We start from the raw sequence: 56,941 nt of genomic DNA on the forward strand, positions 1-56,941 counted from the left end.
GCTAGGGAAGTAGGGACTAATGGCTGGCCACTCCAAGTGGGCGACCACGAAGCACAAGAAGGCCGCAATCGATGCGAAGCGCGGCAAGCTTTTTGCCAAGCTGATCAAGAACATCGAGATCGCCGCGAAGACCGGCGGCCCTGACCCATCGGGCAACCCGACGCTCTACGACGCCATCCAGAAGGCGAAGAAGCAGTCGGTGCCGAACAAGAACATCGACTCCGCGGTCAAGCGCGGCGGTGGCCTTGAGGGCGGCGGCGTCAACTACGAGACGATCATGTACGAGGTCTACGGTGCCGCAGGCGTCGGCATCCTCGTCGAGTGTCTGACCGACAACAAGAACCGTGCCGCGATGGAGGTCCGCACGGCGGTCACCCGCAACGGCGGCACGATGGCCGACCCGGGTTCGGTCTCGCGGCTCTTCACCCGTAAGGGCGTTGTCCTGGTGGCCAAGGCCCAGGAGGCGAAGGAGGTCTCCGAGGACGACGTCCTGGAGGCGACCCTCGACGCCGGAGCCGAAGAGGTCAACGACCACGGCGATCAGTTCCAGGTCATCTCCGACTCCTCGGACGTCGTCGCGGTACGTACTGCGTTGCAGGAGGCGAGCGTCGACTACGACTCCGCCGAGATCGAGTTCGTGGCGAGCATGGACATCCCCGTCGACGCCGAGGCCGCGGCCAAGGTGTTCAAGCTGATCGACGCGCTGGAGGACCTGGACGACGTCCAGAACGTCTTCTCGAACGTCGACGTCAGCGAAGAGGTCATGGCGCAGCTCGACGCCGACGAGTAAGACCCCGTACCTCAATGTGAGCTGAGCGCCCAGTTTCGTCCCGAAACTGGGCGCTCAGCTCACATTGAGCGTGTCTTCGGCCGGGGGAGCGCCGACTGTGTGCGAACATGTGTTCGGATGGTTCGCGGCGAAGGGAAGACGATGCGGGTAATGGGGATCGACCCCGGCCTGACCCGGTGCGGTATCGGGCTGGTCGAAGGATCGATCGGGCGCCCGCTCACCCTGATCGACGTCAACGTGATCCGGACGTCGGCCTCGGAGCCGATCGCCACCCGGCTGGTCACCATCGAGCGGGGGATCGACGCCTGGCTGGAGGAGTACCAGCCGGACGCCGTCGCCGTGGAGCGGGTCTTCGCCCGTTCGGATGTGAGTACCGTGATGGGCACGGCCCAGGCCAGCGGCATCGCGCTCGTCTGTGCGGCTCGACGCGGTCTCCCGGTGGCGATGCACACCCCCAGCGAGGTCAAGGCCGCGGTCTCCGGCAACGGTCGAGCCGACAAGGCGCAGGTCGGCGCGATGGTGACCCGGATCCTGCGGCTCGACGCGCCCCCGAAGCCGGCTGACGCCGCCGACGCGTTGGCGCTCGCGATCACCCATCTGTGGCGGGGTGGGGCGCAGTCGCGGATCGATGAGGCGATGGCCGCCGCCAACCGTTCCCAGTCGAGGATCGCCGCTGCCGTTGCCGCGCAGCGGGCCCAGCAAGCCAGTAGGACCCAGGCTAGGAGAAGTTCGTGATCGCATTCGTTCGTGGCACGGTCGCCGATGTCGGCCTCACCAACGCGGTGCTCGACGTCGGCGGCATCGGTCTCGACCTGCAGTGCGCGCCGAACACGTTGGCGACCTTGCGTCGTGGTGAGGTCACCCAGCTCGCCACCAGCATGGTCGTGCGCGAGGATTCGATGACCCTCTTCGGTTTCGTCGACGACGACGAGAAGGGCTGCTTCGAGTTGCTGCAGACCGCCAGCGGCGTCGGCCCCAAGTTGGCTCAGGCGATGCTCGCGGTCTTCAGCCCCGACGACCTGCGCCAAGCCGTCGGCAGCGACGACGTGAAGACGTTGACCAAGGTCCCCGGTATCGGTCAGAAGGGCGCCCAGCGGATCATCCTGGAGCTCAAGGACCGGATCGGTGCCGTGGTCGGCGGTGGCCCTGCCCGGATCGCCTCCGGTGGCGGCTCCGCCGCGTGGCGGGACCAGGTCCACCAAGGACTGGTCGGCCTGGGGTGGTCGGCCAAGGAGGCGGAGAAGGCGGTCGAGGCGGTGGCGCCGCAGGCCGGTGACCAGCCGGACGTGGGTGCCCTGCTCCGCGCCGCACTGGTGACGCTGCGGAAGGCGTGAGGTGAACGACGTGGACGGGCTGGACGACGTGGGCGAACTCGACGAGTACACCGCCGCCGAGGAGGCCCACCTTGCTCACCTCAGCCGGTTGACGGCGGCCGAGGCGGACGGCGACGAGCGGGCCGTCGAGGCGGCGCTGCGCCCGCGCAGCCTGGATGAGGTGGTCGGCCAGCAGCGGGTCCGCGAGCAACTCGGGCTGGTCCTCGACGCCGCGAAGGCACGCGGCCGCGCGCCCGACCACGTCCTGCTCTCCGGTCCGCCCGGACTCGGAAAGACCACGTTGGCGATGATCATCGCCAACGAGCTCAGTGTGCCGTTGCGGCTGACCAGCGGCCCCGCGATCACCCACGCCGGCGACCTGGCCGCGATCCTCTCGGGGCTCAACGAGGGCGATGTCCTCTTCGTCGACGAGATCCACCGGATGTCGCGGGCCGCCGAAGAGATGCTCTACATGGCGATGGAGGACTTCCGCGTCGACGTGATCATCGGCAAGGGGCCGGGTGCCACCGCGATCCCGTTGGAGATCCCGCCGTTCACGCTGGTCGGTGCCACCACCCGGGCCGGTCTGCTGCCCGGCCCGCTGCGCGACCGGTTCGGTTTCACCGGCCACCTGGAGTTCTACGAACCCGCCGAGCTGGACCTCATCGTGAAGCGGAGCGCCCGACTCCTCGACGTTCCCCTCAACGACGACGGCTCCGCCGAGATCGCCGGCCGTTCGCGGGGTACGCCGCGGATCGCCAACCGGCTGTTGCGCCGGGTCCGTGACTTCGCTCAGGTCCGTGCTGACGGCGTGATCACGATCGATGTGGCGCATCGGGCGCTCGACCTCTTCGAGGTCGACGGTTCGGGTCTGGACCGTCTCGACCGGGCGGTACTGGATGCCCTCTGCAACCGGTTCGCCGGCGGGCCGGTCGGGCTCTCCACCCTGGCGGTCGCCGTCGGTGAGGAGCGGGAGACGGTGGAAGAGGTGGCTGAACCGTTCCTGGTCCGCAACGGGTTCCTGGTCCGTACGCCACGGGGCCGAGCGGCGACCAGATTGGCGTGGACCCACCTGGGGCTCACCCCGCCGCGGGCCGAGGTGTCCGAGGCCACCATCTTCGACGAGTGAACCACCGCTAGACTAGGGACGTCCTTGCCTTTGTCATGCCCTAGGAGTGCTTCCCGTCGTGGAGACCCTGATCCCGATTGCCGCGATCTTCCTAATTTTCTGGTTGCTGCTGATCCGTCCCGCCAACAAGCGTCAGAAGGCCCTGGCCGACGTGCAGCGCAACATCTCGGTCGGCGACCGAGTGATCACCAACAGCGGCATCCTCGGCAACGTGGCCTTCCTCAAGGAGACCAGCGTCGGCCTTGAGATCGCGCCCGGTGTCGTCGCTGAGGTCGCCCGCCCCGCCATCGCCGGTGTGGTTCCGGACGAGGAGGAGAGCGCCGAGGACGCCCCGGCCGAGATCGAAGACGACTCCGCCCCGGTCAACCCCGACTCCGACCAGGAGCGCTGAGGATTGTCGGCTGAGTGGGAGTCCTTGATCCAGGACGTCCCCGACTATCCCGAGCCCGGTGTCCTCTTCAAGGACATCACCCCGCTGCTTGCTGACCACCAGGCTTTCCCCGCGGTCGTCGAGGCGCTCGCCGCAGCCGGCCGTGACGCCGAGGGCAACGTCGTCGTCGACAAGGTGGTCGGGATGGAGGCGCGCGGGTTCATCCTCGCCGCCCCCATCGCACTGTCGCTCGGCGTCGGCTTCGTGCCGGTCCGCAAAGCCGGCAAGCTGCCCCGCGACACCCACGCCGTCAGCTACTCCCTGGAGTACGGCCAGGCGACCCTGGAACTGCACGCCGACGCGATCGCACCCGGTGAACGGGTGCTTCTGATCGACGACGTGCTGGCGACCGGCGGCACCATCGCCGCCACCCGTGAGCTGGTCAGCCGCTGCGGCGGCGTGCCGCACGCGGTCGCCGTCCTGATGGAACTCACCTTCCTGCCCGGACGCGAAGCGGTGGGCGACCTGCCCCTGCGCGCGCTCTGCCAGGTCTGAACACACCAACCCTTCTCACCCTCGAGGAAACAGCACCGTGACGTCTGACCACTTCTCTATCTGGAAGCGCCGTGAGGCCCTTGCGGAGGCGATGATCCCGATGATCGGGCGCCTCTACCGCGAGCGCGATGTCACCATCCTGGTTCACAGCCGTTCGCTGGTGAACAAGTCGGTGATCAGCATCATCAAGACGCACCGCTACGTGCGCCAGATCGAAGAGCGTGGCCTCGCCGTCGAGGAGACCCACCCGATCCTGGAGATCCTCGCCGGCCTCGACCTGGGTCCGGCCCGGATCGACATCGGCAAGCTCGCCATCGCGTTCGCCGAGGACAACGGCGGTAAGAGCCTCGAGGAGTTCGTCACCGACGCCGTCGCCCCGGCAACCGGCGACAACAAGATCGTCCGCGAAGGCCCCACCGACGTGGTGCTCTACGGCTTCGGTCGGATCGGCCGCCTGGTCGCTCGCCTGCTGGTCGAGAAGTCGGGCTCCGGCAACGGCCTGCGCCTGCGTGCCGTCGTGGTCCGCAAGGGCTCCGACGACGACCTCGTCAAGCGCGCCTCGCTGCTGCGTCGCGACTCGATCCACGGCCAGTTCAACGGCTCGATCCACGTCGACCACGAGAACAACGTGATCTGCGCCAACGGCAACGAGATCAAGTTCATCTACTCCAACGACCCGTCCGAGGTGGACTACACCGAGTACGGGATCAAGGACGCCATCCTGGTCGACAACACCGGTATCTGGCGCGACCGCGAGGGGCTCTCGAAGCACCTGCGCCCGGGCATCGCCAAGGTGGTCCTGACCGCACCCGGTAAGGGCGACGTCAAGAACATCGTGCACGGCATCAACCAGAACACGATCGCCGCCGACGACACCGTGATCTCGTGCGCCAGCTGCACCACCAACGCCATCGTCCCGCCGCTCAAGGTGATCAACGACGAGTACGGCATCGCCCGTGGCCACGTCGAGACCGTTCACTCGTTCACCAACGACCAGAACCTGCTCGACAACTTCCACAAGGGCAACCGCCGCGGCCGTTCGGCCCCGCTGAACATGGTGCTCACCGAGACCGGTGCCGCCTCCGCGATCGCCAAGGCACTGCCTGAGCTCGAGGCGCACATCTCCGGTTCCTCGATCCGCGTCCCCACCCCGGACGTCTCGATGGCGATCCTGAACCTGGACCTGGAGCAGGAGACCACGGCCGAGGAGCTCAACACCTACCTCCGCCAGATCTCGCTGCACTCGCCGCTGAAGCGCCAGATCGACTTCACGACGTCGAACGACGCCGTCTCCACCGACTTCGTGGGTTCGCGTCACGCCAGCATCGTCGACGCCAACGCGACCATCGTGAACGGCAAGAACGCGATCGTCTACCTCTGGTACGACAACGAGTTCGGCTACTCCTGCCAGGTGGTGCGCGTCGTCCAGCACATCTCGGGCGTCGAGTACCCGTTGTTCCCGCAGGACTAGTATTTCCCAATGGCCGACCAGCAGCCCGAGACCACACCCAGCGGCGTCACGTCCGCACGCCGGATGCGCGCCCGGTTGGCTCGGATCGGGGCTCGGCCGCAAGGTGGTAACCCGGTGCTCGAACCGCTCTTCCGAGCGGTTCGAGCCAACCACCCCAAGGCCGACCTCGCGCTGCTGGAACGCGCCTATCTGACGGCGGAGCGGCTCCATGAGCCGCAACGTCGCAAGAGCGGCGAGCCCTACATCACCCACCCGCTGGCGGTCACCACGATCCTGGCGGATATCGGGATGACCGAGGCCACGCTGGTCGCGGCGTTGCTGCACGACACGGTCGAGGACACGCCGTACACGCTCGCTGAGCTCACCGCCGACTTCGGTGAAGAGGTCGCCCGCCTGGTCGACGGCGTCACCAAGCTCGACAAGGTCACCTACGGCGACTCGGCCCAGGCCGAGACGATCCGGAAGATGATCGTCGCGATGTCGCAGGACATCCGGGTCCTGGTGATCAAGCTCGCCGACCGTCTGCACAACATGCGGACCCTGCGGTTCGTGAAGCAGGAGACGCAGGAACGCAAGGCCCGCGAGACCCTCGACATCTATGCCCCGCTGGCCCACCGGCTGGGGATGAACACGATCAAGTGGGAGCTTGAGGACCTCGCCTTCGCGGCGCTGCACCCCAAGATCTACGACGAGATCGTCCGGATGGTCGCCGAGCGGGCGCCCTCGCGGGACAAGTTCCTCGCCGAGGTGATCGCCCAGGTCGAGGCCGACATCAAGGTCGCCAAGCTGAAGGCCCGGGTGACCGGTCGGCCGAAGCACTACTACTCGATCTACCAGAAGATGATCGTGGGCGGTCGGGAGTTCTCCGACATCTACGACCTGGTCGGTATCCGGATCCTGGTCGAAGAGGATCGCGACTGCTATACAGCGCTCGGCGTGATCCACGCTCGGTGGAGCCCGGTCCTGGGCCGCTTCAAGGACTACGTCGCGCTGCCGAAGTTCAACATGTACCAGTCGCTGCACACCACGGTGATCGGCCCGCAGGGCAAGCCGGTGGAGATGCAGATCCGGACCTTCTCGATGCACCGCCGGGCCGAGTACGGCGTCGCGGCGCACTGGAAGTACAAGGAGAACGGCCGCAACGGCGTCGACACCGACAAGCTGGCCGAGAAGGAAGACATGAGCTGGGTCCGCCAGCTCATGGACTGGCAGAACGATGTCGAGGACCCGAGCGAGTTCCTGGACTCGCTGCGCTTCGAGATCAACCGGACCGAGGTCTACGTCTTCACCCCGCGGGGTGACGTGATCCCGCTGCCCACCGGCTCGACGCCGGTCGACTTCGCCTACGCGGTGCACACCGAGGTGGGCCACCACACGATCGGCGCGCGGGTCAACGGGCGGTTGGTGCCGCTGGAGTCGAAGCTCGACAACGGTGACGTCGTCGAGGTCTTCACCTCGAAGGCTCCCAACGCCGGACCGTCCCGCGACTGGCTGAACTTCGTGAAGTCGCCGCGGGCGAAGTCGAAGATCCGGCAGTGGTTCACCAAGGAACGCCGGGAAGAGGCGATCGAGGCCGGCAAGGAGCTGATCACCAAGGCGCTCCGCAAGGAGGGGCTGCCGATCAAGCGGCTGATGTCGCACGACTCGCTGCTCCAGGTCGCCCAGCAGATCAAGCTGGGGGACATCTCCTCGCTCTACGCCGCGGTCGGTGAGGGCAACCTCGGTGCTCAGACCGTCGTCCGCAAGGTCGTCGAGCTTCACGGCGGTATCGAAGGCACCCCCGACGAGAGCCCTGAGGGGCTGCCGAGCACCCCGCGTCGCAACCGCCCGGCCCGGGTCTCCGGCGCGGGTGAGGCCGGCGTCGTGGTCAAGGGAGCCGACGGCCTCTGGGTGAAGCTGGCGCGATGCTGTACCCCGGTCCCGCCGGACGAGATCCTCGGCTTCGTAACCAAGGGCGGCGGCGTCTCGGTGCACCGGATCGACTGCACCAACGCGGAGGATCTCAAGAACCAGCCGGAACGCCTCGTCGAGGTCGACTGGGCACCCACCGCGAAGTCCACCTTCCTGGTGAACATCTGCGTAGAGGCGCTCGACCGCGCCCGGCTGCTCTCGGACATCACGATGGCGCTCTCCGACGTCCACGTGAACATCCTGAGTGCCTCGTTGACCACCACCCGCGATCGCGTCGCGAAGAGCAAGTTCTCCTTCGAGATGGCCGACGCCAAGCACCTGGACTCGGTGCTTCGCGCCGTCCGCTCGGTCCCCGGCGTCTTCGACGCCTACCGGATCACCCAGTAGCCCAAGGGCGCACAAATAGCACGCGAGGCTGCACAGACCTGTGCAACCTCGCGTGCTATTCGTGCGCCCTCGGCGGGTCAGCCGTTGAAGTCGGCGGCGGTCTTACGCGCCATCTCCAAGAACGCCTGACGAGATTCGAGGTCGCTTTCGAGCTTCTTCACCTTGTTGGCGTCGCCGGCAGCGCGGGCCGCCTCCAGCTTGGCCTTGGTCTCGTCGATCGCGGTCTCCAGCTTCCCGATCATGTCGTCGGCACGGGCCGACTTCTCCGGGTCGCTCTTGCGCCACTGCTCGTCCTCGACGGAGCGGATCGCCTGCTCGACCTTGCGGATCCGGGCCTCGAGTTCCTTGATCCGGCCGCGCGGGACCTTGCCGGCCGCGTCCCAGCGGTCGGCGATGTCGCGAAACGCGCGCTTGGCGGCGTCCAGGTCGGTCACCGGGAGCAGCGCCTCGGCCTCGACGAGGATCTGGTCCTTGACGACGGCGTTGGCCTCGAACTCGGCGTCGAGGGCCGCGTTGGCGGCGTCGCGAGCGCCGAAGAAGGTGTCCTGAGCGCCACGGAACCGCTTCCACAGCGCGTCGTCGACGTCGCGGGGAGCCGGTCCTGCGGCCTTCCAGTCGCGCATCAGGTCGCGGAACTTGTTGGCGGTCGGGCCCCACTCGGTGGAGTCGGCCAGCGCCTCAGCCTGGGTGGCCAGCTTCTCCTTGACCGCGCGGGCGCCCTCACGCCGTTCGGCCTGCTCGGAGAAGTGCGCCTTGCGGCGGCGGGTGTAGTTGGTCCGGGCGGTGGAGAATCGGCGCCACAGGGCGTCGTCGGCGGAGCGTTCCAGACGGGGGAGTGCCTTCCACTCCTCGAGGAGGTCACGGAGCCGGTTGGCGCCGTTGCGCCAGTCGTTGCTCCCGGCCAGCTTCTCGGCCTCGGCGACGATCGCGTCCTTGCGCTCCTTGGACTCCGCCACCTTGGCGGCCCGCTCGGCCTTGCGCTCGTCGCGCTGCTTGTCGATCACCGGGCTCAGCGCGTCGAGCTTCGCCAGCAGCGAGTCGAGGTCACCGACCGCGTGGGCGTCGACGACCTGGTCCCGCACCGCCTTGACCGACTTGGCGGCCTCCTCCGGGGCGAGGGCGCCCGAGTTGACCCGCTGGTGCAGCAGATCGACCTCGAAGGACAGCGCCTCGAACCGGTTGGTGAAGAACTTCAGGGCCTCTTCGGGGGTTCCTTCGGGGTACTGACCAACCGCTCGTTCACCGTCCGCGGTACGGACGTAGACGGTGCGATCGTCGGCTACTCGACCCCAGGGAGTCTCCTGCTCTGCGCTCATGGTTGACCATCGTAGTCACCCCACCGCCCACCCTCGGTAGGCTCTACCGGTCAGAGTGTTCGAATCGGCCTACGAGGTGCGTGTTGTTCATCGCCGGATTCCCTGCTGGACCGTGGGGGACCAACTGCTATGTCGTCGCCAACCAGGCTGGCTCCGAGTGTGTCGTGATCGACCCGGGTAAGGACGCCGCCAGCGGCGTCGCCGACGTCGTTCGCGAGCACAAGCTCAAGCCGGTCGCCGTGCTGGTGACCCACGGGCATGTCGATCACATGTGGAGCGTGGCCCCGGTTGCGGGGACCTACGACGCCACCGCCTGGATCCACCCCAAGGACCGTCACCTGCTGGCCGACCCGATGGCAGGGATGTCGGCGGAGACCACCTCGATGATGCTCGGCGGCAAGTACGAGTTCGCGGAACCGGACGACGTCCGCGAGATCACCGACGGTGCGGTCCTGGAACTGGCCGGAATGCGGTTCGAGGTCGACCACACGCCGGGGCACACAGAAGGCTCCATCGTCTTCCGGACGCCGTACCCGGAGCAGGACATCTCCCAGGTGATGTTCTCCGGTGACCTGCTCTTCGCCGGTTCGATCGGCCGTACCGATCTGCCCGGCGGTGACCACAACGCGATGCTGAACAGTTTGCGGACCAAGGTGCTCACCCTGCCGGACAACATCGTGGTGCTGCCCGGTCACGGTGAGCAGACCTCGATCGGCCGGGAGCGCGCGATCAACCCGTTCTTGGTGGATCTCGCCGAGACCGGCGACGCCGGCCGCACCACCCGGGGGCTGTGATGGCGAAGATCACGCCGCTGAGTGGCTTCCCCGAGTTCCTGCCCGAGCAGCGCTGGGTCGAACGTGCGGTCACTGACACGTTGGCCGCGACGTTCGAGCTGCACGGCTTCGCCAACATCGAGACCCGCGCGGTCGAGCCGCTCGACCAGTTGTTGCGCAAGGGCGACACCTCCAAAGAGGTCTACCTGCTGCGCCGGCTCCAGGAGGAGTCGGCCGAGGGCCACGCCGGGATGGGTCTGCACTTCGACCTGACGGTGCCCTTCGCGCGTTACGTGCTGGAGAACGCCGGAAAGCTCGAGTTCCCGTTCCGTCGCTTCCAGATCCAGAAGGTCTGGCGTGGCGAACGGCCGCAGGAGGGGCGCTTCCGCGAGTTCACCCAGGCCGACATCGACATCGTCGGGCGCGACGTCCTGCCGTTCCACCACGACATCGAGGTCACCCGGGTGATGGTCGATGCGCTGACCCGCCTCGACTTCCTGCCCGCGTTCCGTCTGCAGGTCAACAACCGCAAGCTGATCCAGGGCTTCTACGCCGGGTTGGGTATCGAGCAGCCCGACGAGGTGATGCGCCTCGTCGACAAGCTGGACAAGGTCCCCGCCGAGAAGGTGCACGCCTTGCTGCTGGCTGAGGCGGGCATCGACGCGGCGACCGCCGATCGGGTGCTCCAGCTCGCCACCATCCAGAGTGGTGACGACTCGTTCGTCGACGCCGTCCGCGCGCTTGGCGTGGAGCACGAACTTCTCGATGAGGGCCTCGACGAACTGGCGGCCCTGGTTCGCGGCTGTGCCGACCTGGTCAGCGACCGGGTCGCGGTGGTCGCCGACCTCTCGATCGCCCGCGGCCTCGACTACTACACGGGCACGGTCTTCGAGACGCGCCTGGCCGGCTACGAGTCGCTGGGTTCGATCTGTTCGGGCGGCCGCTACGACGCGCTCGCCTCGGACGGCAGGTCGACCTATCCGGGGGTGGGCATCTCGCTCGGCGTCAGCCGAGTGCTGGTGCCCTTGATCTCCAAGGGTCTGGTCAGTGCCAGCCGAGCTGTCCCCAGTGCGGTCCTGGTCGCGCTGGTCGACGAGGAGTCGCGCGCCGATGCCAACGCTGTGGCGCACGCGCTACGCACCAGGGGAGTGGCCTGCGAGGTCGCGCCGTCGGCGAGCAAGTTCGGCAAGCAGATCCGTACCGCCGAGCGTCGCGGGATCCCGTTCGTCTGGTTCGCCCAGGCCGACGGCACCCACCAGGTCAAAGACATTCGCAGTGGCGACCAGGTCGAGGCCGACCCGGCCACCTGGACGCCGCCGGCAAACGATTTGAGGCCGACCATCACCTCGGCGGAGAATCAGTAGTGCCGTACTTTCCATCAATCCTCAAGGAGTCCTCACTGTGATCCGCACCCATGACGCCGGCGCCCTGCGCGCCGAGCACGTCGGCCAGACCGTCACCCTCGCTGGTTGGGTGGCCCGGCGACGCGATCACGGTGGTGTGGCCTTCCTCGATCTCCGTGAAGCCAGCGGCGTGGTCCAGGTCGTGGTGCGCGACGAGGAGGTCGCCGGTTCGTTGCGCAACGAGTTCTGCCTCAAGGTGACCGGCGAGGTCGTCGCGCGTACCGCCGAGAACGTCAACCCGAACCTGGCCACCGGTGAGGTCGAGGTCGTCGCGGCTTCGATCGAGGTGCTCAACACCGCCGCGCCGCTGCCGTTCCCGATCGACGACGCCGCTGCCTCCAAGGGTGGCGAGGTCGGCGAGGAGACCCGTCTCAAGTACCGCTACCTCGACCTGCGTCGTTCGGAGCCGCAGCGGCTGCTGCGTCTCCGTTCCAAGGTCAACAAGGCGATGCGCGACGTCCTCGACCGTCATGAGTTCGTCGAGATCGAGACCCCGACGCTGACCCGCTCGACGCCCGAAGGTGCTCGCGACTTCGTGGTTCCGGCCCGCCTGCACCCGGGCAGCTGGTACGCCCTGCCGCAGAGCCCGCAGCTCTTCAAGCAGCTGCTGATGGTCGGCGGGATGGAACGCTACTACCAGATCGCCCGTTGCTACCGTGACGAAGACTTCCGCGCCGACCGGCAGCCGGAGTTCACCCAGCTCGACATCGAGATGAGCTTCGTCGACCAGGACGACGTCATCTCCTTGATGGAAGAGCTGATCGTCGCGGTCTGGGCCCAGGGCGGCCACGAGGTCTCGGTGCCGCTGCCGCGGATCACCTATGCCGACGCGATGTCGCGTTTCGGTTCGGACAAGCCCGACCTGCGGATGGGCCAGGAACTGGTCGACTGCACCGGCTACTTCGCCGACACCACCTTCCGCGTCTTCCAGGCCCCGTACGTCGGTGCCGTGGTGATGCCGGGTGGCGCCGACCAGCCGCGTCGCCAGTTCGACGCGTGGCAGGAGTGGGCCAAGCAGCGCGGCGCCAAGGGCCTCGCCTACGTCACCGTCTCCGCCGAGGGTGAACTCGGTGGGCCGGTCGCCAAGAACCTCTCGGACGCCGAGAAGGCCGGCTTGGCCGCGCACACCGGTGCGAACCCGGGCGACTGCATCTTCTTCGCGGCCGGTCCGGCGAAGTCGTCGCGGGCCCTGCTGGGCGCGGCCCGGCTCGAGATCGGTCGCCGTTGCGGCCTGATCGACGAGTCGGCGTTCGCCTTCACCTGGGTCGTCGACGCTCCGCTCTTCGAGCCGGCTGACGACGCGGTCGCGAGTGGTGACGTCGCCGTCGGTGCCGGCGCCTGGACGGCGGTGCATCACGCGTTCACCAGCCCCAAGCCGGAGTTCCTGGACAGCCTCGAGGAGAACCCGGGCGCCGCCCTGGCCTACGCCTACGACATCGTCTGCAACGGCTCCGAGCTCGGTGGTGGTTCGATCCGGATCCACCGCGAGGATGTCCAGAAGCGGGTCTTCGACATCATGGGCATCTCGCCCGACGAGGCGGACGAGAAGTTCGGCTTCCTCCTGGAGGCCTTCAAGTTCGGCGCACCCCCGCACGGCGGCATCGCGCTGGGCCTCGACCGGGTGGTCGCGATCCTCGGCGGAGCGGACTCCATCCGCGACGTGATCGCCTTCCCGAAGTCGGGTGGCGGCTTCGACCCGTTGACCGAGGCGCCCGCCCCGATCACGGAGCAGCAGCGCAAGGAAGCCGGTGTCGACGCCAAGCCGGAGAAGGATCTCCCGCAGGAAGTGTGACGCACCGGACAGTTGCGCACTGGTCGAGACCGGATCGTTACTCACGGGTGACCAAACTGGTGGTTGTACCGTCGTAAAGTCAGCGGCCGGTGGTGGGGAATTCCCTGCCACCGGCCGAGCGCATTTACGACGAGGTGGGTATGTCTGTAACCGATCCCAAGCTGGGGGCAGGAGCCGCCACAGCAGCGGTGGACACGGCCGCTCCGGTCGCCAGCGTGGCGAGCAAGTCGCCTATGCAGCTCGCGATGGGACGGCTCCGCAAGGACAAGCTGACGCTGATCTCCCTGGCCTTCGTGATCTTCTTCATGGCCGCAGCGCTGCTCGCGCCGCTGGCCTTCCATGTCTTCGGCTGGATCGACCCGTTGAAGACCAACCAGGCCGCTCTCGACGAGTTCGGTCGACCCAACGCGGCCTGGGGTGGCATCTCCTGGTCGCACCCGCTGGGTCTGGAGCCGAGCATCGGCCGCGACACGCTCGCCCGGGTCTGGTACGGCCTTACCTTCTCCCTGCTGATCGCCGTCTCCGCGACGATGATCGCGATGACCCTCGGCGTCGTGCTGGGCATCGTCTCGGGCGCTGCTGGCGGTTGGGTGGACGCAATCATCGGCCGGATCATCGACCTCACCCTGGCCTTCCCGCAGACCCTGATGCTGCTGGCCCTCTCGACCACCGGTCTGATCATGGTCAGGACCTACCTGCATACGCCGGCGGGCAACGTGACAGCGGCCGTCTACGTGGTGCTGGTCCTCGGTGCCTTCGGCTGGACCAGCGTCGCCCGTATCGTCCGCGGCCAGGTGCTCTCCCTGCGTGAGCGTGAGTTCGTCCACGCCGCCCAGATGATGGGTGCCTCGCGGCTGCGGATCTACTTCCGGGAGATCCTGCCCAACCTGTGGGCCCCGATCCTGGTCAGCTTCACGCTGATGATGCCGGCCTTCGTCTCGGCAGAGGCTGCGCTCTCCTTCCTCGGCGTCGGGATCACCGCGCCGACCCCGACGCTCGGCAACATCCTGAGCGACTCGGTCCGCTACGCCGACAGCGTGGCCACGTACTTCTTCGTCCCGGCTGTCGTGATCGCCGCCATCGTCGTCTCGTTCAACCTGCTCGGCGACGGCCTTCGCGACGCACTGGACCCCAAATCGGATCGCTGAGCGATCCCCGACAACTCGGTGACGAACGTTGCCGATCGTGCCGCACCAGGTGCTGCACATCGAAGGAGGAATCAATGGGTAAGAAACTGAAGAGGGTGGTGGCGGTCGGTGCCGCCGCGACTCTGGGGTTGGCGCTCGCGGCCTGTGGCGGCGATTCCAACGACGATGGTGGTAGTGGCTCCGGCAATAACGGCACCAGCGAGCCCGGCAAGGCCGGCGGTCAGCTGAACTACAAGCAGCACTTCCTCTTCGAGGCTGCTGACCCGCAGCGGATCTACTACGGTGTCCAGCTCGCCAACTGGCGCCGCGTGGTCTACCGGGGTCTGACCGCGTTCCCGATGAGCGAGGACGCCAAGGTCTCGAACACGCCGGCCGCCGACCTGGCGACCGACACCGGCACCATGGAAGACGGCGGCAAGGTGTGGAAGTTCACCTTGAAGGACGGCGTCAAGTGGGAAGACGGCTCCGACATCACGTGTGAGGACGTTCAGTACGGCGCCAGCCGTCCGTTCGCCAACGACGTGATCACCGGTGGCCCGAACTACACCCTCAGCTACATCGACGTGCCGCAGAACCCCGACGGCACCTCGACCTACCCGGGCCCGTACAAGGCCACCCCCGAGCAGCAGAAGCAGTTCGAGGACGCGGTCAGCTGCGACGGCAAGACCGTCACCTTCCGGTTCAACAAGCCGTGGGTGGACTTCAACGCCGCGATCGCCGGCCTGATGATGGTCGACCCGTACAAGAAGTCCGCCGACAAGGGCGACAAGTCCAAGTGGAACGTGCTGTCCAACGGCCCGTACAAGTTCCAGGGCGGCAAGTTCGACCAGTCGAAGGGCGGCACGCTGGTTCGCAACGACCAGTACGACCCGGCCACCGACGACCCGGAGCAACTGCGTCTGGCCCTGCCGGACCAGATCAACTGGCAGGTCGACGACTCCGACACCGCTGGCGAGCTCTTCAACGACCAGCTGATCGAGGACAGCCCGGACTTCCAGAACGCGATCACCACCGCGCGTCTGGTCCCGACCCAGCTGCTCAAGGTCCAGAGCGGTGAGCCGGCCTCGCGTTACACCAACGTCGTCTCGCCGTTCACCGACTACCTGGTGGTCAACGCCAAGACCGTGACCGACCCGAAGGTCCGCCGCGCCATCGGCCTGGCGACCGACGTCAACGGCTACGTCAAGGCGATCGGTGGCGACAAGGTCGCCGAGGGTGCCGACTCGATCGTCAACCCCGGTGTGACCGGCTACAAGACCAACCCGGCATGGGCCGACCGCAACCTCGACGGTGACGTCGCGGCCGCGCAGGCGCTGCTCAAGGAAGCCGGCGTCAACGGCAAGTTCAAGCTGAAGGTGGCCTACCAGAAGTCGCCGACCATGGACAAGGCCTTCTCGATCCTTCAGGAGACCTGGAACAAGGCTGGTTTCGACGTGACCCTCGACGGTCAGGGCGCGACCTACTACGACATCCTGTCCAGCCCGGACAAGGACATCGACGTTGCTTGGGCCGGCTGGGGTGCTGACTGGCCGTCGGTCATGACGGTGATCCCGCCGCTGTTCGACAGCCGCCCGAACATCTCGAAGACCTCGTGCAACAACGACTACGGCTGCTACTCCAGCGACGCCTTCAACAAGGTCATCGACGAGGCTGCCAACGCTGCCACGCTCGACGAGCAGATCGCCAAGCTGCAGGAGGCTGACGGCATCCTCGGTGAGGACGCTGCCTACCTCCCGCTGGTCAACGAGAAGTTCAACTGGATGCACGGTTCCAAGGTGACTGGCTTCACCACCACCGCTGCTTCCGCTTCCTACCCGGAGCTCGGCCTCATCGGCGTCAAGCAGTGACCGAACTCTGATCATCGGCACCCGGGGCGTCGGTGACGCCGGCGCCCCGGGCACCACCCACCGCAGTGCGACCGGGTAGGACGTATTGCGAACCAAGGCTTCAAGAAGGCGAGATATCCATGTGGGCCTATATCGTGCGGCGCCTGGCGATCGGCGTGGTCCTGTTGCTGGGCGTCAGCCTGGTGACCTTCGCATTGTTCTTCGCCGCTCCGGCGGACCAGGCGAAGTCCGCGTGCGGCAAGACATGTACCCAGGCGCAGGTCGCTGAGACCTCACGGGCACTCGGATACGACCAGCCCGTCGTCGTCCAGTGGGGCAAGTTCGTCAAAGGCCTCGCGGTCGGTCGCAGCTTCCCTGAGGACAAGGCGCTGGCCAAGACCAACCCGGAGTTCATCACCGAGTGTGGTGCGCCGTGCCTCGGTTACTCGAAGAACCGCGGCGTGACGGTCAACCAACTGATCACCGACGCCGCCCCGATCTCGATCTCCCTGGCCGCCGTGGCGGTGGTCATCTGGCTGGTCCTCGGCGTCGGGTTCGGCATCGTGGCAGCGGTGACGAAGGGGAGTCTGATAGACCGAGGTCTGGTCGGTCTCACCCTGGTGATCTACGCCTTCCCGACCTTCTTCATCGGCTTCTTCTTCCTGAAATTCATGGCGATCAGATGGAAGATCCTCGATGTGCCGCACTACATATCCATTGCGGACGGGGGAGTGGGGCAATGGCTCTCGGGCCTGTTGCTGCCGAGCTTCACCCTCGCCCTGGTCTTCCTCGCCAGCTATGTCCGGATGACCCGAGCCTTCGTGCTCGAGTCGATGGGCGAGGACTACATCCGGACCGCGCGGGCCAAGGGCCTCAAGGGCCGCACGGTCCTCTTCAAGCACGCGCTGCGTGCGGCGTTGACGCCGCTGGTCACGATGACCGGTATCGACTTCGGCACCTTGCTCGGCGGTGCGGTGATCACCGAGCAGGTCTTCGGCTACAACGGCCTGGGCAAGCTCACCGTGACCGCCTCCAACTTCCAGGACCTGCCCACCCTGGTCGGCGTGGTCGTGGTGGCCGGCGCCTTCGTGATTCTGGCCAACATCGTGGTGGACATCGCCTACGCGTTCATCGATCCCCGCGTGCGGATCGGGTGAGGGAGTGACTATGAACGACAGCAGTCGCGCCTTCCTGTCGGTCCAGGACCTCGTGGTCCACTTCAAGACCGCGGACGGCATCGTCAAGGCCACCGACGGCCTCTCCTACAACCTTGAGCGTGGCAAGACGCTCGGCATCGTGGGCGAGTCCGGATCGGGCAAGTCGGTCTCCAGCGCCGCCATCATGGGCCTGCACCGCGGCACCAACGCGATGATCACCGGCAACATCTGGCTCGACGACGTCGACCTCCTCGAGCTCTCCGACCGCGAGATGCGGGCGAAGCGGGGCAAGGAGGTCGCGATGATCTTCCAGGATCCGCTCTCCGCACTGCACCCGTACTACTCGGTCGGCAACCAGATCGCCGAGGCGTACCGGGTCCACAACAAGGTCAGCCGGCGTGATGCACGCAAGAAGGTCGTCGAGATGCTGGAGCTCGTCGGCATCCCGCAGCCGGACCGTCGCTACGACTCCTACCCGCACGAGTACTCCGGCGGCATGCGGCAGCGGGCGATGATCGCGATGGCGTTGATCAACGACCCCAGCCTGGTCATCGCCGACGAGCCGACGACCGCGCTCGACGTGACGGTCCAGGCGCAGATCCTGGACCTGCTGCAGAAGCTGCAGCGCGAGTTCAACACCGCGATCATCATGATCACCCACGACCTGGGTGTGGTCGCCGAGATGGCCGACGACGCACTGGTGATGTACGCCGGTCGTGCCGTCGAGTACGGCCCGGTCAAGGAGGTGCTGACGCACCCGGAGATGCCCTACACCTGGGGCCTGCTCTCCAGCGTCCCGGACGTCGGCGGTGACCCGAACGCACGGATGGTGCCGATCCCCGGCAACCCGCCCAGCCTGCTCAACCCGCCGTCGGGATGCCCGTTCCACCCGCGGTGCGTGCACTCCGACAAGGTGCCCGGCGACCTCTGCCGCACCACCCTGCCCGAACTGCGCGAAGGCCCTCGCGGCGCGGGGCACCTGACCCGGTGCCACCTGCCCGACCCCGAGGCGATCTATGAGGCCGTGGTGGTCCCCGAGATCGCCCCCGAACAAGCTGAGGAGCGCTGAGCATGACTGAGTCAGGCAATCAGCCGAAGCTCGAGGACGTGCTGGCTCAGGCCAACAAGCCGACCGAGCTCGACCCGACCGCGCCGTCGATCCTGGCGGTCGACAACCTGGAGATGTACTTCCCGGTGCGCTCCGCGGGCGTGATCCGGCGCAAGATCGGCGACGTCAAGGCCGTCGATGGCATCTCCTTGACGATCCCCGAGGGCGGCTCGGTCGGTCTGGTCGGCGAGTCCGGTTGTGGCAAGTCGACCGCCGGCCGCGCGATCACCCGGCTCTACCGGCCCACCGGCGGGAAGGTGGAGTTCGAGGGCCGCGACATCGCGAAGCTCTCCAACCGGGAGCTGAAGCCGCTGCGCCGTGAGGTGCAGATGGTCTTCCAGGACCCGTACAGCTCCCTGAACCCGCGGCACACGGTCGGCTCGATCATCGGAGCACCGCTCCGGATCCACAACATGGTGCCCAAGGAGAAGACCCTGGCCCGGGTCCAGGAACTCCTCGAGGTGGTCGGGCTCAACCCGGAGCACTACAACCGCTACCCGAACGAGTTCTCGGGAGGTCAACGGCAGCGGATCGGGATCGCCCGTGCCTTGGCGTTGCAGCCGAAGCTGATCATCGCCGACGAGCCGGTCTCGGCCCTCGACGTCTCGATCCAGGCCCAGGTGATCAACCTGCTCCAGGATCTGCAGCGCGAGTTCAACATCGCCTTCCTGTTCATCGCCCACGACCTGGCCGTGGTCCGGCACTTCTGCCCCGAGGTCGCGGTGATGTACCTCGGCAAGATCGTGGAGATCGCCGACCGCGACACCCTCTACAGCCGGCCGAACCACCCGTACACCCAGGCGCTGCTCTCGGCCGCGCCCGATGTGAAGCAGGCGGCGATCGGTGGTCGTCGGGACCGGATCCGGTTGCAGGGTGACGTACCGAGCCCGATCAACCCGCCGTCGGGTTGCCGGTTCCGGACCCGTTGCCCGCTGGCTCAGGAGATCTGCGCGAAGGTGGAGCCGCCGTTGCTGCAGATCGGCCCCCGCCACAAGGTGGCCTGCCACTTCGCGGGTGAACTGGGCAACCACCCCACCGACCCGGTCACCGACCGGTTGCTGGGCGTCGACGTCAACGGCAACCCGGACCCGGGAGCGAGCCCGGTCTCGCTGGAGGACAAGCCCGGTTTCGGCGACGTCTGGTTCGACCTCAAGGCTCGTACCACCGTCAAGCCTTGATCAGTGCTCTCGCCGTCAGCGGCGACCGATAGGCTCAGTAGTTGTGGATGGTCTCTTCGAGGTGGCGGGTAGTGCCGCGGGGCAGGGATCTCTCGCCGGCAACACCCACGCATCGGCACCGCTCGCGGTGCGGATGCGGCCTCGCTCGCTCGATGAGCTGGTGGGGCAGGGACAACTACGGGCCGATGGGTCGCCGCTGCGGCAATTGATCGACGGCAATCGGCCGATGTCGTTGCTGCTGTGGGGGCCCCCGGGCACCGGCAAGACGACGATCGCGGCGATCCTCTCCGGCCAGACGGGTCGGGATTTCGTGGAGATCTCGGCGGTCGCGGCCGGCGTCAAGGAGGTCCGTGCGGCGATCGACAACGCGCGCCGCCAGTTGGCCAACTCCGGGCGCGAGACGGTGCTCTTCGTCGACGAGGTGCACCGGTTCAGCAAGGCGCAACAGGACGCCTTGCTCCCTGGGGTGGAGAACCGCTGGGTGAGCCTGGTGGCAGCGACGACGGAGAACCCGTTCTTCTCGGTGATCTCGCCGTTGCTCTCCCGCTCCCTGATGGTTCAGCTGGAGTCGTTGAGCGACGCCGACATCACCGATGTCCTGGACCGCGCCGTCACCGATGAGCGTGGTCTGGGCGGCGCCGTCAGCATCGATGACGACGCACGCGACCACCTGGTCCGGCTGGCCGGGGGAGACGCCCGGCGGGCGTTGACCTACCTGGAGGCGGCCGCCGGCGCGGCGGGTGGCAAGGGGAGCGTGGTCATCGACCTGCCCACCGCGGAGACCGCCGTCGACCGGGCTGCGGTCCGCTACGACCGGCAGGGCGACCAGCACTACGACGTCACCTCGGCGTTCATCAAGTCGATCCGAGGCTCGGACGCGGACGCCGCACTGCACTACCTGGCTCGGATGATCGAGGCGGGCGAGGACCCGCGGTTCATCGCCCGGCGGTTGGTCATCCTGGCCAGTGAAGACATCGGACTGGCCGACCCCAACGCGTTGACCACCGCGGTCGCGGCCGCACAGGCTGTCCAATTGATCGGCATGCCCGAGGCGCAGCTCAACCTGGCTCACGCCGTCATCGCTCTCGCCGTCGCACCGAAGTCGAACGCGGTCACCAATGCGATCTTCGCCGCGATCGCCGATGTCCGGGCCGGCAAGATCGGGCCGGTGCCCGCCCATCTTCGCGACGGCCACTACGCGGGGGCCAAGAAGTTGGGCCACGCCCAGGGCTACAAGTACGCCCACAACGAGCCGTTCGGAATCGCCGAGCAGCAGTACGCGCCCGACGCCGTCGCAGATGCGACCTACTACCAACCCACGGCGCTGGGTGCTGAGGCCACGATCAAGGAACGTTGGGAACGTGTGCGCCGACTGATTCGTGGATCGCGATAGGGTCGGGCGTCATGACTACCGTCGTCCTGCTGCTCGGTCTGCTGGCCGGCATCCTCGCCCTCGCGGTGGGTGTGCTCGGCCTTGCGCTGCGCCGTACCCGTCGCCAGGCGCTGGCGGAGGTCGCGGCGACCCGGGTCGAGGCAGCAGAGCTCCGGGCCCGGGTCGATGCCCTGGCCGTAGCGATGACGCCGGTGCCGGCTGCGGTGAGCGACGAATTCGTGATCACCGAACTCGGTACCACCCCTCCGGACGATCTGCCGGAGCCCACGGTGACCCGGATCGAAGGCCGTCTCTTCGCCGACATCGTGCTGCGTGAGTCGGTGGTCAAGGTCGCGTCCTTCTCGCACGGTCTCCGCCGGGCATTCGCGCCAGAGACCCGGAACCGGATCCGCTTCGAGATGAAGCGCGAGGTCAAGCGTTCCCGCAAGCAGCGCAAGGTCCTGATCCGCGACGTTCGCCGTGAGGCAGCCGCGCGACAACGCGCCGCCGAGGCCGGCGTCGAAGGGATCTCCGCATGAGGCGTGGCTTCTGGTTCGCCGCTGGCGCCGGGGCTGGTATCTACGCCATGAACCGAGCCCGCAGACTCCGCGAGTCACTGACCGTCGAAGGCCTCCGTGACCGGGCACAGGCCCTCTCCTTGGGCGCAAAGATGTTCCGCGACGAGGTAGCCCAGGCCCAGGTGGACAAGGAGGTCGAGCTGCGCGAGCGGCTCGGTCTGGCTCCCGCCGCGGCCAGCGACCGACAACTCTCCGCCGGCTCCACGCCGGCTCCCACCCCGATCACAGCAAGAAGACAGCGAGGCACCAACTGATGGAGACCGCGGAGATTCGCCGGCGGTTCGTCGACCACTTCCAGCGCAACGGGCACCAGGTGGTCCCCTCGGCGTCGTTGCTCCTCGACGACCCGACCCTGCTGTTCGTCAACGCCGGCATGGTGCCGTTCAAGCCGTACTTCCTCGGCCAGGAGACGGCGCCGTACCAGCGCGCGGTCAGCGTCCAGAAGTGTGTACGCACCCTCGACATCGAAGAGGTCGGTAAGACCACCCGGCACGGCACGTTCTTCCAGATGTGCGGCAACTTCTCGTTCGGTGACTACTTCAAGCCCGGCGCGATCGAGTTCGCCTGGACGCTGATCACCAACTCGGTCGAGGACGGCGGCTACGGCTTCGACCCGGAGAAGATCTGGGTCACCGTGCTCCACGGCGACGAGGAGACGAAGCAGCTCTGGCAGCAGATCGCCGGCCTGCCGCTCGACCGGATCCAGGAGCGCGGCAAGCTCGACAACTACTGGAACATGGGCGTTCCGGGCCCGGGTGGGCCTTGTAGCGAGATCTACTTCGACCGCGGCCCCGAGTTCGGTGCCGAGGGCGGTCCGGAGGCCGACGAGGATCGCTACCTGGAGATCTGGAACCTGGTCTTCATGCAGGAGTCGCTCTCCACGGTGCGCGCCAAGGACGACTTCGACGTCGAGGGGCCGCTTCCGGCCAAGAACATCGACACCGGCATGGGCCTGGAGCGGGTCGCCTTCCTGCTCCAGGGCAAGAACAACATGTACGAGATCGACGAGATGTTCCCGGTGATCGAGAAGGCCGCGGAGCTGACCGGCAAGACCTACGGTGCGGGTGGCGCGGACGGCGACGCCGACGACGTCCGGTTCCGGGTCGTTGCCGACCACATCCGCTCCGGCATGATGCTGATGGGTGACGGCGTCACTCCCGGCAACGACGGTCGCGGCTACGTGCTGCGCCGACTGCTGCGTCGGGCCATCCGTTCGATGCGCCTGCTCGGCTACGAAGGTCGCGCGCTCGAGCAGCTGCTCCCGGTCTCGCTGGCGAAGATGGAGCTCGGCTACCCGGACCTGCGCAAGGACTGGGAGCGGATCGCTCGGGTCGCGGCCGCGGAGGAGACCGCGTTCCGCAAGACCCTCGCCGCCGGCACCCAGCTCTTCGACAACGCCGCGGCGGAGACCAAGGCGGCGGGCGCCAGCGTCTTCTCCGGTGACCAGGCGTTCGCCCTGCACGACACCTTCGGCTTCCCGATCGACCTGACCCTGGAGATGGCGGCCGAGGCCGGACTCACCGTGGACGAGGCCGGTTTCCGGTCGCTGATGGCCGAGCAGCGCCAGCGCGCCAAGGCCGACGCCAAGGCGAAGAAGGGCCAGCACGCCGAGACGGGCGTCTACCGCGAGATCCTCGATGCGCACGGTCCCACCGACTGGCTCGCCTACGAGACGCTGGAGACCGAGTCCCGGCCGATCGCCGTCCTGAGCGGCGGCAGCAACGTCACCTCCCTGGCGCAGGGCGAGGTCGGTGAGTTGGTCCTCGACCGCACACCGTTCTACGCCGAGTCCGGTGGTCAGGCAGCCGACGCCGGCATCATCGAGTTCGACGGCGGGCGCCTCGAGGTGCTCGACGTGCAGCGTCCGGTCCGCGGCCTCGTCGTGCACCAGGTGCGGGTCCTCGAAGGCGACTTCGTGCCCGGCAAGGAACTGCACGCCAAGGTCGACCCGGAGTGGCGACTCGGTGCCCGTCAGGCGCACTCGGGTACCCACGTCATCCACGCGGCACTGCGTGAGGTGCTCGGCCCCACGGCGCTCCAGTCCGGCTCGTACAACCGGCCGGGTTACCTGCGCCTCGACTTCGGGTGGACCCAGTCGCTGACGCCGGCTCAGGTCCGTGACATCGAGCAGGTCTCCAACCAGGCGCTGCGGGCCGACCTTCCGGTCGGCTGGGAGTACATGACGCTCTCGGAGGCCAAGGAGTGGGGCGCGATCGCCCTCTTCGGCGAGACCTACGACGACACCAAGGTGCGCGTCGTCGAGATCGGTGGCCCGTGGTCGCGTGAGCTCTGCGGTGGTACCCACGTGGACCACTCGTCCCAGATCGGCACCCTGGTCGTCACCGGCGAGGCGTCGGTCGGCTCCGGCAACCGCCGGATCGAGGCCTTCACCGGTGTCGAGGGGTTCCAGTACCTGGCCCGAGAGCGGGACGTCGTCGGTGAGCTCACCGGCATGCTCAAGACCCAGCCCGGCGACCTGGTCGGCCGGGTCAACGAGCTCGTCGAGCGGCTGAAGAACACCGAGAAGGAGCTCGACAAGCTCCGGGTGGCTGCCCTGTTGGGCTCTGCCGGTGAGGTCGCCGCAGCAGCGAGTGACGTGGCCGGGGTCAACGTGGTCGCGCACCGTCTCGACGGTGCCAGCGGCGGCGACGTCCGCACCTTCGCACTCGACGTCCGTGGTCGCCTGCCCCAGGACCGCCCGGCAGCCGTGGTGGTGATCGGCAACGCCGACGGCAAGGTCGCCACGGTGGCCGCGATCAACGAGGCCGGTCAGGCCCGGGGGCTCAGCGCCAACGACCTGATCCGCGCTCTCGGCCCGCTGCTCGGCGGCAAGGGCGGCGGCAAGGCCGACGTGGCCCAGGGCGGTGGCACCGACGCGTCCCGGATCGATGAGGCACTGCAACTGGTAGCGGCCGAGGTCGCTCGCGCGGGTGGTAACTGACGGTGCGCCCCGGCGTGCGGCTCGGCATCGATCCGGGCGACGCTCGGATCGGTGTCGCCCGCTGCGACCCGTCCGGTGTGATCGCGACCCCGTTGGAGACGGTGGCGCGGGGTGAGGGAGACATCGCCCGGCTCGCCGCGCTGACCGACGAGGAGAACGCGGTCGAAGTGGTGATGGGTCTGCCGCGCTCCTTGTCCGGAGGCGAAGGACCGGCGGCGCACAAGACCCGCCGCTTCGCCCGCCGTCTGGCCAAGCGAATCGCGCCGGTGCCCGTTCGCCTGGTGGATGAAAGGTTGACCACCGTCTCGGCAGAATCCATGCTTCGGGAGCGCGGGCGCAAGGGCGCCGATCGTCGTGCGGTGGTGGATATGGCCGCAGCGGTCGTGATCCTGCAGCACGCGTTGGATGCTGAACGTATCCGCGGCGAGGCACCCGGCGAGGTGCTCGTCGTGACCAAGAACGAGGAGAACCAGGGATGAGCGTGGACTCGAACGGCGGTGGACGCCGTCGTGCGGTCAAGAAGCGCGGCGGCCGCCGGGCCGGTTGCCTGGTGGTGCTGGTCGTTCTCGGCCTGCTTGCTGCCCTCGCCTGGGTCGGGCTGACCAAGGGTGTGGAGTGGGCACGCGATCAGTTCGGCGACCCCGAGGACTACGCGGGCCCCGGCAGCGGTGCCGTGGTGATCCAGGTGAACTCCGGAGACTCGGCGACCGTCATCGCCCGCACCCTGAAGGAGGCGGACGTCGTCGCGTCGGTCGACGCGTTCCGCAACATCGCGAACTCGCGCGCCGACGAGGCCGCCAAGATCCAGCCGGGCAGCTACGAGATGCTCAAGAAGATGAAGGCGGTCGACGCCTTCAACCTCCTGGTCGACCCGGCCAACGCCTCGGTCAACCGGGTGACGGTCCCTGAGGGGCTGCGCGTCGTCGACGTGCTGACCCTGCTCGGCAAGAAGACCGACTTCAATACCAAGCAGTACCGGCGTGCGTTGTCGCGGCTCGAACTACCGAGCTACGCGGAGCTCAACGCCGAAGGGCTACCCGAGGGTTATCTCTTCCCGGCCACCTACGACCTGCACCCCGACGACACCCCGCAGACGATCCTGCAGGCGATGGTGGATCGGTGGAAGCGGTCGGCCGACAAGCTCGGGCTGGTCGACGGCGCCAAGAAGCTCGGCTACACCCCGCACGAGGTGATGACCATCGCCTCCCTGGTCGAGGCCGAGGGCCGCGGCGACGATATGCCCAAGATCGCTCGGGTCATCTACAACCGCCTGGAGAACCCCGGTACCGCCGGCACGATCGGGCGACTCGAGATCGACGCCACCGTCAACTACGCGTTGGGTCGCAACCTCGGGGTGGCGATCTCGCCGTCGGACCTGGATGTCGACTCGCCTTACAACACCCGTCGGGTCACTGGTCTCCCGCCGGGGCCGATCGAGGCACCGGGCGACGACGCGATGGCGGCGGCGCTGGCTCCGGCGGCGGGGGACTGGTACTACTACGTGACCGTCGATCTGCGGACCGGTGAGACCAAGTTCGCCTCGAACTACGACGAGTTCCTCAGCTACAAGGCCGAGTTCACCCGGTACTGCCAGACGTCGGACGCCTGCTGATGCCTCGGTGTGGGGTGTTGGGTGATCCGATCGATCACTCACTCTCACCGATCCTGCACCGGGCCGGGTATGCGGCTGCCGGCCTGGAGTGGAGCTACACGGCGCACCGGGTGAACGAGGAGGAGCTCGCCGGCTTCCTCGGCGCTCTCGACGACTCCTGGCGCGGCTTCTCGCTGACCATGCCGCTCAAGCGGGCGCTGCTGCCCCTGGTGGACGAGGTCAGCGAGACGGCTCGGCTGGCAGGCGGGGCGAACACCCTGTTGCTCCGGTCGGACGGCACGCGTCTGGCAGACAACACCGACGTGCCCGGTGCGGTCGCGGCGCTGCGCGAGCGATTCGACGGCACCCTGGAGAGCGCCACGATCCTGGGCGGTGGTGCCACCGCGACCTCGCTGGGGATGGCGTTCACCGCGCTTGGCGCCCGCACCCTGCGGCTGCTGGTCCGCTCGCCGGAGCGCGCGGTCGAGACCCGTACTGCCCTCGCGGCGCTCCCTGAAGGTCCGGCGATCGAGGTCGGCATCCTGGGCAGCGACCAGGTGGTCGGCGACGCCGTCGCCAGCACTATTCCGGCGTCGGCGCAGAGTCAGGAACTGGTCGCCTCCTGCGCGGGGGCGAAGGTGCTCTTCGAAGCCATCTACGACCCGTGGCCGACGCCGCTCGCAGCAGCCGCAACCGCCCTCGGACAGCCGCTGGTCAGTGGGCTCGACCTGCTCATCCACCAGGCGGCTTTGCAGTTCACCCTCTTCACCGGCGAGCCGGCGCCCCTGGCCACGATGCGGGCCGCTGGGGAGTGGGCCCTGGCCCAGCGGGGCTGACGGGAGATGGACGTCCAGGTCGCGGTCGTGGTGTCAGCGGCGGTCGTCGCCGCTCTGCTGGGCTGGCTGATGCCGCGTTGGGTGGCTCGTCTCCCCGAGCCGGAGCCGATCGACGCGGAGAAGACGCCGTACCCCGAGCTGGCCGCGACGCCGGGCCTCACGGTCCGCTACGCGGTGGCCGCAGCGGTCGTCGCCGGCGTTCTCGCCGCCGTCCTCGGGCCGGACGCCAGGCTGCTCTTCCTGGTTCCGCTCAGCGCGCTGGGCGTGGCATTGGCGCAGATCGACTTCCGGACCCGCCTGCTGCCCAAGCGGCTGGTCCTCCCGGCCTACCCGGCGATGCTCGTGGGGCTGGCGCTGGCGGCGGTGCTGCGCGGCGAACTGGAGCTGATCACCGGAGGGCTGCTCGGAGGCGTGATCGCCTGGGCGATCTACTGGCTACTGTGGAGGTTCACCCCGGGGATGGGGTTCGGCGACGTCCGGCTGTCGGGGATCGTCGGGATGGCCCTCGGCGCCTTCGGCTGGCACACCCTCGGCTATGGCCTCTATGCCGCGTTCGTGGTCGGTGCGTTGGGGTGGATCCCATTGCGGCTGATGGGCTTCACCAAGGACCGCCACTTCGCCTTCGGTCCCTTCATGCTGCTGGGCGCCGTGGTCGGTATCTGCCTCGGCGCGCTCACCTGACCCCGTCCACGAGTCGAGCCTGAGCGTCTCGGAGTTGACGGTTGGTGTCAGCCTCCGGGCGAGCGCGTGAAAGACTGCAGCCATGCTTCGATGGCTCACTGCGGGCGAGTCCCACGGCCCCTCACTCGTCGCGATCCTGGAAGGTCTGCCGGCGCACGTCGCGGTCACCTCCGAGGAGATCGCCGACTCCCTGGCTCGACGACGCCTCGGCTACGGCCGTGGCGCACGGATGAAGTTCGAACAGGACCAGGTCACCGTGACCGGTGGCGTTCGACATGGCAAGACCCAGGGCGGTCCGATCGCGATCCAGGTCGGCAACACCGAGTGGCCCAAGTGGGAGCAGGTGATGTCGGCGGATCCCGTCGACGAGGACGTGCTGGCCAACAGCGCCCGTAACGCCGCACTGACCCGCCCGCGCCCCGGCCACGCCGACCTGGCCGGTATGCAGAAGTACGACTTCGACGAGGCTCGTCCGATCCTGGAGCGCGCCTCCGCCCGCGAGACCGCTGCGCGGGTCGCGCTCGGCCGGGTCGCCTCCAACTTCCTGGAGCAGGCCGTCGGTGCCCGGATCGTCTCCCACGTCATCGAGCTGGGCGGCGTCGGCGCCCCGGCGGGGCTGATCCCCGCCGCGGACGACGTCGAGCGGCTCGACGACGACCCGGTCCGCTGCCTCGACCGCCAGGCCAGCGAGGCGATGGTGGCGCGGATCGACCAGGCCCACAAGGACGGCGACACCCTCGGTGGTGTCGTCGAGGTGGTCGTCCACGGCCTGCCCGCCGGGCTCGGCTCGCACGTGCACTGGGACCGTCGTCTGGACTCCCGGCTCGCCGGCGCGCTGATGGGCATCCAGGCGATCAAGGGCGTCGAGGTCGGCGACGGCTTCGAGCTGGCGGCCACGCCGGGCTCCCTGGCTCACGACGAGATCGTCAGCGAGGACGGCCTGCTGCGTCGCACCTCCGGTCGCTCGGGCGGCATCGAGGGCGGCATGACCACCGGCGAGGTGATGCGGGTCCGCGCCGCGATGAAGCCGATCGCCACCGTTCCCCGCGCGCTGCGCACCGTCGACGTGGCGACCGGTGAGGCCACCGTCGCCCACCACCAGCGATCCGACGTCTGCGCGGTCCCGGCGGCCGGCATCGTCGCCGAGGCGATGGTCGCGCTGGTCCTGGCCGACGCCGTCCTGGAGAAGTTCGGTGGCGACTCGATCGGCGAGACCGCACGCAACGCAGCCGCCTACCGCGAGGCGATCCGGTTCAAGTGACCGGTCCCCGGGTGGTGCTCATCGGTCCGATGGGTGCCGGGAAGTCCACCGTGGCGAACCGTCTCGGTGGACTCTGGGGCGTCTCGGTCCGCGACACCGACGCCGACATCGAGGCGTCCGAGGGCCGCGCGATCTCCGACATCTTCGTCGATGACGGCGAGACGTACTTCCGCGCGAAGGAACGTGAGGCGGTAGCGCTCGCCCTCCGCGAGCACGACGGGGTGTTGTCGTTGGGCGGCGGCGCGGTGCTGGACCCGACCACCCGGGAACTGCTGGTCGGCTTTCCGGTGGTCTTCTTGGAGGTGGGTCTTGCCGAAGCCGTCAAGCGGGTCGGCCTGGGGACCGGACGTCCGTTGTTGCTCGGCAACGTCCGGGCCAAGGTGAAGGCCCTGCTCGACGAGCGGACCCCGATCTACCGTGGAACTGCCACCCACACCGTGAACACCGACGAACTCAGCCCTGCCGAGGTGGCCGCTGAGATCGTCCGACTGCTGGAGAACTGATGTCAGAGCCGATCACCGCTGGTACCGAGAGCGCCGCCGTCCTGCACGTCGGTGGAGGGTCGCCCTACGACGTGGTGATCGGTAGGTCGCTGTTGGAGCGCCTCCCCGCCCTGATCGGCGACGGCGTCAACCAGGTCGCGCTGCTCTACGCCGGTGACCTCGAGCAGCAGGCACAGCGCGTCGCCGAGACGTTGATCGGCACCTACGACGTCCTCGCGCTCGGGCTGCCGGACGGCGAGAACGCCAAGTCCGCGGCGGTCGCCAACGACTGCTGGGAGGCGCTCGGCGAGCGCAACTTCACCCGCAGCGACGTGGTGGTCACCCTCGGCGGTGGCGCGACGACCGACCTCGGAGGGTTCGTCGCCGCCAGCTGGCTCCGTGGCGTCCGGGTGGTCCACATCCCGACCACCCTGCTGGCGATGGTGGACGCCGCAGTCGGCGGTAAGACCGGGATCAACACCGGTGCGGGGAAGAACCTGGTCGGCGCGTTCCACGAGCCCGCCGGCGTGCTCTGCGACCTGGAGTTCCTGGACACCCTGCCGGCCGAGGAGCTGATCGCCGGGCTGGGCGAGGTCGTCAAGTGTGGCTTCATCGCCGATCCGGAGATCCTGAGCCTGGTCGAGTCCGACCCCGACGCTGCCCGTGACCCGCGCTCGCCGGTCCTGCGCGAGCTGGTCGAACGGTCGATCCAGGTCAAGATCGACGTCGTGGTCGCCGACCTCAAGGAGACCGGCGGGGTCGATGGCCACCCTGGTCGCGAGGCGCTCAACTACGGACACACGATGGCGCACGCGATCGAGCGCGCCACGGGCTACGCGATCCGGCACGGTGAGGCCGTCTCGATCGGCTGCATCTTCGTCGCCGAGCTCGCCCGGGCCGCCGGTGTGATCGGCGACGAGCTCGCCGACCGGCACCGCTCCGCGTTCGCCTCCGTCGGTCTGCCGATCGGGTGGAGCGGCGACGCCGGGTTCGAGGACCTGCTCGCCACGATGGCCGTGGACAAGAAGTCGCGCGGTTCACAGCTCCGTTTCGTGGTCCTCGACGACCTGGCCGTACCCCGGATCCTGGCCGGACCGGACCAGGCCCACCTCCGCACCGCCTACGACGCGATCACCCGGAGCGCCTGATGCGGGCGTGGGTGCTCAACGGCCCGAACCTGGGTCGTTTGGGGCGCCGTCAGCCGGAGATCTACGGCATCACCACGTTCGCTGAGCTGGGCGAGAAGTGCGTGGCGTGGGGGAGTTCGCTCGGTCTGGAGGTGGAGGTCCGGCAGACCAACCACGAGGGTGAGTTGCTGGACTGGCTCAACCAGGCAGCGGACGAGCGGATCCCGGTCGTCCTGAACGCGGCGGCCTGGACCCACTACTCGTGGGCGATCTACGACGCGTGCGCTCAGTTGGAGGCGCCGTTGGTGGAGGTTCACATCTCCGATCCCACCCAGCGGCCGGAGGTTTTCCGGCACACCTCAGTGGTCACCGAGCACGCTGCGACGGTGATCTCCGGACACGGCATCGACGGCTACCGAATGGCATTGGAGTTCCTGGCTCGCGACTGAGCTGGGGGCCCGTATAGAATCGAGCGTTGCCGTCACGGCGGGTCTGCCCGCAGACGGCTCCTCGAACCCGACTGCGAAGAAGGCGACTACACGCGCATGGCAACCACCAACGACCTCAAGAACGGCATGGTTCTCAACATTGACGGACAGCTCTGGGCTGTCGTCGAGTTCCAGCACGTCAAGCCCGGCAAGGGCCCGGCGTTCGTTCGTACCAAGCTGAAGAACGTCGAGTCCGGCAAGTCCGTCGACAAGACCTTCAACGCCGGCACCAAGGTCGAGACCGCCAGCGTCGACAAGCGGACGATGCAGTACCTGTACAACGACGGCACGTCGTACGTCTTCATGGACACCGCGACCTACGACCAGATCGAGGTCACCCCCGAGATCGTCGGCGACGCCAAGAACTTCATGCTCGAGAACCAGGAAGCGATCGTCGCCACCAACGAGGGCCGCGTGCTCTACGTGGAGCTTCCCGCCTCCGTCGAGCTGCTCATCTCCGAGACCGAGCCGGGCCTTCAGGGCGACCGCTCCACCGGTGGCACCAAGCCCGCCACCTTGGAGACCGGCCACCAGATCCAGGTTCCGCTCTTCATCACCTCGGGCGAGAAGGTCAAGGTCGACACCCGCGACTCGTCCTACCTGGGTCGCGTCAAGTCCTGATGGCTGCACGGAGCAAGGCACGTAAGCGTGCCTTGGACATCCTGTTCGCCGGCGAACTCCGTGACGAGGGGCCGGCACAGTCCCTTGAGCGGTGGCTCGCCGAGGGCGAACCGCTGGACAACCAGTACTCAGTCGACCTGGTGCGCGGCGTCGCCGAGCACCAGGACGAGATCGACCAGCTGATCCGCGACGCCGCCCAGGGCTGGACCCTGGAGCGGATGCCGGTGGTCGACCGCAACGTGTTGCGCCTCGGGGTCTACGAGATCCTCTGGTGCGACGACATCCCCAACGCGGTAGCGGTCAGCGAGGCGTTGGCGTTGGTCGGGGACCTCTCGACCGACGAGTCGCCGAGTTTCGTGAACGGCGTGCTCGGCGCGATCGTGCGTAACGCGCCCACCTCCTGAACGACGCGAACAGCGCCGCCGGCTCCATGACGGGGCGGCGGCGCTGTTGTCGTTGCTCCGCCCTACGGGTGGAAGGGAGTCGGGGCGCCGAGGGTGAACGTGGTGCTGCCCAGCACAGCACCCTTGTGCCGTCCCGACGGTAGCCAGGCCGGCAGATCGCCGTCGGAGTCGACCTCGACGTCCATGGCCGCGTACCGCATGGAGCCCGACGCCTTGAGGCGGGTGCCGCGCAGGGAGCCGTCCGGGAACTCCTGGATCACCCGGAGCCGGCTGAAGACCGGAAGGGTGAGCTTCAACTTCGTCGACGGCGTCGCTGCCACCCGCCAGTGCTGACCGGTCGCCGACGACGACGCGAAGGTCTGGCCGTCCGCGGGGGCACCGCTGAAGGTGGAGAGGGTCTTGGGGATCGACCAGTTGCCACGGCCGCCGACCAGGCTGGTGGGGGAGTCCACCGACATGAACGGAATGGTGCCCACGAGGTGCCGCCCGACCCGCATCCCGATCGCGCCGAAGACCTCGTCGTAGACGCCGACCGGGGTGTCGGCGTAGCGGACCATGCCGCCGATCACCACTGCCGCCTTGCCTCGCGCGCGCAGGGCGGGAGGCAGCGCCTCGGTGGCCGCCGGCGTCGCCTTGCACCACCAGACGATCGCGGAGGCCTGCACCGTCCAGGGGGCGGGAGCTTCGTTCGGGGGCATCGTCGCCAGGAAATCGGGGGTGACGCGGCTCTCGGAGACGCTGGGCACATCAAGGAGGGAGAAGGGCATGATTCTCATGATGCCGCCTGTCGGGCCGCCCTGTTCAGGGTTCGGCGCGAGAGAGCGTCCGGTCCTGCGGTAGCCTAGGGGCGTTCGACATCCTTTAACGAGCCGTCCCGTGAGGCGGAGAAGGAGTTGGCGCTGGTGACACCTGCGCAGAATGACCCCGGTCCCGGTGAGGGCCGTACCGTCCTTGAGGCCCGTGACATCGCCCGGGCCCTGACTCGCATCTCGCACGAGATCCTGGAACGCAACAAGGGCGCCAAGGATCTGATCCTTCTGGGTCTGCAGACCCGCGGCGTGCCGTTGGCCCGCCGGATCGCCGACGGGATCCAAGCTGTCGAAGGCCACGCCGTCGCGGTGGGCTCGCTCGACGTCACGATGTACCGCGACGACCTGCGCAGCCACCCGACCCGGGGCCCGCAGCGGACCGAGATCCCGTCCGAGGGGATCGACGGCAAGACCGTCGTCCTGGTCGACGACGTCCTCTACTCCGGGCGCACCATCCGAGCGGCACTCGATGCGCTCTCGGATCTCGGTCGCCCGGCCGCGGTCCGGTTGGCCGTGTTGGTCGACCGCGGCCACCGGGAGCTGCCGATCCGGGCCGACCACGTCGGCAAGAACCTGCCGAGCGCGCGGACCGAGCGGGTCGGCGTCAAGCTCGCCGAGATCGACGGCTACGACGAAGTGCGGATCGCCGGCATCGACGCCATCGCCGAGGCGCGACGCGCTGCCGATGGGGAGGACCACTCATGAAGCACCTGTTGAGCATCGACGACCTCGACGTCGACACCATCAGCGACATCTTCGCCACCGCCTCCGAGATGCACGACGTGCAGCGCCGAGAGGTCAAGAAGCTGCCCGCCCTGCGTGGTCGCACCGTGATCAACCTCTTCTTCGAGGACTCCACCAGGACCCGCTCCAGCTTCGAGATCGCCGGCAAGTGGCTCTCTGCGGACGTCATCAACATCTCCGCCAAGGGCAGCTCGGCGAGCAAGGGCGAGAGCCTGCGCGACACCGTGCTCACCGTCTGTGCGATGGGTGTCGACGGCGTGATCGTGCGGCACCCGGCGAGTGGTGCCGCGCAGCAGATCAGCCAGTGGGTCGACGCTGTCGTGATCAACGCCGGCGACGGGATGCACGAGCACCCCACCCAGGCTCTCCTCGACGCCTACACCCTGCAGCGCCGTCTGGGCAGCCTGGATGGTCGTAAGGTCGCCATCGTCGGCGACCTGACCCACAGTCGGGTCTTCCGTTCGGGCGTGAAGTGCCTGACGAAGCTCGGTGCGGAGGTGACCGTGGTCGCCCCGCCGACGCTGATGCCGTCCGGGATCGGCGCCTGGTCGCGTGACGCCGGCTTCGGCGTCTCCTACGACATCGACGAGGTCCTGCCGGAGGCAGACGCGGTGATGATGCTCCGGGTGCAGAAGGAGCGGATGTCGGGCGGTTACTTCCCGACGGCGCGCGAGTACACGGTCGGCTACGGCCTGACCCGGGACCGTCTCGCCGCGCTGAAGCCGGACACCCCGATCTGCCACCCCGGCCCGATGAACCGCGGCCTGGAGATCTCCCCGGAGGCCGCCGACGCCGCGTCCAGCCTGGTCCTCGACCAGGTCTCGTCGGGCGTCGCGATCCGGATGTCCGTGCTCTACCACCTGCTGACCGGAGAGGAGACCGTCGCGTGAACGCCGCACGGCTCGTAGTCAAGGGCGCCTCGCTGCTCGGCGAGCGCACCGCCGACATCGTGATCGAGGACGGGGCGATCGTCGAGATCGGTTCCGGCGTCGACGTGGCGGGGGCCGAGGTTCTGGACGCGGACGGTCTGATCGCGCTGCCGGGCCTCGTCGACCTGCACACCCACCTCCGCGAGCCGGGTCGTGAGGACGCCGAGACGGTGCTCTCCGGGTCGCGCGCCGCCGCGGTGGGCGGCTTCACCGCGGTGTTGGCGATGGCCAACACCAACCCGGTGACCGACACCGCCGAAGCCGCCGAGCGGGTCTACGACCTGGGCGTGAAGGCGGGCCTCGTCGAGGTTCAGCCGGTCGGTGCGGTGACCCGAGGCCTGGAGGGCAAGGAGCTCGCCGAGCTCGGCCTGATGTCGCGGTCGCGGGCGAAGGTGAAAGTCTTCTCCGACGACGGCAAGTGCGTCGCCGATCCGCGGGTGATGCGGCGGGCGCTGGAGTACGTCAAGGCGTTCGGTGGTGTGATCTCCCAGCACTCGCAGGACCCGTCGCTGGCTGGTCCGACCGCCTGCTGCCACGAAGGTGAGCTCTCCGGCCAGCTCGGGCTGCCGGGATGGCCGGGTGTGGCCGAAGAGGTCATCGTCGCGCGGGACGTGATGCTCGCCCGGCACACCGGTTCCCGGGTGCACGTGGCTCACGTGTCGACGGCCGGTTCGGTCGAGGTGCTCCGCTGGGCGCGGAGCCAGGGGATCGCCGTCACCGCTGAGGTGACGCCGCACCACCTGCTGCTCACCACGGACCTGCTCTCCGGCTACGACCCCACCTTCAAGGTGAACCCGCCGCTACGTCCCGAGGAGGACGTCCTGGCGCTCCGTGCGGCACTCGCCGACGGCACCATCGACGCGGTCGCGACCGACCACGCTCCGCACGCCCGCCACGACAAGGAGCACGCCTTCGTCGACGCCGCCTTCGGCATGCTCGGGTTGGAGACCGCACTGCCGGTGATCGCCACCGTGATGGTCCGGGAGGGTCTGCTCGACTGGGCCGGTGTGGCCCGGGTGATGTCGTCGAACCCGGCACGGATCGCCGGCCTCGACGGTCAGGGCCAGGAGCTGGTCGTCGGTGCGCCCGCGCACCTCGCGCTCGTCGACCCGACGTCGGTGGCCACCGTCGACCGGGACGCCTCGGTCTCCCAGTCACGCAACAACCCGTGGCACGGCCGTTCCCTGGACGCCAAGATCGTGCACACGGTCTTCGGCGGCAGGATCACCGTCCGCAACGGCACCCTCGCCTGAGCGACCCGGTCGTCACCGGCCCCCGTCGATCACCGTTGGTCGAGCTTGTCGAGACCTCCGTCGCCGGGGGTGATCGACGACCCGGTGGTCGAGCTTGTCGAGACCTAGGGGATCTCGACGAGCTCGATCTCCGGTGCGGTTGCTTGAGAACCGGTGATCTGAGCCCCTCAGCACAAAGAGAGAACCCCGAGCGCGATGCGCTCGGGGTTCTCTCTTGCTCATGCCCTCAGGCGGGCGTCAGCACGCAGTCAGCGAGGACCGGGGTACCGGCGCGCTCGCCGTCGGCGATGACGGCCGAGACGACCACGCGACCGGGCTCGTTCCAGGCGCTCACCTTGATGGTGTCGCCGGGGAAGACGACGCCGGCGAAACGGGCCGAGAAGCCGCCGACCTTGGCAGCGTCGCCGCCGAAGACGGCGTCGGTGACCTCACGCAACACGATGCCGTAGGAGCAGAGGCCGTGCAGGATCGGCGCCGGGAAGCCAGCGCCTGCCGCGAACGCAGGGTCGGCGTGCAGCGGGTTCCGGTCGCCGCAGAGGCGGTAGAGCATCGCCTGCTGCGGGGTCACGGTGTAGCTGGCCTCGGCGTCGGGGGTGCGCTCGGGGAGCTCGACCTTCGACGACGGTCCGCGGTCGCCGCCCCAGCCGCCTTCGTTGCGCACGAAGATGCTGGATCGGACGGTCCACAGGTGCTCGCCGTCGGGGGAGAACGCCTTGCCCTCCTGGACGATGACGGCAGCCTTGCCCTTGTCCCAGACGTCGGTGATGGTCACCTTGAGCGTCGCCGAGCCCGAGGTCGGGATCGGGCGGTGCACCTGGATCTCCTGCGAACCGTGCAGCACCATCTGCAGGTCGATGTCGCAGCCCGGCAGGTCGAGCGCCGGCGGGTTGGTCTCGTGGAACGTGGGGACCACCACGCCGAAGGACGGCAGCACCTGGAGGTTCGCGTCGTCCAGCGTGTAGCGCAGGGCACCGGCGTCGGTGTTGTCGCCCTCGCGGGCACCGGCACCGATGCCGAGGTGGTAGAGCAGGACGTCAGACTCGGTCCAGCTGAAGGTGCGGTCGGGAAGTGCGGCGCCGACGGCCACACTGGTGTCGATGGGCATGCTCAGGCCTTCTTGAAGTTGTCAGCGATGTCGTTGGCCGCAATGTAGCCGAACGTCACAGCGGGGCCGATGGTGGCTCCAGCGCCGGCGTAGGTGTTACCCATAACGGCGGAGCTGACGTTGCCGGTGGCGTAGAGACCCTCGATGACCGTGCCGTCCTCGCGCAGCGCGCGGGCCTTCGGGTCGGTGACGATGCCGCCCTTGGTGCCGAGGTCGCCGGGGACCATCTTGACGCCGTAGAACGGACCGTTCTTGATCGGACCCACCGAGGGGTTCTTGATCTTCGGGTCACCGTAGTAGCGGTCGTAGGCGGAGTCGCCGCGCTTGTAGTCCAGGTCCTTGCCGGTCTCGGCGAAGCCGTTGAACCGCTCCACGGTCGCGGCCAACTTGTCGGCCGGTACGCCGATCTTCTCGGCCAGCTCCTCCAAGGAGTCAGCCTTGACGATCGCGCCGGACTTGAGCCAGCGGCCGGGGATCGGCTGACGCGGCGGCAGACCGGCGAACGTGTACCGGTTGCGGTAGGTCTGGTCGAAGATCATCCAGCTCGGGAAGTGGTCGATGCCGGTCTTCGCGGCCGACTCGTACATCGCGTGGACGGCGTCGACGTAGGGGGAGGCTTCGTTGAAGTACCGCTCGCCGCCCTGGTGGACGATCATCGAACCCGGCAGGTTGCGCTCGGCCAGGCAGAACCACGGACCGTGCGGGAGCGGGATTGCGGGACCCCACCAGGCGTCGTCCATCAGGTCGAGGGCCGCACCCACGCGGGCGCCTGCCTCGATGCCGGCACCGGTGTTACCGGCAGCACCGGTGGTCCACTCGGCGCCGATCGGCTCGGCCTGCCACTTCTTACGCATCTCTTCGTTGTGCTCGAAGCCGCCGCAGGCCAGGATCACGCCGGCGTTGGCGCGCAGCTCGCGCTCCTCACCGTTGCGGGTCACCTTGACGCCGACGACCTTGCCGTCCTCGAGGAGCAGATCGGTCAACGGGGTCTCGTACCAGAGCGGGATCTTCCGGTCGAGCATGCCCTTGCGCATGCCGATCATCATCGCCATGCCCATGCCGTACATGCGCTTCTTGAGCAGCAGGCTGATCGTGCGCTTGAGGGCGATCTTGGCGCCGGTGAACCAGCCCCAGATCGAGTGGCCCATCAGGTTGAGCTTGCGGTAGTCGGCCTGGCCGACGACCATGCCGGCCGGCGCCTTGGTGTAGGCGGGGGTCAGGTTCTTGAGCTCGGCGCCGAGGATGTTGCCGTTGATCGCCTTGGGCTCGATCGAGCGTCCCGACGCCTTGCCACCCGGAGCTTCGGGGTAGTAGTCGGAGTAGCCGGGGACCCACTTGAAGTCGGCGGCCGAGTGGTCCTTGATGAACTGCAGCGCGGTCGGGCCTTCGGCGATGAAGGCGTCGATCCGGGCCGGGTCGACGTTGTCGCCGATGATCGAGAGCAGGTACTCGCGCGTCTCCGCGTCGGGGTTGCCCTGGCCGGCCTTCTTCAAGGCGTAGTTGTTCGGGATCCAGATGCCACCGCCGGATCGCGCGGTGGAACCGCCGAAGCCGTCGGTGCTCTCCAGAAGTACGACGCTGAGGCCGCGTTCGTGTGCGGCGAGCGCGGCAGTCATGCCGCCTCCGCCGGAACCGACGACGATCACGTCGAAGGTGTCGGGCTCGATGTTGGCTGTCGCCAAGGCGTCCTCCGTAACTCATGACCCGCTGGGTGGGCGCGGTGATCTCGGGCGAATGTAACAGGTTCTAGCATGCTGACTTTGCCACGCTCCCGGCGTCCGGGACCTCGCATTTGGGACCGGAAACAGGGCGTTCGTGACTCAGATCTCGTTCTTGTTCTGTGCGCTGACCGGGATCGATCCTCGCTCAGAATGAGAACGTGTTCTAGTATTGTCTCATTACTCGTTCCCAGTTGAGGAGACCGTGATGTCGAAGCAAGTTCTCGACGCCGTACGTGACCTGCTGCCCACCTTCCGTGAGCGCGCCGACGAGGCTGAGAAGCTGCGCCAGGTGCCCGAGGCGTCGGTCAAGGCCCTGGAGGAGACCGGCTTCTTCCGGCTGCTCCAGCCCAAGCGCTTCGACGGTTTCGAAGCAGACCCGGTGGACTTCTACACCGCCGTCAAGGAGATCGCCGGCGCTGACGGCTCTACCGGCTGGATCTCGTCCGTGCTCGGTATCCACCCATGGCAGGTCGCGCTCTTCCCCGACGAGGCGCAGCAGGCGGTCTGGGGTTCGGACACCAACACCCGCCTCTCCTCCTCCTATGCACCCACCGGCAAGGCCGTCCAGACCGAGGGCGGCTACCTGCTCTCCGGCAAGTGGTCCTTCTCCTCGGGCTCCGCGCACGCCACCTGGGTGCTGCTCGGTGGTCTGGTCTTCAACGCCGAGGGCCAGGTCGTCGACTTCAAGACCTTCATGGTTCCCCGCGACAAGTACGAGATCGTCGACGTCTGGAACGTCGTCGGCCTCCGCGGCACCGGCTCCAACGACATCGTGGTGGAGGAGACCTTCATCCCGGAGGCGTTCACCCTCTCGATGTCCGACACCGGCCGTTGCTACGGCCCGGGTCAGACGGAGAACACCAGCGACCTCTACAGGCTGCCGTTCCACTCGCTGTTCACCACCACCATCACCACCCCGATCGTGGGCATGGCGACCGGTGCGTACGCCGAGCACGTCGAGATGCAGCAGAAGCGGGTCCGCGCCGCCTACCTGGGCGAGAAGGCCTCCTCGGACCCGTTCGCCGCCGTCCGGATCGCTCGGGCCGGCTCCGACATCGACGCCGCCTGGGCGTTGTTGCTCTCCAACATCCGTGACGAGCAGGCCTACGTGGCGCGCGGCGAGCAGATCCCGCTGCAGCTGCGCCTCAAGGTCCGCCGCGACCAGGTGCTCGGCACCCAGCGGGCGATCGACGCGATCGACGCGCTCTTCGAGGCCTCCGGTGGCCGTGCGCTCGCCGAGGGCACCTACCTGCAGCGCGCCTGGCGCGACTCGCACGCCGGTCGCGTGCACGCCGCCAACGACCCCGAGCGCGCGCTCAAGATGTTCGGCGACGTCGAGTTCGGTCACAAGATCGACCCGGGGATGTACTGAGCACCATCGTTCGACCCCGGCCGGGAGCAGCGCCGCCACGAACTCGTGCGCTGCTCCCGGTACGCGGGAAGTGGTGAGGCCAAGGGCCCTGCAGTTCTGGAATCCTGACCTCATCGCTTCGGCTGAGTAACTTCGCGCCACGGTCGCCACAGTGCACCGGGAGCATGACGTCGAGCGCAGCGCGCCGACCAAGGGAGAGTGGAAATGACGATCGAGCTCAAGAGCATGGGCTACGTACGGGTCGGGTCGACCGACCTCGACCAGTGGCGCCACTTCGCGGGCAAGGTGCTCGGCCTGGCCGAGGGCCGCGGCCCCAACCCGGAGAACCTGTACTACCGGATCGACGAGGTCTCCGCCCGTTTGGTGATCGTCCCCGGCGACGCCGACCGGTTCCAGACCGCAGGCTGGGAGCTCGCCGACAACCAGGCGCTGCAGGATGCCCGTGAGCACCTCGCCGCCGTCGGCGTCGCGTTCGAGGAAGGCACCGCCGAGGAGTGCGCCGAGCGTCGGGTCCAGGAGTTCATCCGGTTCAGCGACCCGTGGGACAACGTCTTCGAACTCTTCCACGGCATCACCTACGAGTCGCGTCCCGTGGTCTCGCCCTACGGCGCGAACTTCGTCACCGCCGACCAGGGCATGGGCCACATCGTGATCCCGGTGACCGACGACGTCGAAGCGCTGAAGTTCTACACCGAGGTGCTCGGCTTCCGCCTGCGTGACTCCTTCAGCCTTCCCGGCGAGCTGGCAGGTAAGGAGCCGGGCTCCAAGATCTGGTTGCGTTTCCTCGGCATCAACCCGCGGCACCACTCGCTGGCGTTCCTGCCGTTCCCGAACGCCGACAAGTGCGTGCACATCATGCTCGAGGTCGACAAGCTCGACGACGTGGGCCGTGCCCTGGAGCGGGTCAAGAAGTACAACGCTCCGCTCTCCGCGACCCTGGGCCGCCACATGAACGACGAGATGATCTCGTTCTATGTGAAGTCGCCGGCCGGTTTCGACATCGAGTTCGGTACCGAGGGCCTGCGGGTCGACGACGACCGCTGGGTCGCCCGGGCCTCCACCGCCGTCTCGTACTGGGGTCACGACTTCAGCGTGAAGCAGTGACCGGCACAATGACCGATATGGCCCAGCCTCCGATCCTTCCGGGAATCCGCGACGACGCCCACACCAGTTGGCCGCCGCAGGAGTTGATCGACTCGTTCCTCGGGAACTTCGACTTCGAGTTCCGCACCGGCGAGCACGTGGCCATCGAGGACACCGAGAAGGCACAGGCTGCCGCCCGTCTCTTCCGCGACACCTTGGGGCGCTACTGCAGCGGCGTCACCGTGATCACCACGGTGGTCGACGGCAAGCCGGTCGGAATGACCTGTCAGTCGTTCTCCAGCGTCTCGATCTCGCCGCCGTTGGTGACCTTCCTGCCGATGAAGACGTCGCGGGCCTGGGCACAGATCCAGCGGGCCGGGTTCTTCGCGGTGAACTTCCTCGCCGACGGCCAGGACGGACTCTCCAACAAGATGGCCTCGCGGGTCGAGGACAAGTTCGAGGGCCTCGACTGGCGCCCCAGCGCCGGTGGTGCACCGCTCTTCGACGGCATCGTCGGCCACGTCGACTGCACGGTCGAGGCGGTCCACGAGGCAGGTGACCACTACATCGTGGTCGGTCGGGTTCACGACATGGAGTACGCCACCGACGAGGCCGGCGTCTCGCCGGACCCGTTGCTCTACTTCCAGGGCGCTTATCGCACCGTGCGCTGATCGCGTTCGGATACAGCGGTCGATCCCCGTCACCACGTGGCAGGGATCGACCGCTGTCTCGTTCTCGGCGGCTGCCCGCTAGATTGACCGCCGTGACCGAGGAACTTCTGGTGCGCCGCGACGGCGCCGTCATGACGATCACCTTCAATCGACCGGCCCGGCACAACGCCTTCACCCGGGCGATGTACGAGACGATCCGGGAGACCTGCGCCGGTCTGGCCGAGGACGACTCGGTGAAGGCGCTGGTGCTACGTGGCGCCGGCGGTCGCGCCTTCGCGGCCGGCAACGAGATCTCGGACTTCCTGGAGGCTGACGCCGTCGCCTATGAGAGCTGGATCGGTGAGTTGCTCAACGGGCTGTATGCCCTGCCGCAGGTGACGATCGCCGCGGTGGACGGGGTCTGCGTCGGCGGTGGACTGGCGGTCGCCACCCACTGCGACGTCCGGATCGCCACGCCGCACTCCCGGTTCGGGTATCCGATCGCGCGCACACTGGGCAACGCCCTTTCGGCGCCGATCGTCTACCGCTGCCGCGCCGTCTTCGGTGAGTCGATCACCCGCGAGATGCTGCTCACCGCCCGTCTGGTCGGAGCAGATCGTGCCTACTCCGCCGGTGCGATCGCCGCGGTCACCGACGACCTGGACGCCGAGATCGCCACGCTCACCGAGTCGATCGAGGCCCTCTCCGCGGTGACGATCCGGTCCACCAAGCGACAGCTGCTCGACCGCTCCGAGCGGATCGACGTCGCCCCCGACTTCGACGAGGAGCTGCTCCGCTCCGTCTACACCGGCCCCGACTTCAACGAAGGCGTCCGTGCCTTCCTCGCGAAGGAGAAGCCCGCCTTCCGCTAACCCGAACCGTCACCACCACGCGCCGAACCGTCAGCACCACGCGCCGAACCGTCAGCACCACGCGCCGAACCGTCAGCACTATGCGCCGAGGGTGCAGCAGTAGCCGCCGAAAGCGCAGATATGGCCATCGAGATCGCAGAAAGCGCGACCTCGATGGCCATATCTGTCACCCCGGGGCGCCATTTGTGCGCCCTCGGGATCAGGCGAGGGCGCTGATCGCCTCGTGGATGCTCAGCACGCGCTGGGCAGACTCGACGTGGAGGTTCTCCACCATCTTGCCGTTGTAGGTGACGACGCCCGCACCCTTGCCGTCCTCCCAGGCCTGGATCAGCCCACGGGCATCCTCGACGGCGGCCGCTGACGGAGCGAACGCCTCGTTGGCGCCCTCGACCTGGCCGGGGTGGATCAGCGTCTTCCCGTCGAAGCCCATCACGCGACCCTGCTCGCACTCGGCGAGGAAGCCATCGGTGTCCTTCACATTGTTGTAGACGCCGTCGATCACCGCGATGCCCGCGGCCCGACCGGCGAGCAGCGCGGTGTGCAGGCTCGGAATGATCGGTGCACGACCAGGCACGTGCTCGGCGTAGAGCTCCTTGACCAGGTCGTTGGTGCCGAGGACGAAGGCACCCAGGCGTGCGGAGCCGCGGGCGATGGACAAGGCATCGAGGATCGCGACCGGCGTCTCGATCATCGCCCAAAGCTTGGTGTGGGCGGGCGCGCCAGCGCGCTCCATCGCCTCGACCAGCTCGCGAACCTCGTCGGCGCTGTTCACCTTGGGAACCACGATCGCGTCGGGGCCGGCAGCGGCCGCCGTCGCGATGTCGTCGTCGTGCCACTCGGTACCGAGTCCGTTGACGCGGATCGTGAGCGTGCGACGTCCGTACTCGCCGCTCTTGACCGCGGCCACCGCGTTAGCGCGGGCGCTCACCTTCGAGTCGGGGGCGACTGCGTCCTCGAGGTCGAAGATCAGACCATCACAGGCGATCGTCTTAGCCTTCTCCAACGCCCGCTCGTTCGAGCTGGGCATGTAGAGGACGGAACGCAGGGGAGTGAAGTCGGTCATCTCGGGCCTTTCGTGAGTTCGTAGATCGCGCAGGGCGGGTGCCAGGTGCGCCCTCGGTTGCTATTTGTGCGCCCTCGGCGTCCCGTACCTGACGGTTCGGCGCGTGTGGGTGACTGTTGGGCGCGTGTGGGTGACTGTTGGGCGCGTGTGGGTGACGGTTCGGGTTAGTCGAGGGTGATGGCGTCGTAGCGGGCTTTGAGGTCGGGGTCGATGGCGGCGAGTTCGTCGGCGAGGGCGACCATGACCTTGCATTGCTTGACGGAGGCGTCGTCCTCCATTTTGCCGTCGAGCATGACGGCGCCGGTGCCGTCGCCCATGGCGGCGATGACGCGGCGGGCGTGCTTGATGTCTTCGATGCTGGGGGAGAAGACCTTGTTGGCGATCTTGATCTGGACCGGGTGCAGCGACCAGGCGCCGACGCAGCCGAGGAGGAAGGCGTTGCGGAACTGGTCTTCGCAGGCGACGGTGTCCTTGATGTCGCCGAAGGGTCCGTAGTAGGGGTAGATGCCGTGCATCGCGCAGGCGTCGACCATGCGGGCGATGGTGTAGTGCCACAGGTCTTGTTGATAGGTGGTGCGGGCGCCGTCGATGTCGCCGTCGGTGGGGTCTTGGCGCACCAGGTAGCCGGGGTGGCCGCCGCCGACGCGGGTGGTCTTCATCCGGCGGTCTGCGGCGAGGTCGGCGGGGCCCAAGGAGAGGCCCTGCATCCGCGGCGACGCGGCGCAGATCTCTTCGATGTTGGCGACGCCGCGGGCGGTCTCCAAGATGGCGTGGACCTGGATCGGTTTGGTGATGCCGGCCTTGGCTTCGAGTTGGGCCAGGAGGCGGTCGATGTAGTGGATGTCTTCGGCGCCTTGGACCTTGGGGACCATGATCACGTCGAGCTTGTCGCCGATCGCGGGGATCAGGGTGGTGAGGTCGTCGAGGATCCAGGGGGAGTCGAGGGAGTTGATCCGGGTCCAGAACTGGGTGGGTCCGAAGTCGACCTCTTGGCCGATCTTGACCAGGCCGAGTCGGGACTTCTCCTTGTTCTCGGCCTTGACGGCGTCTTCGAGGTTGCCGAGCAGGACGTCGACGGTGCCGACCATGGCGGGGACCTTGGCGGCCATCTTCTCGTTGCCGGGGTCGAAGAAGTGGATCGCGCGCGAGGGACGGGCCGGGATCTCCCGCAACGGCGCGGGGGCGCCGACGGCGAGCGGAGCGAAGAAGTCCTTGGCAGTACGCAATGTCTGTTCCTCTCCTCGTGCGGGCAAGACGAAGGCCCGGCTACTAGGCAGGGAACCTAGCAGCCGGGCCGATCGTCAATGCAGGCTAGTACCTGTTAACCAGATACTGGACGCCGTCACAGTGGCAGCAGCGCCCTGTGCTGGTGGGGCAGCCCGAAGAGCTGGTTGAGCGCCTGGGCCCGCTTGAAGATCCAGGAGACGTCGTGCTCCCAGGTGATCGCGATGCCACCGTGCAACTGGACCGCTTCGCCGGCCACGTGCATGAAGGCGTCACCACAGGCCGACGCCGCGGAGGCGGTCAGCACAGCGACGTCGTCGGCGTCGGTCGCCACCGCGTAGCTGGCGGCCCAGGAGATCGACCGCGAGGTCTCCACCTCGACCAGCATGTCGGCCATCCGGTGCTTGAGCGCCTGGAAGGAACCGATCTGCCGACCGAACTGGACGCGCTCGAGGCTGTACGCCACGGTCATGTCCAGCGCCCGCTGCGCGCCGCCGACCTGGAGGGCCGCAACGGCGGCCGTCCCGGCGCGATGCGCACGGGCCAGGGCGGCCGCGCCGTCGCCGGCCACCCGGCGTCCGGGGGTACCGGCGAAGGTCAGCGTGGCGAAGCGGAGCGTGGTGTCGACAGCCGGAACCTGCTCGATGGTCACCGCGGCAGGATCGACCACGAAGAGCGTCGGGGTCCCGCCGTCGAGCGCAGCGACCAGCAGGATCTCCGCATTGTCACCGTCCAGCACGGCCTCGACCGTGCCGGTCAGGGTGTCGCCCTGGGCCTGAACACCGATCGGCGCGTCGACGGGACCGGAGGTACCGGCCCACGCCAACGTGGCGACCGTACCCGCCGCGAGCTGCGGCAGAAGTTCGGCGCAGAGCGCCGCATCGCCCGAGCCCAAGAGGGCTTCGGCGGTGACGACCGAGGAGAGCAGTGGCGTCGGGACCAGTGCCTTGCCGAGCTCCTCGAAGACCACGCTGGTCTCGAAGAAGCTGGCACCGAAGCCGTCGTACTCCTCGGGGATCGCCAGCGCGGCGACACCGACCTGCTCACACAGGGTCTCCCAGAGGCGGGCGTCGAAGCCCGTCTCGGACTCGGTCGCGGCACGGACGGCCATGCTGTCGGCCGACTTCGCTAGCACCTTGGTGACGGTGCTGGCCAGCTCCTGCTGTTCCGGGCTGAGACCGAAGTGCATCTCAGGCCTCCGCAGCCACGAGCGCGCCGAGCACGCGCGAGCGGTGGACGGCCGGGGTGCCCCAGGCGGTCACCAGGGCGCGGACCTTGGTGATCCAGATGCTGAGGTCCAGCTCCTGGGTGTAGCCGATCGCGCCGTGGACCTGCAGCGCGGCCCGCGATGCCAGGTAGGCGGCGTCCGCGGCGTAGACCTTGGCAGCCGAGACGTCGCGAGCGGCGTCCGGGCCGTCGATGGCCAGGGCGGCACCGTTGATCAGCGGGCGGGCGAAGTCCAGGGCGATCCGGACGTCTGCCAGCTTGTGCTTGATCGCCTGGTAGGAGCCGATCTCGCGGCCGAACTGACGTCGCTGCTTGACGTAGGCGACGGCCTCGTCGAGCAGGCGCTCACCGGCACCGAGAAGCTGGGCAGCGGTGGCCAGCGCAGCCAGGTTGAAGGCAGCGTCCAGGTCGCCGTCGGCGGTGACCGCGTCACCGGCGACGGGGGTGAAGAGGCGACGCGTGCCGTCCACCGACTGCTTACGCTCGCCAGCGGTGGCGGTCGTGACCACACCGCCGTCGACGGCGAAGGCGTGTGCGGCGACGTCGGCGTCGAGGGCGTATGGCGTGTTCGGCGCGACGGCGACACTGCCGACGGCGCCCTCGGCCAGCTCACCGACGACGGGGTTGGAGCCGAGCGCCAGCGGAAGGTAGGCAGCGGACTCGACCCACGGGCCGGGCACACCGTGACGGCCCAGAGCCTCGAAGGCGATCACGAGCTCCACGGCGGTGGCGCCCATGCCGCCGGCCTCTTCCGGGACGACCAGGGCGTTGACGCCCTGCTCGGCGAGCCGGTTCCACAGTGCCAGGCCGGGCTCGGTGTTGTTCTCGGCCCAGGCGCGGGCTGCGCCGACCGTGTCAGCGCTGGAGAGCAGTGACTCCAGGGAGTCGGCGAACGCCTTCTGCTCGTCGGTCCAGGTGAACTTCATTCGTGGGCTCCGTTCGCCTCGCGAGTCAGGATTGCGATGTCGTTGGTCGAGTGCGTCCGTCCGTTGGTCGAGCTTGTCGAGACCGGGTCGGACAGGTGGTCTCGACAGGCTCGACCAACGGTGAAACGACCAGCGGCGAAGGTGGCGGTCACTTGCCGGCTCCCTTCGCCTCACGGGGCAGACCAAGGATGCGCTCCGCGACGATGTTGCGTTGGATCTCGTTGGTTCCCGCGTAGATCGGGCCGGAGAGGCTGAAGATGTACCCGTCGGTCCACCGCGACTCGACCTCGGCCTCGGCACCGAGCAGGTCGAGTCCGCTTTCGTGCAGCGCGACGTCGAGCTCGGACCAGAAGACCTTGTTAACCGAACCGGCAGCGCCCATGTCGCCACCGCCGGCGAGGCGGGTGACGGTGCCCCAGGTGTAGAGGCGGTAGGCGTTGGCACCGATCCAGGCGTCGACGACGCCGCGCTCGGCCTCGGGGTGGAGGTCGCCGTTCTGCTTCCACAGCTCGACCAGGCGGTCGGCGGCCGCGCAGAAGCGGCCCGGCGAACGGAGCGAGAGGCCACGCTCGTTGCCCGCGGTGCTCATCGCCACGTGCCAGCCGGCGCCGGGCGCACCGAGGACGTCGGAGTCGGGGACGAAAACGTCCTCGAAGAAGACCTCGGCGAAGCCGACCTCGCCGTCCAGCTGCTCGATCGGACGCACGGTGATGCCTTCGGCGTCGAGCGGAAACAGGAAGTAGGTCAGGCCGGCGTGACGCTGTGCCTCCGGGTCGGAGCGGAACAGGCCGAAGCCCCAGTGCGCGAAGCTGGCACGCGAGGACCAGGTCTTCTGGCCGTTCAGCACCCAGCCGCCGCGGGCGTCGTCGCGGGTGGCGGTGGAGCGGAGCGAGGCGAGGTCGGAGCCGGCTTCGGGCTCGGACCAGCACTGGGCCCAGACCCGCTCTCCGGACGCCATCGTCGGCAGGAAGCGGTCCTGCTGCTCCTTGGTGCCGTGATCGAAGATGATCGGGGCCAGCAGGAAGATGCCGTTCTGGGAGACCCGGCCGGGCGCACCGGCGCGGTAGTACTCCTCCTCGAAGATCACCCATTCGATCAGCGAGGCTTCCCGGCCGTGGTACTCAGCGGGCCAGGAGACCACCGAGTACTTGGCCTCGGTCAGCTTGGCCTCCCATTCCTGGTGGAGCACCCAGCCCTCGGCGGTATCCATGGAAGGCAGCGGCTCGCTGGGCACATTGGCGGCCAGCCAGGCTCGGGCCTCGTCACGGAAGGCGAGTTCCGACGCGGACAGGTCGAGGTCCATCAGTGTCCTTTCGGGGAGCTAGTGGCGCGGAGCTCGTTCTTGAGCACCTTGCCGGAGAGGTTGCGGGGGAGTTGGTCGACGAACTCCACGTAGCGGGGAACCTTGAAGTTCGCGATCCGCTCACGGGCGAAGGCGATCACCTCGTCGGCAGTGACCGTGGCCTCGGCGCGACGCACCACGTACGCCTTGCCGACCTCGCCCATCCGGTCGTCGGGGACGCCGATCACGGCTGCTTCGACGACGCCGTCGAGGCGGGCGAGTGCCTGCTCGACCTCGGCGGGGTAGACGTTGAAACCGCCGGAGATGTACATGTCCTTGAGTCGGTCGGTGATCCGGAGGTAGCCGGCCTCGTCGACGATGCCGACGTCGCCGGTGTGCAGCCAGCCGTCGGTGTCGATCGCGTCGGCGGTGGCCTCGGGGTCGTCGAGGTAGCCGACCATCACCATCGGGCCGCGGAGCAGCACCTCGCCCTCGGAGCCGGCGGGCAGCGCCTCGCTGGTGCCGGCCTTGGCGATCCGGAGTTCGACGCCGGGAAGTGCCCGGCCGCAGGTGGTGGCGACCAGTTCGTCGCTGTCACCGGGGCGGCACATGGTCGCCATCACGCACTCGGTCATCCCGAAGGCGGTGGCTACGCGGTCGAAGTTGAGTTCGGAGTGCATCCGCTCGACCAGGACCTGGGGCACGGAGGCGGCGCCGGTGTTGGCCAGCCGCAGCGACCTGGTGTCGGTGGTGGCGAACTTCTCCGACTCCAGCAGCGAGTGGAAGATCGTCGGCGCACCCGGGAGGACGCTGATCTTCTCGGCCGCGATCAGGTCGAGTGCGGCGTCGGCGTTGAAGGCGGCGACCGGGTAGAGCGCACACCCCTTGAGCACCGCGGTGACCAGACCGACCTTGTAACCGTAGGAGTGGAAGAAGGGGCTGATCACCAGGTAGCGGTCGTCGACCGTGACCTCGCCGGTGGTGCCCCAGACCTCGGCCGCGGCGATGGTCTGGCTGTGCGTCGTCAGCACACCCTTGGAGCGACCGGTGGTGCCGGAGGTGAAGAGGATGTCGGCGATGTCGTCGGGGCTGACGGCGTCCGCAACGGCTTCGATCTCGTTCAGCGGGACCTGCTCGCCGAGCTCTGCCAGGGTCGCGAAATCGGCGGTGCCGGGCAGGGTGCCGGTGCCGATCCGGACGAGTGCGCGGACCGAGGGCAGGCCGGGGACGGCGTCCGCCTCGTTGACGTCGCGACCTTCGCTGGCGGCCACCTCGGCTGCGGCGGTACGGACCTCGCTGGCCTGTTCGCGGCCCAGGAAGCCGTCAGCAACGACCATCAGGGTGGTCGAGGTGCGGAGCGCGACGTCGACGACCTCGTGGCCCTTGTAACGGGTGTTGAGCGGGACCAGCACGCCTCCCGCGTAGGAGATGGCCAGGCCTGCGACGATCCATTCCCAGGTGTTGGGTGCCCAGATGCAGACACTGTCGCCGGACTTGAGGCCCAGGGCGCGGTAGCCGCGTGCGGTCTGCACGACTCGGTGGTGGAGCTCGGTCCAGGACAGCCGCACATCCCCGTCGACCACAGCGGGGCGTTCAGGGTAGGTAGCGGCGACTGCGCGTAGTGCTGCCGGCAGCGTCTCCGGTGTCGTCATGGGTTCTCCTCAACCGATTCATCGGGAACCAAACAAGTGCTTGGTAGGGTAGCCTACCGTCTGGTTCCGGCGCACGGAACCGACGTCCGGCACAGCGAGAGAGGAAGCCACGGTGGACCTGACCCACGCAGTCGCCGACCAAGAGTTCCGCCATCAGGTTCGGTCCTGGCTGGAGGAGAACCTCAGCGGAGAATTCGCCGCCCTGCGCGGGCTCGGCGGATCGGGACGCGATGACGAAGCCCACGACGAACGTCTGGCCTGGAACCAGCACCTGGCCAAGCACGGTTGGACCTGCTTGGGCTGGCCCGAGGAGCACGGCGGCCGTGGACTGAGCCTGCACCAGCAGGTGATCTTCCACGAGGAGTACGCCCGCGCCAACGCGCCGACCCGGGTCAACCACCTGGGCGAGGAGCTGCTCGGCCCGACCCTGATCGCCTTCGGCACCGAGGAGCAGAAGCAGCGCTTCCTGCCCCAGATCGCCGCCGTCACCGAACTCTGGTGCCAGGGCTACTCCGAGCCCGGCGCTGGTTCCGACCTCGCCAACGTGGCGACCAAGGCGCGCCTCGACGGCGACGAGTGGGTGATCGACGGCCAGAAGGTGTGGACCTCGCTCGCCCAGTTCGCCCAATGGATCTTCGTGGTGGCTCGGACCGAAGCCGGTTCGACCCGCCACAACGGACTCTCCTTCCTACTGGTCCCGATCGACCAGCCCGGCGTCGAGATCCGCCCGATCGTGCAGAACACCGGCGGTGCTGAGTTCAACGAGGTGTATTTCACCGGCGCCCGGACCAAGGCCGACATGATCGTCGGCGAGCCCGGTAAGGGCTGGGGCGTGGCGATGGGCCTGCTCGGCTTCGAGCGTGGTGTCTCCACGATCGGCCAGCAGGTGGGCTTCGCTCGCGAGCTTGAAAGCGTTGTCGAGTTGGCCCGGGCGAACGGAGCCCTGGCGGACCCGGTCCTGCGCGACCGGCTCGCCAAAGCCCGTGCCGACCTCGAAGTGATGCGTCAGAATGCTCTGCGTGGCCTGGCCGACCTCGAAGGAGGGTCGGACTCCGCTGCAGGTGGTGGCGCCGGCTCGATCGCCAAGCTGGTCTGGTCGAACTGGCACCGTCGCCTCGGTGAGATCGCAATGGAGGTCGCCGGATCCGGTTCGTTGACGGTGAAGGCCGCCCCCTACGAACTCGACGAGTTCCAAGCACTCTTCCTCTTCAGCCGCGCCGACACGATCTACGGAGGCTCGGACGAGGTCCAGAAGAACATCCTCGCCGAGCGGGTGCTCGGCCTGCCCCGTGAGCCGAAGGGCACGGGCAAGTGACCCGGTCCGTTGGTCGAGCTTGTCGAGACCAGGATGTGGTCTCGACAAGCTCGACCAACGAAAGAAGTAGTTCGAACACCGGGGGAACGACCTCCACCCTTGACACCGTGATCCGCCACCGTGAGCCGAAGGAAGACATCCGATGAGCACCAAGCTAGCTGAACAGCCCACTCCCGACTACGTCCCGGGCCACAACCTGCTGGCCGGCAAGGTCGTCGTGATCACCGCCGCCGCCGGTGCCGGTATCGGTGCGGCCGTCACCCGTCGGGTCCTGGAGGAGGGCGCCAAGGCAGTCGTCCTCAGCGACACCCATGAGCGCCGGGTCGCCGAGGCACACGAGGCATTGGCTGCCGAGTTCGGTGCCGACCGGGTCCGTTCGCTGACCTGCGACGTCACCGACGAGGCCCAGGTCGCGGCGCTGCTCGACGCGGCCGACGAGTTCGGTGGGGTCGACATCATGATCAACAACGCCGGTCTCGGCGGTGAGGTCAACATCCTGGAGATGACCGACGACCAGTGGAGCAAGGTCCTCGAGATCACGCTCACCGGTACCTTCCGCTGCGTCCGCGCGGCCGGCAACAAGATGGTCGCGGCCGGTAAGAAGGGCGTCATCGTCAACAACGCCTCGGTGATCGGCTGGCGTGCTCAGGAGGGTCAGGCCCACTACGCAGCCGCCAAGGCCGGTGTGATGGCGCTGACCCGGTGCAGCGCGCTCGACCTGGCAGCCCACGGCATCCGGGTCAACGCGGTCAGCCCGTCGCTGGCGATGCACCCCTTCCTGGCCAAGGTCACCACCGACGAACTGCTCGCCGAGCTCAAGGGCCGCGAGGCGTTCGGTCGGGCGGCCGAGCCGTGGGAGGTCGCCAACGTGATGGTCTTCCTGGCCAGCGACTACGCCTCCTACATGACCGGCGAGGTTGTCGCCGTCAGCAGTCAGCAGGCCTGAGATGGCAGCTGGGCTGAGCCGTCGCGACGAGCTGCTCCAGATCGCTGGAGAGCTCTTTGCACGTAAGGGATTCCGCAATACGACGGTGCGAGACATCGCCGACGCCGCGGGCATCCTGTCGGGAAGTCTCTACCACCACTTCGACTCCAAGGAGACGATGGTCCACGAGCTGCTCGACTCCTTCCAGACCCAGCTCTTCATCGACTACGACGCGATCGAGAACAGCGAGCTCGGCCCGCGGGCCAAGCTCGAAGCGGTGATCCGGCGTTCCTTGGAGGCGATCGACCGCAACCACAGTGAAGTGGCGATCTTCCAGAACGACGCCGGCTATCTGCAGGAGCTCGATGGTTTCGAGTATCTGACCGCTCGGAACCGGCGGTTCCGCGACCTGTGGACGCAGCTGTTGCGCGAAGGCATCGAGGCCGGGGAGATTCGGGCCGACCTCGATGTGGAGCTGGGCTACCGGTTCCTGCGTGACACGGTCTGGGTCGCGGTCCGTTGGTACCGTCCGGGCGGTCCGCTCTCCGGCGATGAAGTCGCCGATCAGTATCTCGCCATCCTCTTCCAGGGGATCGGCATTTCGACTACCACCAAGGAGTCCTGATGGCTGAGGCCTACATCGTTGATGCAGTTCGTACCCCTGTCGGAAAGCGCGGCGGTTCGCTCGCGTCGATGCACTCCGCCGACCTGGGGGCGCACTCGCTCGCCGCGTTGATGCAGCGGACCGGGGTCGACCCGGGCGCCGTCGACGACGTGATCATGGGTTGCTGCGACACCATCGGTTCCCAGGCCGGCGACGTGGCACGTACCGCGTGGCTGGTGGCCGGTCTGCCGGACCACGTGCCGGGTGTCACCATCGATCGCCAGTGCGGCTCCTCGCAGCAGTCGGTCCACTTCGCGGCCCAGGGCGTGATGTCGGGTACCCAGGACCTCGTCGTCGCCGGTGGTCTGCAGAACATGTCCGCGATCCCGATCTCGGCAGCCATGCTGGTCGCCGACCAGTACGGCTTCACCACGCCGTTCGCCGAGTCGCCGGGCTGGAACGCACGCTACGGCGACGTCCCGGTCTCGCAGTTCGCTTCGGCCGACATGATCGCCAAGAAGTGGAACACCACCCGCGAGGAGATGGAGGCTTTCGCGCTGGCCTCCCACGAGCGCGCCTTCACCGCTATCGCCGAGGGTCGCTTCGACGGCGAGATCGCACCGGTGACCCTGGCCGACGGCTCCGTCTTCACCACCGACGAGTGCCCGCGGCAGACCTCGCTGGAGAAGATGGCCGGGCTCAACCCGCTCGAAGAGGGCAGCTGGATCACCGCCGGTGTGGCCTCGCAGATCTGCGACGGCTCATCCGCCCTGCTGATCGCCAGTGAGCAGGCCGTCAAGGACCACCAGCTCACCCCGCGGGCCCGGATCCACCACCTCTCGGTGCGCGGCGACGACCCGATCTGGATGCTGACCGGTCCGATCAACGCGACCAAGCACGCGCTGGCCAAGGCCGGTATGAGCATCGACGACATCGACCTCTTCGAGTGCAACGAGGCGTTCGCCTCCGTCGTCCTGGCCTGGATGAAGGAGACCGGCGCTCCTCACGAGAAGGTCAACGTCAACGGCGGTGGTATCGCACTCGGTCACCCGATCGGCGCGACCGGCGCCCGGTTGATGACCACCATGCTCAACGAGCTGGAGCGCACCGGCGGGCGCTACGGCCTGCAGACGATGTGCGAGGGCGGCGGTCAGGCCAACGTGACCATCATCGAGCGTCTCTGATCCACAACGACGAGGCCGCGGCTCCCGGATGGGGGGCCGCGGCCTCGTCGTCTGTTCAGCTCACTCAGATCTTCTGGTGCATCAGACCGGTGTCCACGTCGTAGATGAAGCCGCCGACCTGGACGTTCGGGGAGATCAACGGGTGGGCGCGGACCTTCATCACGTCGTGGCGCAGGGCCGCCACCTGGTCGGTGACCACGTGGATCGGCTGCCAGGTGGTGTCCTGGCCGGTCTTCTCGTCGAGCAGCTTGTGGAACTCGGCCTCCGAACGACTGGCCATCGCGCAGCGGGTGTGCGGGACGACCAGGATCCGGCTGACGTTGAGCAGGTGCGAAGCCAGCACCAGGGCCTCGAGGGCGGCCTCCGTGACGCGGCCACCGGGATTGCGGAAGATCTTGGCGTCGCCGTGCGACAGGCCGAGCATCCTCAGCGGATCGATGCGCGAGTCCATGCAGGTGACCAGGCCGACGCCAGCGTTGGCCACGCCGTCGAAACCACCGAGGTTGAAGGTGTCTGCGAACGCGCGGTTCGCCTCTAGCAGATCGTCGAATTCAGGCACATTTCCAAAATACTCCTGTGCCTGGCGGGTCAGTGCAGCGGGTTGGTGCTGCCGGCCCGGGTGTCGGCCCTTCGGAAAAGGACGAGGGCGAGGAGCCCGGCGATCAGCACGCTTCCGGCGGCCCCGAGGAAGACCGCGTGTTCCTGGGCGAGCGCTGCGGCCGTGCCACAGCTGCTGGCCCCTCGTTCCAGGCAGTCGTCGCGAGCGATCGCGAACCGGCGTAGCCCGAGGGTGGTCAGAGCCGAGATGCCGACCAGCATGCCGACCATCCGGGCCACTACCACCAGCGCGGCGGCAACACCGTGGACGGCGTGGTGGGTGCTGGCCAACAACGCGCCGTTGACGGGCGCCAACGCCAGACCGAAACCGAATCCGCAGAGGAGCAGCACGGCTGTGGTGCTGACCTCATGGTTGAGGCTGTGCTCGTCCCATTGCGCCATCGCCACGAAGCCGGCGGCCGAACAGAGCATTCCGACGGCGGTGATCAGTCCGGCGGAGTAGCGGCGCGACAGCCAGCCACCGAGGATCGCGCCCAACGGGAGCGCGATCAGGAAACGGACCAGGACCAGTGCCGCCAGGAACTGCGACTCGCGGTGGACGGTGGTGCGGGCGAAGATCGGGATGTCGATCAGTGCGGCGATCAGGCCGGCGCCGATGAAGAAGCTGACCAGCAGGGCACCCCAGGCGGGCCGCGCGGCCAAGGCGTCATGGGGGACCAATGGCGTCGGCGTCCGGCGCAGATGCACCACCAACAACCCGGTGGCGACGGCGGAACCGGCCAGGTACCAGAGACCCTGCTCGGAGAAGACCTGCACCTCCGGGTCGGCGGTGGCGAAGGCCAGGATGATGCCGCCGAGGGCGACCGCCATCAGGGCGGCGCCACCGAGATCGGCTTCCCGGAGCGACGCCGACCAGCTGCGGACGTCGATCAACGGGTTCTTGGCGAAGCAGCAGCGCAGCGCCACCACGATCGCGCTGAGCACCACGGTCAGACCGATCGGCGTCAGCCACACGCCGTCCCCGGTGTAGGGCACGAAGATCTGGCCCCAGGTGAGGTCGCGCCGGATCGGGCCGGGACGCAGCGCCAGGACCGCATAGGAGGCGATCAGGACAACGGTGGCGAGGGCGCCTATCCAGTCGAACCGGAGCCAGCCACGCAGCGGATGGTCGCCCGGGGTCGCCTCGGTGCGGGCCAACGCCGCGATCGCGACCGCCAGAACGGCGCCGACCAGAAGGTTGATCGCAAAGATCATCTGCCAGGGAGCGAAGGCCAGGACCGCGGCGCCGAAGAGCGGCCCGAGGACGCTGCCGATCTCCTGCACGGCAGAGACCACCCCGAGCGGGATACCGCGCCGGTGCGGGGGATAGAGGTCGGCGACCAGCGCCAACGTCGCCGGGACCAGGCCGCCGCCGCCGACGCCCTGCAGGAACCGGCCGGTGACCATCGTCGGCATGTCGAAGGTGAGGGCGGTGATCAGCGAACCCACCGCGAAGACGGCGAGCGACATCACCAGCACCGGGACCCGGCCCCGAAGGTCCGCGATCCTGCCGATCAGCGGCAACATGGCGACGTAGCCCAGGAGGAAGCCGGAGACGATCGGCGCGGCCCGTTGCAGCTCGCTGATCGGGATCTGCACCGTGCCCATCATCTCGGGCAGGGCCAGCACGACGACGTAGGTGTCGGCAGCGGCGAACGCGACAGCGACTGCTGCCAGAGCGAGCAGCAGCCGCGGCGCGCGGTCGATCACGGCGGCGTGATCTTCTGCGTGGTCCCGTAGTCGTCGAAGGTGACTGCGTAGGTCATGGCGGGGGTGTCGGCGTAGAAGATCCCGGTGATCGCCATCGAGCGGAGCTCTCCGTTGGCGGCGATCTGGTAGACGACCTCGAAGGAGTCGCTGGCCGCGCTGGGAACCAGCACCGTGACGTCGTCACCGGCCAAGGTGCCGGTGTATTCCGTCAGGACCTCGTCGTTGTTGCTTCCACCGCGGACGGTGTCGCCCTCCTTAACGTCCTCGGTCGAGACGAGGAGATCGGAGAGGCCGCCGTCGGTCGCGATCAGCTGGGCCGGGTTGGGCGCGCCGATCCGGGCCGGGTCGAGCTTGTTGAAGGAGTTGCCCAGCAGGGCGATCTTCACCCAGACGGTCTCACCGATCGCGATCACCTGACCGTTCTGGGTCAGGCCGCTCAGGCTGGCCTGGATCTCACCCTCGAACGACGCCGGGTGGAGGGCGACGCCGCTGGCGCCGGTCAGCACGATCCCCGGCGCGCTGGCCGGGAGGTTCTCGGCCTTGAGAGAGAGGTGGATGCCGCTGGTCTTGTCCAGGGTCTCCTTGGCCAGGTCGAGAGCTTCCTGCGGGGAGTTTCCCTTGCTGACCGGCTCGTCGTCCTTCTTCTGTCCGACGCACCCGGTCAGGCTGAGGGCCAGGACCAGGG

General features: G+C 68.0%; 54 protein-coding genes (1 of these 54 running past the window's edge). 41 read left to right on the forward strand and 13 right to left on the reverse strand.

All coding sequences use genetic code 11. The features are described from left to right. Positions 1 to 19 precede the first annotated feature (19 nt). The 8 genes from ACLM5J_RS14190 (at position 20) to ACLM5J_RS14225 (ending at position 7,926) form a co-directional block, all read left to right on the forward strand. Entirely contained in the window at positions 20 to 790 is a 771-nt protein-coding gene (locus tag ACLM5J_RS14190) for a YebC/PmpR family DNA-binding transcriptional regulator (RefSeq protein ID WP_413657084.1), read from the forward strand. Positions 791 to 940: 150 nt separating this feature from the next. Next, positions 941 to 1,525, forward strand: coding sequence for a crossover junction endodeoxyribonuclease RuvC (gene ruvC, locus ACLM5J_RS14195; protein WP_413657085.1), 585 nt, complete (start codon positions 941 to 943; stop codon positions 1,523 to 1,525). Beyond that, the gene (gene ruvA, locus ACLM5J_RS14200) at positions 1,522 to 2,124 is read left to right on the forward strand and encodes a Holliday junction branch migration protein RuvA (protein ID WP_413657086.1); all 603 of its coding nucleotides are present in this window, start codon (positions 1,522 to 1,524) and stop codon (positions 2,122 to 2,124) included. The genes ruvC and ruvA overlap by 4 nt, the downstream gene beginning before the upstream one ends. Positions 2,125 to 2,212: 88 nt before the next feature. Then, the gene (ruvB, locus tag ACLM5J_RS14205) at positions 2,213 to 3,232 is read left to right on the forward strand and encodes a Holliday junction branch migration DNA helicase RuvB (RefSeq protein WP_413657163.1); all 1,020 of its coding nucleotides are present in this window, start codon (positions 2,213 to 2,215) and stop codon (positions 3,230 to 3,232) included. 58 nt (positions 3,233 to 3,290) lie between these two features. Next, on the forward strand, positions 3,291 to 3,623 hold the full coding sequence (gene yajC / locus ACLM5J_RS14210; RefSeq protein ID WP_413657087.1) for a preprotein translocase subunit YajC: 333 nt from the start codon (positions 3,291 to 3,293) through the stop codon (positions 3,621 to 3,623). Between the two features lie 3 nt (positions 3,624 to 3,626). Further along, the gene (locus ACLM5J_RS14215; RefSeq protein WP_413657088.1) at positions 3,627 to 4,157 is read left to right on the forward strand and encodes an adenine phosphoribosyltransferase; all 531 of its coding nucleotides are present in this window, start codon (positions 3,627 to 3,629) and stop codon (positions 4,155 to 4,157) included. 37 nt (positions 4,158 to 4,194) lie between these two features. Then, on the forward strand, positions 4,195 to 5,628 hold the full coding sequence (locus ACLM5J_RS14220) for a glyceraldehyde-3-phosphate dehydrogenase (RefSeq protein WP_413657089.1): 1,434 nt from the start codon (positions 4,195 to 4,197) through the stop codon (positions 5,626 to 5,628). A 9-nt stretch (positions 5,629 to 5,637) separates the two neighbouring features. Next, positions 5,638 to 7,926: a RelA/SpoT family protein gene (locus tag ACLM5J_RS14225; protein ID WP_413657090.1), complete on the forward strand. Its 2,289-nt coding sequence runs from the start codon at positions 5,638 to 5,640 to the stop codon at positions 7,924 to 7,926. A gap of 77 nt (positions 7,927 to 8,003) precedes the next feature. On the opposite strand, the gene ACLM5J_RS14230 is transcribed toward ACLM5J_RS14225, so the two are convergent. Next, positions 8,004 to 9,242 carry a DUF349 domain-containing protein gene (locus tag ACLM5J_RS14230; RefSeq protein WP_413657091.1) on the reverse strand — a complete coding sequence of 413 codons (1,239 nt, stop codon included), beginning with the start codon at positions 9,240 to 9,242 and terminating at the stop codon, positions 8,004 to 8,006. Between the two features lie 83 nt (positions 9,243 to 9,325). Here ACLM5J_RS14230 and ACLM5J_RS14235 point away from each other — a divergent pair, with 83 nt between their 5' ends. The 22 genes from ACLM5J_RS14235 (at position 9,326) to nusB (ending at position 32,009) form a co-directional block, all read left to right on the forward strand. After that, positions 9,326 to 10,036 carry an MBL fold metallo-hydrolase gene (locus tag ACLM5J_RS14235; RefSeq protein WP_413657164.1) on the forward strand — a complete coding sequence of 237 codons (711 nt, stop codon included), beginning with the start codon at positions 9,326 to 9,328 and terminating at the stop codon, positions 10,034 to 10,036. Then, complete coding sequence (gene hisS, locus ACLM5J_RS14240) at positions 10,036 to 11,379, forward strand: histidine--tRNA ligase (RefSeq protein ID WP_413657092.1); 1,344 nt, start codon at positions 10,036 to 10,038, stop codon at positions 11,377 to 11,379. Before ACLM5J_RS14235 ends, hisS begins: the two co-directional genes overlap by 1 nt. A gap of 37 nt (positions 11,380 to 11,416) precedes the next feature. Continuing rightward, positions 11,417 to 13,210: an aspartate--tRNA ligase gene (aspS, locus tag ACLM5J_RS14245; protein ID WP_413657093.1), complete on the forward strand. Its 1,794-nt coding sequence runs from the start codon at positions 11,417 to 11,419 to the stop codon at positions 13,208 to 13,210. Positions 13,211 to 13,350: 140 nt separating this feature from the next. Then, complete coding sequence (locus ACLM5J_RS14250; RefSeq protein ID WP_413657094.1) at positions 13,351 to 14,358, forward strand: ABC transporter permease; 1,008 nt, start codon at positions 13,351 to 13,353, stop codon at positions 14,356 to 14,358. A 74-nt stretch (positions 14,359 to 14,432) separates the two neighbouring features. Next, on the forward strand, positions 14,433 to 16,205 hold the full coding sequence (locus ACLM5J_RS14255; RefSeq protein ID WP_413657096.1) for an ABC transporter substrate-binding protein: 1,773 nt from the start codon (positions 14,433 to 14,435) through the stop codon (positions 16,203 to 16,205). Between the two features lie 119 nt (positions 16,206 to 16,324). After that, positions 16,325 to 17,341, forward strand: coding sequence for an ABC transporter permease (locus ACLM5J_RS14260; RefSeq protein WP_413657097.1), 1,017 nt, complete (start codon positions 16,325 to 16,327; stop codon positions 17,339 to 17,341). A 10-nt stretch (positions 17,342 to 17,351) separates the two neighbouring features. After that, positions 17,352 to 18,410 (forward strand): ABC transporter ATP-binding protein, encoded by a 1,059-nt coding sequence (locus tag ACLM5J_RS14265; protein ID WP_413657098.1) that lies wholly within the window; start codon positions 17,352 to 17,354, stop codon positions 18,408 to 18,410. Positions 18,411 to 18,523: 113 nt separating this feature from the next. Next, positions 18,524 to 19,627 (forward strand): ABC transporter ATP-binding protein, encoded by a 1,104-nt coding sequence (locus ACLM5J_RS14270; protein ID WP_413657165.1) that lies wholly within the window; start codon positions 18,524 to 18,526, stop codon positions 19,625 to 19,627. 43 nt (positions 19,628 to 19,670) lie between these two features. Then, positions 19,671 to 21,020, forward strand: coding sequence for a replication-associated recombination protein A (locus tag ACLM5J_RS14275; protein ID WP_413657099.1), 1,350 nt, complete (start codon positions 19,671 to 19,673; stop codon positions 21,018 to 21,020). A gap of 11 nt (positions 21,021 to 21,031) precedes the next feature. Then, a complete protein-coding gene (locus tag ACLM5J_RS14280) occupies positions 21,032 to 21,538 on the forward strand; it encodes a hypothetical protein (RefSeq protein WP_413657100.1) in 507 nt (168 codons plus the stop codon). Next, a complete protein-coding gene (locus ACLM5J_RS14285; RefSeq protein ID WP_413657101.1) occupies positions 21,535 to 21,831 on the forward strand; it encodes a DUF6167 family protein in 297 nt (98 codons plus the stop codon). The genes ACLM5J_RS14280 and ACLM5J_RS14285 overlap by 4 nt, the downstream gene beginning before the upstream one ends. Next, positions 21,831 to 24,518 carry an alanine--tRNA ligase gene (gene alaS / locus ACLM5J_RS14290; protein WP_413657102.1) on the forward strand — a complete coding sequence of 896 codons (2,688 nt, stop codon included), beginning with the start codon at positions 21,831 to 21,833 and terminating at the stop codon, positions 24,516 to 24,518. The genes ACLM5J_RS14285 and alaS overlap by 1 nt, the downstream gene beginning before the upstream one ends. Before the next feature lie 2 nt (positions 24,519 to 24,520). Next, positions 24,521 to 24,997, forward strand: a complete 477-nt coding sequence (ruvX, locus tag ACLM5J_RS14295) for a Holliday junction resolvase RuvX (RefSeq protein WP_413657103.1) — start codon at positions 24,521 to 24,523, stop codon at positions 24,995 to 24,997. Then, a complete protein-coding gene (gene mltG, locus ACLM5J_RS14300) occupies positions 24,994 to 26,130 on the forward strand; it encodes an endolytic transglycosylase MltG (protein ID WP_413657104.1) in 1,137 nt (378 codons plus the stop codon). The genes ruvX and mltG overlap by 4 nt, the downstream gene beginning before the upstream one ends. Positions 26,131 to 26,144: 14 nt before the next feature. Then, positions 26,145 to 26,945 carry a shikimate dehydrogenase gene (locus ACLM5J_RS14305; RefSeq protein WP_413657105.1) on the forward strand — a complete coding sequence of 267 codons (801 nt, stop codon included), beginning with the start codon at positions 26,145 to 26,147 and terminating at the stop codon, positions 26,943 to 26,945. Positions 26,946 to 26,951: 6 nt separating this feature from the next. Then, complete coding sequence (locus ACLM5J_RS14310; protein ID WP_413657106.1) at positions 26,952 to 27,626, forward strand: prepilin peptidase; 675 nt, start codon at positions 26,952 to 26,954, stop codon at positions 27,624 to 27,626. Between the two features lie 82 nt (positions 27,627 to 27,708). Next, a complete protein-coding gene (gene aroC, locus ACLM5J_RS14315) occupies positions 27,709 to 28,887 on the forward strand; it encodes a chorismate synthase (RefSeq protein WP_413657107.1) in 1,179 nt (392 codons plus the stop codon). Then, positions 28,884 to 29,390, forward strand: a complete 507-nt coding sequence (locus ACLM5J_RS14320; protein ID WP_413657109.1) for a shikimate kinase — start codon at positions 28,884 to 28,886, stop codon at positions 29,388 to 29,390. The genes aroC and ACLM5J_RS14320 overlap by 4 nt, the downstream gene beginning before the upstream one ends. Continuing rightward, positions 29,390 to 30,517 (forward strand): 3-dehydroquinate synthase, encoded by a 1,128-nt coding sequence (aroB, locus tag ACLM5J_RS14325; RefSeq protein WP_413657110.1) that lies wholly within the window; start codon positions 29,390 to 29,392, stop codon positions 30,515 to 30,517. Before ACLM5J_RS14320 ends, aroB begins: the two co-directional genes overlap by 1 nt. Further along, positions 30,517 to 30,945, forward strand: a complete 429-nt coding sequence (locus ACLM5J_RS14330; RefSeq protein WP_413657111.1) for a type II 3-dehydroquinate dehydratase — start codon at positions 30,517 to 30,519, stop codon at positions 30,943 to 30,945. The genes aroB and ACLM5J_RS14330 overlap by 1 nt, the downstream gene beginning before the upstream one ends. 96 nt (positions 30,946 to 31,041) lie before the next feature. Next, positions 31,042 to 31,605 (forward strand): elongation factor P, encoded by a 564-nt coding sequence (gene efp / locus ACLM5J_RS14335; RefSeq protein ID WP_413657112.1) that lies wholly within the window; start codon positions 31,042 to 31,044, stop codon positions 31,603 to 31,605. Beyond that, positions 31,605 to 32,009, forward strand: a complete 405-nt coding sequence (gene nusB / locus ACLM5J_RS14340; protein WP_413657113.1) for a transcription antitermination factor NusB — start codon at positions 31,605 to 31,607, stop codon at positions 32,007 to 32,009. Before efp ends, nusB begins: the two co-directional genes overlap by 1 nt. A gap of 62 nt (positions 32,010 to 32,071) precedes the next feature. Here nusB and ACLM5J_RS14345 read toward each other — a convergent pair whose 3' ends face one another. Next, the gene (locus ACLM5J_RS14345) at positions 32,072 to 32,776 is read right to left on the reverse strand and encodes an acetoacetate decarboxylase family protein (protein ID WP_413657114.1); all 705 of its coding nucleotides are present in this window, start codon (positions 32,774 to 32,776) and stop codon (positions 32,072 to 32,074) included. 135 nt (positions 32,777 to 32,911) lie between these two features. Between ACLM5J_RS14345 and pyrR the strand changes: the two genes are divergently transcribed. The 3 genes from pyrR to ACLM5J_RS14360 are packed head-to-tail and all read left to right on the forward strand — an operon-like array spanning position 32,912 to position 35,744. After that, the gene (pyrR, locus tag ACLM5J_RS14350; RefSeq protein WP_413657115.1) at positions 32,912 to 33,523 is read left to right on the forward strand and encodes a bifunctional pyr operon transcriptional regulator/uracil phosphoribosyltransferase PyrR; all 612 of its coding nucleotides are present in this window, start codon (positions 32,912 to 32,914) and stop codon (positions 33,521 to 33,523) included. Beyond that, positions 33,520 to 34,452: an aspartate carbamoyltransferase catalytic subunit gene (locus ACLM5J_RS14355; protein WP_413657116.1), complete on the forward strand. Its 933-nt coding sequence runs from the start codon at positions 33,520 to 33,522 to the stop codon at positions 34,450 to 34,452. Before pyrR ends, ACLM5J_RS14355 begins: the two co-directional genes overlap by 4 nt. Beyond that, positions 34,449 to 35,744 carry a dihydroorotase gene (locus ACLM5J_RS14360; RefSeq protein ID WP_413657117.1) on the forward strand — a complete coding sequence of 432 codons (1,296 nt, stop codon included), beginning with the start codon at positions 34,449 to 34,451 and terminating at the stop codon, positions 35,742 to 35,744. Before ACLM5J_RS14355 ends, ACLM5J_RS14360 begins: the two co-directional genes overlap by 4 nt. A 226-nt stretch (positions 35,745 to 35,970) precedes the next feature. Here ACLM5J_RS14360 and ACLM5J_RS14365 read toward each other — a convergent pair whose 3' ends face one another. Further along, on the reverse strand, positions 35,971 to 36,849 hold the full coding sequence (locus ACLM5J_RS14365) for a MaoC/PaaZ C-terminal domain-containing protein (protein WP_413657118.1): 879 nt from the start codon (positions 36,847 to 36,849) through the stop codon (positions 35,971 to 35,973). A gap of 2 nt (positions 36,850 to 36,851) precedes the next feature. After that, entirely contained in the window at positions 36,852 to 38,531 is a 1,680-nt protein-coding gene (gene kstD, locus ACLM5J_RS14370) for a 3-oxosteroid 1-dehydrogenase (RefSeq protein ID WP_413657119.1), read from the reverse strand. Positions 38,532 to 38,775: 244 nt separating this feature from the next. Between kstD and hsaA the strand changes: the two genes are divergently transcribed. The 4 genes from hsaA (at position 38,776) to ACLM5J_RS14390 (ending at position 42,547) form a co-directional block, all read left to right on the forward strand. Beyond that, positions 38,776 to 39,942: a 3-hydroxy-9,10-secoandrosta-1,3,5(10)-triene-9,17-dione monooxygenase oxygenase subunit gene (gene hsaA / locus ACLM5J_RS14375; RefSeq protein WP_413657120.1), complete on the forward strand. Its 1,167-nt coding sequence runs from the start codon at positions 38,776 to 38,778 to the stop codon at positions 39,940 to 39,942. Positions 39,943 to 40,146: 204 nt separating this feature from the next. Next, the gene (hsaC, locus tag ACLM5J_RS14380; RefSeq protein WP_413657121.1) at positions 40,147 to 41,046 is read left to right on the forward strand and encodes an iron-dependent extradiol dioxygenase HsaC; all 900 of its coding nucleotides are present in this window, start codon (positions 40,147 to 40,149) and stop codon (positions 41,044 to 41,046) included. A 17-nt stretch (positions 41,047 to 41,063) separates the two neighbouring features. Continuing rightward, on the forward strand, positions 41,064 to 41,696 hold the full coding sequence (locus ACLM5J_RS14385; RefSeq protein ID WP_413657122.1) for a flavin reductase family protein: 633 nt from the start codon (positions 41,064 to 41,066) through the stop codon (positions 41,694 to 41,696). A gap of 92 nt (positions 41,697 to 41,788) precedes the next feature. Beyond that, positions 41,789 to 42,547: an enoyl-CoA hydratase-related protein gene (locus ACLM5J_RS14390; RefSeq protein WP_413657123.1), complete on the forward strand. Its 759-nt coding sequence runs from the start codon at positions 41,789 to 41,791 to the stop codon at positions 42,545 to 42,547. 199 nt (positions 42,548 to 42,746) lie between these two features. Here the strand turns inward: ACLM5J_RS14390 and ACLM5J_RS14395 are convergent, their stop codons facing one another. The 6 genes from ACLM5J_RS14395 to ACLM5J_RS14420 all read right to left on the reverse strand — a co-directional run bounded on the left by ACLM5J_RS14395 (position 42,747) and on the right by ACLM5J_RS14420 (position 49,921). Further along, entirely contained in the window at positions 42,747 to 43,610 is an 864-nt protein-coding gene (locus ACLM5J_RS14395) for an HpcH/HpaI aldolase/citrate lyase family protein (protein ID WP_413657124.1), read from the reverse strand. 164 nt (positions 43,611 to 43,774) lie between these two features. Further along, positions 43,775 to 44,836 carry an HpcH/HpaI aldolase/citrate lyase family protein gene (locus ACLM5J_RS14400; RefSeq protein WP_413657125.1) on the reverse strand — a complete coding sequence of 354 codons (1,062 nt, stop codon included), beginning with the start codon at positions 44,834 to 44,836 and terminating at the stop codon, positions 43,775 to 43,777. Positions 44,837 to 44,952: 116 nt separating this feature from the next. Then, complete coding sequence (locus ACLM5J_RS14405; RefSeq protein WP_413657126.1) at positions 44,953 to 46,023, reverse strand: acyl-CoA dehydrogenase family protein; 1,071 nt, start codon at positions 46,021 to 46,023, stop codon at positions 44,953 to 44,955. Between the two features lies 1 nt (position 46,024). Continuing rightward, a complete protein-coding gene (locus ACLM5J_RS14410; protein WP_413657127.1) occupies positions 46,025 to 46,987 on the reverse strand; it encodes an acyl-CoA dehydrogenase family protein in 963 nt (320 codons plus the stop codon). Between the two features lie 148 nt (positions 46,988 to 47,135). Then, complete coding sequence (locus ACLM5J_RS14415; RefSeq protein WP_413657128.1) at positions 47,136 to 48,290, reverse strand: acyl-CoA dehydrogenase family protein; 1,155 nt, start codon at positions 48,288 to 48,290, stop codon at positions 47,136 to 47,138. After that, positions 48,290 to 49,921, reverse strand: coding sequence for a FadD3 family acyl-CoA ligase (locus ACLM5J_RS14420; RefSeq protein ID WP_413657129.1), 1,632 nt, complete (start codon positions 49,919 to 49,921; stop codon positions 48,290 to 48,292). Before ACLM5J_RS14420 ends, ACLM5J_RS14415 begins: the two co-directional genes overlap by 1 nt. 112 nt (positions 49,922 to 50,033) lie before the next feature. Here ACLM5J_RS14420 and ACLM5J_RS14425 point away from each other — a divergent pair, with 112 nt between their 5' ends. The 4 genes from ACLM5J_RS14425 (at position 50,034) to ACLM5J_RS14440 (ending at position 53,949) form a co-directional block, all read left to right on the forward strand. Beyond that, positions 50,034 to 51,236, forward strand: a complete 1,203-nt coding sequence (locus ACLM5J_RS14425) for an acyl-CoA dehydrogenase family protein (protein WP_413657130.1) — start codon at positions 50,034 to 50,036, stop codon at positions 51,234 to 51,236. Positions 51,237 to 51,378: 142 nt separating this feature from the next. Further along, on the forward strand, positions 51,379 to 52,182 hold the full coding sequence (locus ACLM5J_RS14430) for an SDR family oxidoreductase (protein ID WP_413657131.1): 804 nt from the start codon (positions 51,379 to 51,381) through the stop codon (positions 52,180 to 52,182). 1 nt (position 52,183) lies between these two features. Continuing rightward, positions 52,184 to 52,786: a TetR/AcrR family transcriptional regulator gene (locus ACLM5J_RS14435; RefSeq protein ID WP_413657132.1), complete on the forward strand. Its 603-nt coding sequence runs from the start codon at positions 52,184 to 52,186 to the stop codon at positions 52,784 to 52,786. Then, positions 52,786 to 53,949: an acetyl-CoA C-acetyltransferase gene (locus ACLM5J_RS14440; protein WP_413657133.1), complete on the forward strand. Its 1,164-nt coding sequence runs from the start codon at positions 52,786 to 52,788 to the stop codon at positions 53,947 to 53,949. The genes ACLM5J_RS14435 and ACLM5J_RS14440 overlap by 1 nt, the downstream gene beginning before the upstream one ends. 64 nt (positions 53,950 to 54,013) lie before the next feature. Here ACLM5J_RS14440 and ACLM5J_RS14445 read toward each other — a convergent pair whose 3' ends face one another. The 3 genes in view from ACLM5J_RS14445 to ACLM5J_RS14455 are tightly spaced (at most 29 nt apart) and all read right to left on the reverse strand, a layout consistent with a single transcriptional unit that may run on beyond the window. After that, positions 54,014 to 54,508, reverse strand: coding sequence for a beta-class carbonic anhydrase (locus tag ACLM5J_RS14445; RefSeq protein WP_413657134.1), 495 nt, complete (start codon positions 54,506 to 54,508; stop codon positions 54,014 to 54,016). Between the two features lie 29 nt (positions 54,509 to 54,537). Further along, entirely contained in the window at positions 54,538 to 56,256 is a 1,719-nt protein-coding gene (locus tag ACLM5J_RS14450; protein WP_413657135.1) for an MFS transporter, read from the reverse strand. Further along, positions 56,253 to 56,941, reverse strand: the 3' portion of a protein-coding gene (locus tag ACLM5J_RS14455) for an LppX_LprAFG lipoprotein (protein ID WP_413657136.1). 34 nt of this gene lie beyond the right edge of the window; the window shows 689 of its 723 coding nt (coding positions 35–723); its start codon lies off the right edge, out of view; the stop codon is at positions 56,253 to 56,255. The genes ACLM5J_RS14450 and ACLM5J_RS14455 overlap by 4 nt, the downstream gene beginning before the upstream one ends.

The organism is Nocardioides sp. Bht2 (assembly GCF_047308515.1).
Lineage (GTDB): Bacteria > Actinomycetota > Actinomycetes > Propionibacteriales > Nocardioidaceae > Nocardioides.

Excerpts from the sequence above, each read along its gene's own strand:
- efp (WP_413657112.1), top strand. The coding sequence starts at position 31,042 with ATGGCAACCACCAACGACCTCAAGAACGGCATGGTTCTCAACATTGAC.
- ACLM5J_RS14365 (WP_413657118.1), bottom strand. The coding sequence starts at position 36,849 with ATGCCCATCGACACCAGTGTGGCCGTCGGCGCCGCACTTCCCGACCGC.
- ACLM5J_RS14230 (WP_413657091.1), bottom strand. The coding sequence starts at position 9,242 with ATGAGCGCAGAGCAGGAGACTCCCTGGGGTCGAGTAGCCGACGATCGC.
- ACLM5J_RS14260 (WP_413657097.1), top strand. The coding sequence starts at position 16,325 with ATGTGGGCCTATATCGTGCGGCGCCTGGCGATCGGCGTGGTCCTGTTG.
- ACLM5J_RS14280 (WP_413657100.1), top strand. The coding sequence starts at position 21,032 with ATGACTACCGTCGTCCTGCTGCTCGGTCTGCTGGCCGGCATCCTCGCC.
- hsaC (WP_413657121.1), top strand. The coding sequence starts at position 40,147 with ATGACGATCGAGCTCAAGAGCATGGGCTACGTACGGGTCGGGTCGACC.
- ACLM5J_RS14345 (WP_413657114.1), bottom strand. The coding sequence starts at position 32,776 with ATGCCCTTCTCCCTCCTTGATGTGCCCAGCGTCTCCGAGAGCCGCGTC.
- ACLM5J_RS14285 (WP_413657101.1), top strand. The coding sequence starts at position 21,535 with ATGAGGCGTGGCTTCTGGTTCGCCGCTGGCGCCGGGGCTGGTATCTAC.
- ACLM5J_RS14430 (WP_413657131.1), top strand. The coding sequence starts at position 51,379 with ATGAGCACCAAGCTAGCTGAACAGCCCACTCCCGACTACGTCCCGGGC.
- nusB (WP_413657113.1), top strand. The coding sequence starts at position 31,605 with ATGGCTGCACGGAGCAAGGCACGTAAGCGTGCCTTGGACATCCTGTTC.
- ACLM5J_RS14255 (WP_413657096.1), top strand. The coding sequence starts at position 14,433 with ATGGGTAAGAAACTGAAGAGGGTGGTGGCGGTCGGTGCCGCCGCGACT.
- ACLM5J_RS14265 (WP_413657098.1), top strand. The coding sequence starts at position 17,352 with ATGAACGACAGCAGTCGCGCCTTCCTGTCGGTCCAGGACCTCGTGGTC.
- ACLM5J_RS14410 (WP_413657127.1), bottom strand. The coding sequence starts at position 46,987 with ATGAAGTTCACCTGGACCGACGAGCAGAAGGCGTTCGCCGACTCCCTG.
- ACLM5J_RS14405 (WP_413657126.1), bottom strand. The coding sequence starts at position 46,023 with ATGCACTTCGGTCTCAGCCCGGAACAGCAGGAGCTGGCCAGCACCGTC.
- ACLM5J_RS14420 (WP_413657129.1), bottom strand. The coding sequence starts at position 49,921 with ATGACGACACCGGAGACGCTGCCGGCAGCACTACGCGCAGTCGCCGCT.
- aroB (WP_413657110.1), top strand. The coding sequence starts at position 29,390 with ATGTCAGAGCCGATCACCGCTGGTACCGAGAGCGCCGCCGTCCTGCAC.
- ACLM5J_RS14270 (WP_413657165.1), top strand. The coding sequence starts at position 18,524 with ATGTACTTCCCGGTGCGCTCCGCGGGCGTGATCCGGCGCAAGATCGGC.
- alaS (WP_413657102.1), top strand. The coding sequence starts at position 21,831 with ATGGAGACCGCGGAGATTCGCCGGCGGTTCGTCGACCACTTCCAGCGC.
- ACLM5J_RS14190 (WP_413657084.1), top strand. The coding sequence starts at position 20 with ATGGCTGGCCACTCCAAGTGGGCGACCACGAAGCACAAGAAGGCCGCA.
- hsaA (WP_413657120.1), top strand. The coding sequence starts at position 38,776 with ATGTCGAAGCAAGTTCTCGACGCCGTACGTGACCTGCTGCCCACCTTC.
- ACLM5J_RS14385 (WP_413657122.1), top strand. The coding sequence starts at position 41,064 with ATGGCCCAGCCTCCGATCCTTCCGGGAATCCGCGACGACGCCCACACC.
- ACLM5J_RS14225 (WP_413657090.1), top strand. The coding sequence starts at position 5,638 with ATGGCCGACCAGCAGCCCGAGACCACACCCAGCGGCGTCACGTCCGCA.
- aroC (WP_413657107.1), top strand. The coding sequence starts at position 27,709 with ATGCTTCGATGGCTCACTGCGGGCGAGTCCCACGGCCCCTCACTCGTC.
- ACLM5J_RS14435 (WP_413657132.1), top strand. The coding sequence starts at position 52,184 with ATGGCAGCTGGGCTGAGCCGTCGCGACGAGCTGCTCCAGATCGCTGGA.
- ACLM5J_RS14440 (WP_413657133.1), top strand. The coding sequence starts at position 52,786 with ATGGCTGAGGCCTACATCGTTGATGCAGTTCGTACCCCTGTCGGAAAG.
- ACLM5J_RS14415 (WP_413657128.1), bottom strand. The coding sequence starts at position 48,290 with ATGGACCTCGACCTGTCCGCGTCGGAACTCGCCTTCCGTGACGAGGCC.
- ACLM5J_RS14310 (WP_413657106.1), top strand. The coding sequence starts at position 26,952 with ATGGACGTCCAGGTCGCGGTCGTGGTGTCAGCGGCGGTCGTCGCCGCT.
- ACLM5J_RS14250 (WP_413657094.1), top strand. The coding sequence starts at position 13,351 with ATGTCTGTAACCGATCCCAAGCTGGGGGCAGGAGCCGCCACAGCAGCG.
- ACLM5J_RS14355 (WP_413657116.1), top strand. The coding sequence starts at position 33,520 with ATGAAGCACCTGTTGAGCATCGACGACCTCGACGTCGACACCATCAGC.
- mltG (WP_413657104.1), top strand. The coding sequence starts at position 24,994 with ATGAGCGTGGACTCGAACGGCGGTGGACGCCGTCGTGCGGTCAAGAAG.
- ACLM5J_RS14395 (WP_413657124.1), bottom strand. The coding sequence starts at position 43,610 with ATGACCGACTTCACTCCCCTGCGTTCCGTCCTCTACATGCCCAGCTCG.
- ACLM5J_RS14330 (WP_413657111.1), top strand. The coding sequence starts at position 30,517 with ATGCGGGCGTGGGTGCTCAACGGCCCGAACCTGGGTCGTTTGGGGCGC.
- hisS (WP_413657092.1), top strand. The coding sequence starts at position 10,036 with ATGGCGAAGATCACGCCGCTGAGTGGCTTCCCCGAGTTCCTGCCCGAG.
- ruvC (WP_413657085.1), top strand. The coding sequence starts at position 941 with ATGGGGATCGACCCCGGCCTGACCCGGTGCGGTATCGGGCTGGTCGAA.